At 64.9% G+C, this 45,819-nt stretch carries 39 protein-coding genes, 2 pseudogenes and 2 riboswitches; of the genes and pseudogenes, 25 read left to right on the forward strand and 16 right to left on the reverse strand.

Annotation, left to right across the window (positions count from 1 at the left end; genetic code table 11):
• Window positions 1-134: 134 nt before the first annotated feature.
• Together gcvT and gcvPB are read right to left on the reverse strand one after the other, a co-directional pair.
• Entirely contained in the window at window positions 135-1,277 is a 1,143-nt protein-coding gene (gcvT, locus tag QMG52_RS16765) for a glycine cleavage system aminomethyltransferase GcvT (RefSeq protein WP_283561568.1), read from the reverse strand.
• 78 nt (window positions 1,278-1,355) lie between these two features.
• Complete coding sequence (gene gcvPB, locus QMG52_RS16770) at window positions 1,356-4,367, reverse strand: aminomethyl-transferring glycine dehydrogenase subunit GcvPB (protein WP_283561569.1); 3,012 nt, start codon at window positions 4,365-4,367, stop codon at window positions 1,356-1,358.
• A 51-nt stretch (window positions 4,368-4,418) separates the two neighbouring features.
• Window positions 4,419-4,516, reverse strand: a riboswitch (glycine riboswitch).
• Window position 4,517: 1 nt separating this feature from the next.
• Window positions 4,518-4,618: riboswitch (glycine riboswitch) on the reverse strand.
• A gap of 244 nt (window positions 4,619-4,862) precedes the next feature.
• On the opposite strand from gcvPB, the pseudogene cycA reads away from it, so the two are divergent.
• Window positions 4,863-6,290, forward strand: a pseudogene (cycA, locus tag QMG52_RS16775) (D-serine/D-alanine/glycine transporter).
• A 37-nt stretch (window positions 6,291-6,327) separates the two neighbouring features.
• On the opposite strand, the gene QMG52_RS16780 reads toward cycA, so the two are convergent.
• A complete protein-coding gene (locus QMG52_RS16780) occupies window positions 6,328-7,719 on the reverse strand; it encodes a sugar porter family MFS transporter (protein WP_283561570.1) in 1,392 nt (463 codons plus the stop codon).
• Between the two features lie 158 nt (window positions 7,720-7,877).
• Here QMG52_RS16780 and QMG52_RS16785 point away from each other — a divergent pair.
• From QMG52_RS16785 to QMG52_RS16845, 14 genes and pseudogenes are all read left to right on the forward strand, one after another.
• Window positions 7,878-8,086 (forward strand): annotated as a pseudogene (locus QMG52_RS16785) (ISAzo13-like element transposase-related protein); the annotation flags it as partial.
• A 299-nt stretch (window positions 8,087-8,385) separates the two neighbouring features.
• Window positions 8,386-9,093 carry a hypothetical protein gene (locus QMG52_RS16790; protein WP_283561571.1) on the forward strand — a complete coding sequence of 236 codons (708 nt, stop codon included), beginning with the start codon at window positions 8,386-8,388 and terminating at the stop codon, window positions 9,091-9,093.
• 49 nt (window positions 9,094-9,142) lie between these two features.
• The gene (gene nicT, locus QMG52_RS16795; RefSeq protein WP_283561572.1) at window positions 9,143-10,279 is read left to right on the forward strand and encodes a Nickel transporter NicT; all 1,137 of its coding nucleotides are present in this window, start codon (window positions 9,143-9,145) and stop codon (window positions 10,277-10,279) included.
• Window positions 10,280-10,434: 155 nt separating this feature from the next.
• Window positions 10,435-10,764: a hydrogenase maturation nickel metallochaperone HypA/HybF gene (locus QMG52_RS16800; RefSeq protein WP_196397484.1), complete on the forward strand. Its 330-nt coding sequence runs from the start codon at window positions 10,435-10,437 to the stop codon at window positions 10,762-10,764.
• Between the two features lie 44 nt (window positions 10,765-10,808).
• Window positions 10,809-11,660, forward strand: coding sequence for a hydrogenase nickel incorporation protein HypB (hypB, locus tag QMG52_RS16805; RefSeq protein WP_283561573.1), 852 nt, complete (start codon window positions 10,809-10,811; stop codon window positions 11,658-11,660).
• A gap of 61 nt (window positions 11,661-11,721) precedes the next feature.
• Window positions 11,722-12,780, forward strand: coding sequence for an NADH-quinone oxidoreductase subunit B family protein (locus QMG52_RS16810; RefSeq protein WP_283561574.1), 1,059 nt, complete (start codon window positions 11,722-11,724; stop codon window positions 12,778-12,780).
• 27 nt (window positions 12,781-12,807) lie between these two features.
• Complete coding sequence (locus QMG52_RS16815; RefSeq protein WP_283561575.1) at window positions 12,808-14,601, forward strand: nickel-dependent hydrogenase large subunit; 1,794 nt, start codon at window positions 12,808-12,810, stop codon at window positions 14,599-14,601.
• Between the two features lie 6 nt (window positions 14,602-14,607).
• Window positions 14,608-15,642 (forward strand): NifU family protein, encoded by a 1,035-nt coding sequence (locus tag QMG52_RS16820; protein WP_283561576.1) that lies wholly within the window; start codon window positions 14,608-14,610, stop codon window positions 15,640-15,642.
• A complete protein-coding gene (locus QMG52_RS16825) occupies window positions 15,639-16,337 on the forward strand; it encodes a DUF5947 family protein (protein ID WP_283561577.1) in 699 nt (232 codons plus the stop codon). Before QMG52_RS16820 ends, QMG52_RS16825 begins: the two co-directional genes overlap by 4 nt.
• A complete protein-coding gene (locus QMG52_RS16830; protein WP_283561578.1) occupies window positions 16,334-16,975 on the forward strand; it encodes a DUF6084 family protein in 642 nt (213 codons plus the stop codon). Before QMG52_RS16825 ends, QMG52_RS16830 begins: the two co-directional genes overlap by 4 nt.
• Window positions 16,972-18,483: a hypothetical protein gene (locus QMG52_RS16835; protein ID WP_283561579.1), complete on the forward strand. Its 1,512-nt coding sequence runs from the start codon at window positions 16,972-16,974 to the stop codon at window positions 18,481-18,483. The genes QMG52_RS16830 and QMG52_RS16835 overlap by 4 nt, the downstream gene beginning before the upstream one ends.
• 1 nt (window position 18,484) lies before the next feature.
• Entirely contained in the window at window positions 18,485-18,604 is a 120-nt protein-coding gene (locus tag QMG52_RS22395; protein ID WP_434619050.1) for a DUF6893 family small protein, read from the forward strand.
• Window positions 18,601-19,311 carry a hydrogenase maturation protease gene (locus tag QMG52_RS16840; protein WP_283561580.1) on the forward strand — a complete coding sequence of 237 codons (711 nt, stop codon included), beginning with the start codon at window positions 18,601-18,603 and terminating at the stop codon, window positions 19,309-19,311. The genes QMG52_RS22395 and QMG52_RS16840 overlap by 4 nt, the downstream gene beginning before the upstream one ends.
• A complete protein-coding gene (locus QMG52_RS16845) occupies window positions 19,284-19,541 on the forward strand; it encodes a HypC/HybG/HupF family hydrogenase formation chaperone (RefSeq protein ID WP_283561581.1) in 258 nt (85 codons plus the stop codon). The genes QMG52_RS16840 and QMG52_RS16845 overlap by 28 nt, the downstream gene beginning before the upstream one ends.
• 24 nt (window positions 19,542-19,565) lie before the next feature.
• On the opposite strand, the gene QMG52_RS16850 is transcribed toward QMG52_RS16845, so the two are convergent.
• Window positions 19,566-20,339, reverse strand: a complete 774-nt coding sequence (locus QMG52_RS16850) for a DUF6390 family protein (protein WP_283561582.1) — start codon at window positions 20,337-20,339, stop codon at window positions 19,566-19,568.
• Between the two features lie 266 nt (window positions 20,340-20,605).
• On the opposite strand from QMG52_RS16850, the gene QMG52_RS16855 reads away from it, so the two are divergent.
• The 3 genes from QMG52_RS16855 to QMG52_RS16865 all read left to right on the forward strand — a co-directional run bounded on the left by QMG52_RS16855 (window position 20,606) and on the right by QMG52_RS16865 (window position 23,622).
• Window positions 20,606-21,754, forward strand: a complete 1,149-nt coding sequence (locus QMG52_RS16855; protein ID WP_283561583.1) for an ABC transporter substrate-binding protein — start codon at window positions 20,606-20,608, stop codon at window positions 21,752-21,754.
• 70 nt (window positions 21,755-21,824) lie between these two features.
• On the forward strand, window positions 21,825-22,820 hold the full coding sequence (locus QMG52_RS16860) for a FecCD family ABC transporter permease (RefSeq protein ID WP_283561584.1): 996 nt from the start codon (window positions 21,825-21,827) through the stop codon (window positions 22,818-22,820).
• Window positions 22,813-23,622 carry an ABC transporter ATP-binding protein gene (locus QMG52_RS16865; RefSeq protein ID WP_283561585.1) on the forward strand — a complete coding sequence of 270 codons (810 nt, stop codon included), beginning with the start codon at window positions 22,813-22,815 and terminating at the stop codon, window positions 23,620-23,622. Before QMG52_RS16860 ends, QMG52_RS16865 begins: the two co-directional genes overlap by 8 nt.
• A gap of 91 nt (window positions 23,623-23,713) precedes the next feature.
• Here the strand turns inward: QMG52_RS16865 and QMG52_RS16870 are convergent, their stop codons facing one another.
• Entirely contained in the window at window positions 23,714-25,165 is a 1,452-nt protein-coding gene (locus QMG52_RS16870; RefSeq protein WP_283561586.1) for a cation:dicarboxylate symporter family transporter, read from the reverse strand.
• A gap of 215 nt (window positions 25,166-25,380) precedes the next feature.
• Between QMG52_RS16870 and QMG52_RS16875 the strand changes: the two genes are divergently transcribed.
• Window positions 25,381-27,240 carry a sensor histidine kinase gene (locus QMG52_RS16875; RefSeq protein WP_283561587.1) on the forward strand — a complete coding sequence of 620 codons (1,860 nt, stop codon included), beginning with the start codon at window positions 25,381-25,383 and terminating at the stop codon, window positions 27,238-27,240.
• Window positions 27,237-27,944, forward strand: coding sequence for a response regulator (locus QMG52_RS16880; RefSeq protein ID WP_283561588.1), 708 nt, complete (start codon window positions 27,237-27,239; stop codon window positions 27,942-27,944). Before QMG52_RS16875 ends, QMG52_RS16880 begins: the two co-directional genes overlap by 4 nt.
• A 392-nt stretch (window positions 27,945-28,336) precedes the next feature.
• Here QMG52_RS16880 and QMG52_RS16885 read toward each other — a convergent pair whose 3' ends face one another.
• Window positions 28,337-30,247, reverse strand: a complete 1,911-nt coding sequence (locus QMG52_RS16885) for an AMP-binding protein (protein WP_283561589.1) — start codon at window positions 30,245-30,247, stop codon at window positions 28,337-28,339.
• A gap of 262 nt (window positions 30,248-30,509) precedes the next feature.
• On the opposite strand from QMG52_RS16885, the gene QMG52_RS16890 reads away from it, so the two are divergent.
• The 5 genes from QMG52_RS16890 to QMG52_RS16910 all read left to right on the forward strand — a co-directional run bounded on the left by QMG52_RS16890 (window position 30,510) and on the right by QMG52_RS16910 (window position 35,270).
• Window positions 30,510-31,148: a GntR family transcriptional regulator gene (locus QMG52_RS16890; protein ID WP_283561590.1), complete on the forward strand. Its 639-nt coding sequence runs from the start codon at window positions 30,510-30,512 to the stop codon at window positions 31,146-31,148.
• 43 nt (window positions 31,149-31,191) lie between these two features.
• Window positions 31,192-32,739, forward strand: coding sequence for an MmgE/PrpD family protein (locus QMG52_RS16895; RefSeq protein ID WP_283561591.1), 1,548 nt, complete (start codon window positions 31,192-31,194; stop codon window positions 32,737-32,739).
• Window positions 32,739-33,644, forward strand: coding sequence for a methylisocitrate lyase (gene prpB, locus QMG52_RS16900; RefSeq protein WP_283561592.1), 906 nt, complete (start codon window positions 32,739-32,741; stop codon window positions 33,642-33,644). The genes QMG52_RS16895 and prpB overlap by 1 nt, the downstream gene beginning before the upstream one ends.
• An 8-nt stretch (window positions 33,645-33,652) precedes the next feature.
• Window positions 33,653-34,798, forward strand: coding sequence for a bifunctional 2-methylcitrate synthase/citrate synthase (locus QMG52_RS16905; RefSeq protein ID WP_283561593.1), 1,146 nt, complete (start codon window positions 33,653-33,655; stop codon window positions 34,796-34,798).
• 139 nt (window positions 34,799-34,937) lie between these two features.
• A complete protein-coding gene (locus QMG52_RS16910; protein ID WP_283561594.1) occupies window positions 34,938-35,270 on the forward strand; it encodes a cupin domain-containing protein in 333 nt (110 codons plus the stop codon).
• 105 nt (window positions 35,271-35,375) lie between these two features.
• On the opposite strand, the gene QMG52_RS16915 is transcribed toward QMG52_RS16910, so the two are convergent.
• The 10 genes from QMG52_RS16915 to QMG52_RS16960 all read right to left on the reverse strand — a co-directional run.
• Complete coding sequence (locus tag QMG52_RS16915) at window positions 35,376-35,861, reverse strand: 8-oxo-dGTP diphosphatase (RefSeq protein WP_283561595.1); 486 nt, start codon at window positions 35,859-35,861, stop codon at window positions 35,376-35,378.
• Window positions 35,862-35,912: 51 nt separating this feature from the next.
• Window positions 35,913-36,983 carry a site-specific tyrosine recombinase XerD gene (gene xerD, locus QMG52_RS16920; RefSeq protein WP_502920557.1) on the reverse strand — a complete coding sequence of 357 codons (1,071 nt, stop codon included), beginning with the start codon at window positions 36,981-36,983 and terminating at the stop codon, window positions 35,913-35,915.
• On the reverse strand, window positions 36,953-37,660 hold the full coding sequence (locus QMG52_RS16925) for an NUDIX domain-containing protein (protein WP_283561606.1): 708 nt from the start codon (window positions 37,658-37,660) through the stop codon (window positions 36,953-36,955). Before QMG52_RS16925 ends, xerD begins: the two co-directional genes overlap by 31 nt.
• Before the next feature lie 6 nt (window positions 37,661-37,666).
• The gene (gene pyrG, locus QMG52_RS16930) at window positions 37,667-39,373 is read right to left on the reverse strand and encodes a CTP synthase (RefSeq protein ID WP_283561597.1); all 1,707 of its coding nucleotides are present in this window, start codon (window positions 39,371-39,373) and stop codon (window positions 37,667-37,669) included.
• 85 nt (window positions 39,374-39,458) lie between these two features.
• Window positions 39,459-41,201: a DNA repair protein RecN gene (gene recN / locus QMG52_RS16935; RefSeq protein ID WP_283561598.1), complete on the reverse strand. Its 1,743-nt coding sequence runs from the start codon at window positions 41,199-41,201 to the stop codon at window positions 39,459-39,461.
• The gene (locus QMG52_RS16940; protein WP_283561599.1) at window positions 41,198-42,253 is read right to left on the reverse strand and encodes an NAD kinase; all 1,056 of its coding nucleotides are present in this window, start codon (window positions 42,251-42,253) and stop codon (window positions 41,198-41,200) included. The genes recN and QMG52_RS16940 overlap by 4 nt, the downstream gene beginning before the upstream one ends.
• 17 nt (window positions 42,254-42,270) lie before the next feature.
• The gene (locus QMG52_RS16945; RefSeq protein ID WP_283561600.1) at window positions 42,271-43,092 is read right to left on the reverse strand and encodes a TlyA family RNA methyltransferase; all 822 of its coding nucleotides are present in this window, start codon (window positions 43,090-43,092) and stop codon (window positions 42,271-42,273) included.
• A gap of 2 nt (window positions 43,093-43,094) precedes the next feature.
• Complete coding sequence (locus tag QMG52_RS16950) at window positions 43,095-43,409, reverse strand: hypothetical protein (RefSeq protein WP_283561601.1); 315 nt, start codon at window positions 43,407-43,409, stop codon at window positions 43,095-43,097.
• 4 nt (window positions 43,410-43,413) lie between these two features.
• Window positions 43,414-44,412: an HAD-IIA family hydrolase gene (locus QMG52_RS16955; protein WP_283561602.1), complete on the reverse strand. Its 999-nt coding sequence runs from the start codon at window positions 44,410-44,412 to the stop codon at window positions 43,414-43,416.
• A partial coding sequence (locus QMG52_RS16960) for a tetratricopeptide repeat protein (RefSeq protein WP_283561603.1) occupies window positions 44,405-45,819 on the reverse strand: 1,415 nt, incomplete at its 5' end. The genes QMG52_RS16960 and QMG52_RS16955, both read right to left, overlap by 8 nt.

Consider the following 45,819-nt stretch of genomic DNA (forward strand, 5'->3'; position numbering starts at 1 on the left):
GCACGTCGCCCAGGAACTCAACAGCAGACCACGCAAAACGCTCGACTGGAATACTCCAGCCCAACGACTTCGTGATTTACTGATACCCAACTGACCCCGGGTGTTGCCACGACCCCTAGAATTCAAGGGGGTGGCTATTTGACGCGCCTGTAAAAGGGCAGTTCGACGATCGTGAACGGTTCCGGCCTGCCGCGTAGATCCACGCTCACTTCGGAGCCCGGTTCGGTATGTTCGACGTCAACATAGGCCAGCGCCACCGGGTAACCGAGCGTCGGGCTGGGCGCACCGGACGTCACCTCGCCGATCACGTTGCCGTCCAGCGTGACCGGATAGTGTGAGCGGCCGGCGCGACGGCCCGTTCCCTGCAGACCCACCAGCCTGCGGCCCGTGGTCGTGCCGGCGCCGCTGGCCTTTTTGCCTTCCAAGGCGCTGCGTCCGACGAAGTCACCGGGCTTGGACAGCGCGACAATGGGCCCTAAACCGGCGGAGAACGGATCAATGTCCAGGCTCAGCTCGTTCCCGTAGAGCGGCATGCCCGCCTCCAGCCGGAGCGAGTCGCGGCAGGCCAGCCCCGCCGGAACCAGCTTCTCCCCGCCGGCCGCCAACAGTGCGGTCCACAGCGCGGCTGCCTGCGCGTTAGGGATGTAGAGCTCGAAACCGTCTTCGCCGGTGTAACCGGTGCGGGCCAGCAGAACGTCCATGTCCTGGTCGCCGGCCTGAACAGTAATGCCGGTGCTGGCGTAGTACTTAAGGCTGCACACCGCCTCGGCATCCGCTGCCGGGACCAGCGCCAGCAGGATCGCCTCGGCGTCCGGACCCTGGATGGCAATCAACGAGGTGGCGGCGGATTGGTCATCGACGACGACGTCGAATCCCGCGGCCCGCTGTGCCAGCGCCTCTGCCACCACCGGGGCATTGCCGGCATTGGGCACTACCAGATACTTTTCATCGGAGCGGCGGTAGCTGATCAGATCATCAATGATGCCGCCCTCGTCGTTGCAGATCAGCGAATACTTGGCCTTGCCATCCACGACGGCGGAGAGTTTTCCCACCAGTGCGAAGTCCAGGAAAGCACCCGCATCCGGGCCGCTCACCCAGACCTCACCCATGTGGGACAGGTCAAAGAGACCCGCCGTGCGGCGAACCGCGTGGTGCTCAGCAAGTTCGCTGCTGTACTTCAGCGGCATCTGCCAGCCGCCGAAGTCGGTAAAGGAGGCGCCCAGCTTCTCATGCTCCGCATACAGGGCCGTGTACTGGGATTTCGTGGTTGTTGTCATGATCGTCACCGTTCTGTGGATGGCGCTGATTCTGTGGATGGCGCTGAGTTAATGGACGCTGAGTTAATGGACGCTGGGTCAGCTGGCGGAGTCGGCGGAGCTGTCCTCGAAGGCTTCGGGGGGTGGGCAGGAGCAGATGAGGTTACGGTCGCCGTTGGCACCGTCGATCCGGCCCACCGGCGGAAAGTACTTGTCGGTCCGGAGCGAGGACAGCGGGAACGCCGCCTGCTCGCGGCTGTAGGGCCGGTCCCAGCTGTTGGTGACGACGGCAGCTGCGGTGTGCGGAGCCCGTCGCAGCGGGCTTTCTTCGGCGCTGAAGTCGCCGTTTGCCACCTGGTCGATCTCACCCTTCACGGCGATCATCGCATCAATGAATCTGTCCATCTCGCCCAGGTCCTCCGACTCGGTCGGTTCCACCATCAGCGTCCCGGCCACGGGGAATGACAGCGTGGGTGCGTGGAAACCGTAGTCGATCAGCCGTTTCGCCACATCCTCCGCGCTGACACCGGTCCGTGCGGTCAGTTCGCGCAGGTCCAGGATGCATTCGTGGGCGACCAGGCCGCCGCTGCCGGTGTAGAGAATGGGGAAATGCTCGTTCAGCCGGGTCGCCACATAGTTGGCCGCCAGCAGCGCGGACTTGGTGGCCTCGGTCAGGCCTTCCCCGCCCATCAGCTTCACGTAGGCCCAGGAAATCGGGAGGACGCCCGCGGAACCGAAGCGCGAGGCCGAAATCGGCACGCCGGCAGCGGCCGATTCCGTCCCGCCGGCGCCGGCCGCGGCCACCGCATCGCCGGGCATGAACGGCGCCAGATGTGCCTTGGCCGCGACCGGTCCGACGCCGGGGCCGCCGCCGCCGTGCGGGATGCAGAAGGTCTTGTGCAGGTTCAGGTGCGAAACATCGCCGCCGAACAGGCCGGGCTTGGCCAGCCCGACCAGCGCATTGAGGTTGGCGCCGTCGATGTAGACCTGGCCGCCCGCTGCGTGGACGGAATCGCAGACCAGCCGGACGTCGTCGTCGTACACCCCGTGCGTGGACGGATAGGTGATCATGATAGCGGCCAGCTTGTCGCCGCTGGACTCGATCTTGGCCTGCAGGTCCGCGTGGTCGATGCTGCCGTCAGCCGCGGTGGCCACCACCACAACCTTCATCCCGGCCAGCACCGCGGAGGCGGCGTTGGTGCCGTGCGCGGAAGCGGGGATCAGGCAGATGGTGCGCTGTTCGTCGCCGCGGGACAGGTGGTAGCCGCGGATGGCGAGCAGGCCTGCGAGCTCGCCCTGTGAGCCGGCGTTCGGCTGGATGGAGACCTGGTCATAGCCGGTGATTTCCGCCAGCGACTGCTCCAGATCGCCGATCAGTTCCCGCCAGCCCTCGGTCTGCGAATCCGGCGCGAACGGATGGATCGAGGCGAATTCCGGCCAGGAAATGGATTCCATTTCCACCGTGGCGTTGAGCTTCATGGTGCACGAGCCCAGCGGGATCATGGTGCGGTCAAGGGCCAGGTCCCGGTCGCTGAGACGGCGCATGTAGCGCAGCAGCTGGGTTTCGGAACGGTGGCTGTGGAAGACCGTGTGGGTCAGGTAGCCAGAGGTACGGACGACGGCGGCGGGCAGCTCGAAACGGGTGCCTCCGGTGCCGCCGTCGGTTGCGGTGGCTCCTCCGGTTCCGGTGCCGCCACCGGGTCCGCCGCCGCCGGGTCCGCCGGTTCCGGTGGCTCCGGCGTCGGCCGGTGCGGCGCCGAACACCGCGGCGACCGCGGTGATGGTTTCGGCCGTCGTGGTTTCATCCGCCGAAATGCCGACCTGGTCCGCGTCGACGCGGCGCAGGTTGATGCCCTTGGCCTCGGCCGCGGCGATGATCTGCGCGGCCCTGCCCGGGACACGGACCGTGAGCGTATCGAAGAACGACGCGCTGGCCAGTTCGAGACCGGCGCCCGTCAGGGCCGCGGCCAGCGCGCGGGCGTGTCCGTGGGTCTGTTCGGCGATCGCCTTCAGCCCGTCCGGGCCATGGTAGACCGCGTACATGCTCGCCACGATGGCCAGCAGGGCCTGCGCCGTGCAGATGTTGGAGGTGGCCTTTTCGCGGCGGATGTGCTGCTCGCGCGTCTGAAGGGCCAAGCGGTAGGCCGGCAGACCGGCGTCGTCCTTGGATACACCGACGAGCCGGCCGGGCAACGAACGCTCCAGCCCGTGGCGCACCGCCATGTAGGCCGCATGCGGTCCGCCGTAAAACAGCGGCACGCCAAAGCGCTGGGCGGAGCCGACAGCGATATCGGCACCCTGCTCCCCCGGTGCAACGATCAGGGTCAGGGCCAGCAGGTCCGCGGCGACCGTCACCATGGCGCCGCGTTCCTTCGCCGCCGCGATCACCGGAGCGTGGTCGAAGACGCGGCCGGAGACGCCGGGCTGCTGCAGCACGATGCCGTTGATGGTCCCCTCGGGCAGGCCGGCGGACATATCCGCTACTTCAACCTCGAAACCAAGAGCTTCGGCGCGGCCGCGCACAATGGCCAGCGTCTGCGGCAGCAGATCCGCGTCCAGCACGGTCTTGCCCTGACCGGCGCCCGGGGCCTTGTTGGCCCGGCGCATCAGCAGGACGGCCTCGGCGACCGCCGTGGCCTCATCGAGCAGCGAGGCATTGGCCACCGGGAGCGCGGTGAGGTCCGCAACCATCGTCTGGAAATTCAGCAGCGCTTCCAACCGGCCCTGCGAAATTTCCGGCTGGTACGGCGTGTACGCGGTGTACCAAGCGGGGTCTTCGAGGATATTGCGCCGGATCACGGGCGGGGTGAACGTGTCGTAGTAGCCCTGGCCGATCATCTGCACCGCGGTCTTGTTTTTGCCGGCGAGCTTGCGGAGCGCGACGAGGGCCTCGGCCTCGGTCAGCGCCGGCTGCAGAAGCAGCGGGGCGGGCTGGCGGATGCTCGCCGGAAGAGCCGTGTCCACGAGCCCGTCGATGCTGTCGTAGCCGATGGCTTTGAGCATGGTGTCGACGTCGGACTGGCGGCGTGCGCCGATGTGCCGGTCGGCGAAACTGGTGCGCGAAGGCTGCACCGGAAGCGATGGGCGAGGGCTGGAAGACTGAACCGTCATGAGGAACTCCAAGTTTGGCCGACATCGCAAAGATGCCGGAGGGGCCGGGTTCCTCCCCGCTCTGTATTGGACCTGAGAGTTTCCGCGGACACGAGTCCGCTTGCACCGTCGGTGAGTCCGGGCTTTCGCCTGACTACTTTCCAGAGTTGCCTTGCCGCAGCGGTACAGGGGCCTGAGAGATTCCTGGGGAGGATTTGCTCCTACGGCGCCTGCACGGTGTTGCACCGGCAGGACTCTCCCGCCGCGGTTCAGAGGCTGTGAAATTATAGGTGATTCGGCTCACCAGCTTACTCCTGTTGGCGCGTCCGGCCAAAGCCGTGCGCGTTTGACATTACCTCGTGACAGACAACACACTGAAAACCCAGGCAGCCGCGGCCAAAGCGGCACCATCCACTCCGGGCAAGCACCCGACCCCCGCCTTTTTCGCGCGCCTTATCCATCTCTTGAGAGAAGTTTCATGTCTGAAAGAACGACGGTTCAACCGCCGGTCCGCACCTGACCCGCTCCTTGTCCAACCGGCACATCCAGCTGATAGCCATTGGCGGCGCCATCGGCACCGGCCTGTTCATGGGCTCGGGCAAGACGATCAGCCTCGCCGGCCCCTCGGTCATTTTCGTGTACATGATCATCGGCTTCATGCTCTTCTTTGTCATGCGGGCGATGGGGGAACTGCTGCTCTCCAACCTCAAATACAAATCCTTCAGCGACTTCGCCGCGGACCTGCTCGGACCCTGGGCCGGATTCTTCACGGGCTGGACCTACTGGTTCTGCTGGATCGTCACCGGGATTGCGGACATCATCGCCATCTCCGGCTACGTCCGCTTCTAGTGGTCCGGACTCCCGCTGTGGATTCCGGCGCTGGCCGCCATCGCTGTGCTGCTGGGACTGAACCTGCCGACGGTCAAGGCCTTCGGGGAGACCGAATTCTGGTTTGCCCTGGTCAAAATCGTCGCCATCGTCACGCTCATCATCGTCGGCCTGGTCATGGTCTTCACGGCCTTCCATGCACCCAACGGCGCGGAGGCAAGTTTCGCCAATCTGTACAACGACGGCGGCCTCTTCCCGACCGGGCCGATGGGCTTCGTAGCCGGTTTTCAGATCGCCGTCTACGCCTTCGTGGGCATTGAACTCGTCGGTACCACCGCGGCGGAGGCCAAGGATCCAGAAAGAACCTGCCCAAGGCCATCAACTCCATCCCCGTCCTCGTGATGCTCTTTTACGTGGTGGCCCTGATCGTCATCATTTCGGTGACCCCGTGGCGCGAAATCACCGCCGACAAGAGCCCCTTCGTAACGATGTTCAGCCTGGCCGGGCTGCTGATCGCCGCCGGGATGATCAACTTCGTGGTGCTGACCAGCGCCGCGTCGTCGGCGAACTCCGGCATTTACTCCACCTCGCGGATGGTCTTCGGGCTGGCGCAGGAAGGCAACGCGCCGCGGAAGTTCGGCAAACTCACCCGCAACCACGTGCCGGCCAACGCCCTGTTCTTCTCCTGCATGTTCCTGCTCGCCGCCGTCGTGCTGCTCTACGCAGGGTCGTCGATCATTGAGGCCTTCACCGTGGTCACCACCATCTCCGCGCTGCTCTTCATGTTCGTCTGGACCATCATCCTGGTCAGCTACCTCGTCTACCGCAAAACGGCGCCCGCAGCTGCACGCGGCGTCGAAATTCAAGATGCCCGGCGGTGTGGCCATGTGCTACGTGGTGCTGGCGTTCTTCGTCTTCCTGCTCTGGGCGCTGACGCAGAAGCAGGACACGCTGCAGGCGCTGCTGGTGACGCCGATCTGGTTTGCCCTGCTCGGAATCGCCTGGGCCCTGGTCCGCCACCGGCCCGGCCATAAGGCCCGCTATGCGCTCTTCCAGCAGGAGCTGCAGTCGGACAAGGACACCCTCGCCGACGCCCAGGCGCCCGGCGGGAACTGAGCCACGTCCACCGCCCCAACTGGGTTTTTGGTGCTCGTTAGGACGCCGTGTTTTCCTTGCTGCGCAGCCAGCTCTCGATTTCCTCCAGGCTGCGGCCCTTCGTTTCGGGCACCAGCTTGACGGCGAAGAGCCAGCCCAGCGCACAGACCACCGCGTACAGCCAGAACACCGGCGACTTCCCCAAGCTGTTGAACAGGGAAAGGAACGTCAGCGAAACGACAAAGTTCATCCCCCAGTTGCACAGCAAGGTGGCGCTCATCGCCGAGCCTCGGATGCTCAGCGGGTACAGCTCCGATGGCAGGACAAAGACGACGACCCCGACGCTCACCGCGAAAGCGGCGATGTAGACGGCCACACAGATGATGGCGATCCAGCCCGCGGAGGCCGGCAGCGGATTCGGCAGCAGGACCAACCCCAAAACCAGCAGGCTCACCGTCATGATCGCAAATCCGATCATCAGCAGCAGCCGACGGCCCACCCTGTCCACCAGCGACATGCCCACCAGCGTCATCACCACGTTAACGGCTCCCACTCCGGCGGTCGCCAGAATGGCCGCCGCGGGCCCCAACCCGGTGGCATTAAAGATGGTGGGGGCATAATAAATGACGGTGTTGATGCCGCTGGCCTGGCCGATTACTGATACCCCGATCCCGGCGATGAGCGCCGGGCGCACCCAGGGTTTGGCCAGGTCACGCAGTGTGGACTTGTGCTGTTCCGTGGATTTGGTCTGCTGGATATCCGCCAGCTCCACGGCCGCAATACGGGGTCCGCGCAGCCTCAGCAAAACCGCCTTGGCCTCCTCTATTCGACCTTTTTCCACGAGCCAGCGCGGCGTTTCCGGCAGGAACAGCATCCCGATGCCTAACGCGGCCGACGGAATCAGTGCCAGTCCGAACATCCAGCGCCAGCCGCCGTCGTACGCGAAGGCCGCATTCGTCAGGTAGGCAACCAGGATGCCGATGGTGATCATCAGCTGGTTGAAGGAGACCAGCTTGCCGCGCGTGGCCGGTGGTGCGGCCTCGGCAATGAACAGCGGCACCAGGACGGAGGCCGCACCTACGGCGATGCCGAGGATGACGCGCGCGGTGATGAGCGTTCCCACGCTCGGAGCAAGCGCCGCTACGACGGCGCCGATGGCGAAGATCGTTGCTGCCCCGGTGATGGATAAACGCCGACCGATTTTGTCCGCCAGCGGCCCGCAGGCGATGGCGCCTGCCATGGCGCCGATCAACAGCGAGCTCACCACGACGCCCTCGGAGAGTGGATCCAGGTGGAATTCGTCGCCGATGAACAGCAGCGCCCCGGAAATGACACCGGTGTCGTAGCCGAAGAGCAGGCCACCCAAGGCCGCAATGATACTGACCGCGTAGACCAGCGCGCGGGATCCCTCCTTGCCTGCAGGTTGTTGATGGGCTTGCTGCGTGCTCATGTGAAAACTCCTTCCCTCGATGCCGCTCGGGTGTTCGCGTTTCACTCTATCCCCGGGGCACTGACACCGGCTGGAGAGATCCGCTACCGGGGCCGGATCCCCACCCGGTCCGACATCCTGTTCGGCCCAGCCCGAGCCGACGTTCTCGAATCGGCTGCAGACCCCTGAGCAGCCACGAAGTCATCGTCAACTCCATCGCCGCGACCACCACCAAAACAGGCCTCACCGTCCGGGCCGACCTGGACACCGAACAGTACCCCACCGGCGTGAAAATACCCGACAACGAAATGACCTCACTGGAGACCAGCGGGACCCTGAACAGGCACGCCTGGCACCCGAATGGAACTACACCCTCAAACCACGCGACACACCAACTAAATAACCGGCGAGCCCTAAGCAAGGAAGGCACCTCCCCCTCGCGGTCCATCAGGCTTCCGAAAGAACTTGACGCCCAACTCCTCGCCCGCTCCGCAGAGGAGCGGCGCAAGTCGAGCGAAATCGTGCGGGTTGCGCTGCAGGAATATCTGAGCCCCGCCTCAAAGCCATATCACGGGGCTGTAGCTGGGACAGGGGGTGTCCTCCCCGTCCCGGGGAAACAGGCTGACGTCACCAGGTTGTCGGCACTGAGCATTGCATCTTGAACGATGGCAGGAGCAGAGTTGCTATATGTTCCTCGATCGCAGCCGGCGTCCGTCCGATGCTACGGAGCCGCCGACACCGGATGAAATTGCCGCTGGTTTTGCCGTGCCGTTGCTGACGCTCGCCGCCCAGGACTCAGTCGAGGAAGCGAGCGCCGGCATATCATCTCAAACGCAGGATCATCAACCGGTGATGGAAGCAGCAACGCTGTCATATACGTTGTGGCGTAACCCGTCCGATCGCGACGATCCCGCCAACCTCGTGGACCTTACTGAGGAGATGCGGGCAGCACTCGACGCGGAGCCGCCGTGGCCGCTGCCGGAGTGGATCAGCCGGTGGCGTGCCAGGATGTGTTACCCGCTGCTGTGGGATGCAGTGCGCACGACTCACATCAGCGAAGTCCAGGCGCATGACGGATACACCCGGCACACTCCGGAGTTGGCGTTGGTCGAACACATCAACTACATCGTGAGAAACACGTACCGTGACGTACGCGTCCACGGCGGGTTTCCCGGCGAACTCATCGATCCGGCGTCCGAGGACAGTATTGAGCACGGCTATCCGGTTTCCGTCGATGGTGCGGATGTCGTGGGCCTGCGGGTCGAGTCGGATCCCCACGTGCTCGGATTGGCCGCCGGCCTTGACGGTCGGCTGCTCACCGCCGTCATCGGGCGTGAGTACCTGCCCTACCTGCGGCTCGCGTTCGCCACCCGACCATCACCGGCACGGCCGTGAACCTCTGGCCGACGGGCCCGGGGAGACAACGCACCATGAAAACGAGCAGATGAGCACCCTTGAACGAGCCGCAGGGTCCCGGATCAGCCGCATCCGGAGGGCCCTGACCCTCCGAGAGTGGGGTTCGATCGCCTCGATGGCGGGGTTCGTGGCACTCCTGCACCTGGTGGGTTGGGGGGTGCTGGCCGGCATTGTGGAACCGGTACATCGACAGACGGGTCAGACGGGGGTTTTCGGGCTGGGGCTGGGGGTCACCGCTTATACCTTGGGCCTGCGGCATGCCTTCGACGCTGATCATATTGCCGCCATTGACAACACCACGCGCAAGCTGATGAACGACGGGAAGAGGCCACTTTCCGTGGGGTTCTGGTTTTCCCTGGGCCATTCGAGCATCGTCTTCGGACTCTGCTTCCTGCTGGCCCTGGGCATGCAGACCTTGGCCGGTCAGGTGGACGCCGATTCCTCTACCCTGCACACGGTGCTTGGACTCATCGGGACCGGTGTCTCCGGGATCTTTCTTTACATCATCGGGATCATCAATCTGGTGATCCTGCTGGGCATCGTCAAAATCTTCCGCCGTATGCGGCAGGGCCAGTTCGACGAGCCGGCGCTGGAACACCAGCTCAACAATCGAGGCCTAATGAACCGGCTGTTCGGCGGCGTGAACCGGCTCGTCACCCGGCCCTGGCAAATGTACGTCGTCGGTCTGTTGTTCGGTCTGGGTTTCGATACGGCCACGGAAGTTTCTCTGTTGGTGCTGGCCGGCGGTGCGGCAGCGCTTTCGCTGCCCTGGTACGCCATTCTGACCCTGCCGGTTCTCTTCGCTGCCGGAATGAGCCTCTTGGATGCGCTGGACGGGTGCTTCATGAACTTTGCCTATGGTTGGGCGTTCTCGAAACCCGTCCGCAAGATCTACTACAACCTCGTCATCACCGGGCTTTCCGTTGCCGTGGCGCTGATTATCGGGTCGATCGAGCTCATCTCCATTCTGGTCGACAGAACCGGGATCCACTCCGGACCGCTGGCGGCTATCGGGGGGATGGATCTGAACAACGTCGGCTACGCCATCGTGGCGATTTTTGTGCTGGCCTGGATCATCGCCGTCGGCACTTGGAAGTTCGGTCGGATCGAAGATAAGTGGACCGCAGCGCTGCGGCGTCCAACCCCGCCCGACGTCGACTCCTGACGTCGCACCCTTCCGTACCGCACTCGGGTGTGCTCCGTAGCACACCCGAGAGCACTGCACAGACCGCCGGATCAGAATGCGCTGCACAGGCCGCCGGAACCTATTGCGGTTAACGGCCCATGAGCCTACATTGTTGTCACGAGGTGGCAAAGCCCATGCACGAACTCTCCATTACCCAAAGCCTGGTTGACGCGGTGCTCGACTGCACCGGCGATCGCACTGTCACCGGCGTGAACCTGCGAATCGGGCGGCTCAGCGGAGTTCTGCCGGATGCCCTGCGGTTCTGCTTCCAGCTGCTGGCCGAGGGAACCCCGCTGGCCGGGGCGGATCTGCGAATCGATGAGCCAGCGGGCCGGGCCACCTGTCACACGTGCCGGCAGAGTTTCATTCTCCCGGATACGATCCCGCTGTGCACCTGTGGCAGCGCCGACGTTGAAATTACGGGCGGCCGCGAGCTGATGCTTGCTTCCGTGGAAGTGGGGTAAAAATGTGTGCTACCTGCGGTTGCGGCGACGACGTCGGAGTCCGGGTGTCAACCGGGGACGGCAGCGGTGCGTCCCCGGAACCGGTCCTCGATCACCAGCATCTGCACGACGGCGGCCGGCAGCAACCGCACGACCACGCGCACGATGGTGGCCACGATCACGTGCACGAGAGTGGGCAGGCGCACAGCCATGCTCCGGTGGCCACGATCGCGCTGGAGCAAAGCCTGCTCGCCAAGAACGATCTGCTGGCGGCGCGGAACCGGGGCTGGCTGGAGGGACGCGGCATCCAGGCATTCAATGTGATGAGTTCCCCCGGAGCGGGCAAGACAACCCTGTTGGTGCGCACCATTGAAGAACTGGGAAGCAGGCTTAACATCGCCGTCATCGAAGGCGACCAGGAGACGTCGCTGGACGCTGACCGTATCCGCACCGCCGGGCGTCCGGCCGTTCAGATTAACACCGGAGCCGGCTGCCATCTGGACGCCGATATGCTCCGACGGGGGCTCGACGCGTTGAATCCGGAGCAGGGATCAACGCTCTTCATTGAAAATGTCGGAAATTTGGTCTGTCCGGCGCTTTTTGATCTCGGCGAAACAGCCAAAGTAGTAATTATTTCCGTCACGGAGGGTGATGATAAGCCGCAAAAGTATCCGCACATGTTTATGGCAGCAGATCTCGTGATTATCAATAAGTCGGATCTACTGCCTTATGTTGAATTCGACGTGGATCAATGCCTCCGCCAGGCACGGCAACTGAATCCACGCGTCGAGATGCTCTCCGTTTCCGCCACGACGGGCGTAGGCCTGGACGGTTGGTACGACTGGCTGATGAAAAATGCTAATGCTCCGGCGGTGCGCGCGGGCGCCGCTACTCTACCGGATGGCGTCCGTGTCTGAGGTGCAGACATACGCATAATGGGCCCGGCTCGGATGAGCAGGACTCTCAAAGGAGGCAACGATGCCTACAGAAGCTTCGATTAAGGCCGAAGAAGCGCTTATACATGTTTTGTGGATCAATGCAGGGCTCAGCTGCGATGGCGACTCGGTGGCACTGACCGCGGCAACGCAGCCCAGCGTGGAGGAAATCGCTCTCGGTGCCCTGCCCGGCCTGCCGAAGATTGCCATGCACTGGCCGCTCATTGATTTCGAATGCGGCCCGCAGGAGGGCGCTGATGACTTCCTTGAGTGGTTCCGCAAGGCGGACCGAGGGGAATTGGAGCCTTTTGTCCTCGTTGTAGAGGGTTCCATTCCCAACGAGAAACTGCACGACGTGGGCGGATACTGGTCCGGATTCGGAAATGATCTGGAAACCGGACAACCCATCACGACAAGCGAGTGGCTGGACCGCCTCGCGCCGAAGGCGACTGCGATTATTGCCGCCGGTACGTGCGCTGCCTACGGCGGGATCCATGCCATGGCAGGTAACCCCACCGGCGCGATGGGCGTTCCCGATTACCTCGGTTACGACTGGAAATCCAAGGCCGGGATACCGATTGTCTGTGTTCCGGGATGCCCGATCCAGCCGGACAATCTCTCCGAAACCATCACCTATCTTCTCTATCAGGCGACCGGACAGGCACCGATGATCCCCTTGGACGACGCGCTGCGGCCGACGTGGCTATTCGGCCGGACCGTGCACGAGGGGTGTGACCGGGCGGGGTACTACGAGCAGGGTGATTTTGCCACCGAATACGGCTCCCCGAAGTGCATTGTGAAGTTGGGCTGTTGGGGCCCGGTGGTTAAATGCAATGTTCCCAAACGCGGCTGGATGAATGGAATTGGGGGGTGTCCGAACGTCGGCGGCATCTGCATAGGGTGCACCATGCCAGGTTTCCCGGATAAGTTCATGCCGTTCATGGACGAGCCTCCTGGCGGCATTCTCTCAACCAACGCTGTGCGGCCGTACGGCGCTGCCGTCCGGACTCTGCGGCACATCACCATGAACACCCTTGATAAGGAACCACGCTGGCGCAGGACCGGCCGCGAACTGCTTACAGGCGCCACCCGTACCTGGTAAGAACGGCATGAGAAAGAGGCAGAGGCAATGACCTCCACGATTCCATTACCCGCACAGGGCAGCACCGCAGACGACTCACTGGTGGAGATGGCATGGGACCCCATCACGCGGATCGTGGGCAGCCTTGGCATTTATACCAAAATCGATTTCAAAAATAAGGAAGTCGTGGAGTGCCACAGCACCTCATCGATCTTCCGCGGCTACTCGATCTTTATGCGCGGCAAGGATCCGCGGGACGCGCACTTCATCACCAGCCGGATCTGCGGGATCTGCGGGGACAATCACGCCACGTGCTCCTGCTACGCGCAAAACATGGCCTATGGGGTAAAGCCCCCACATCTTGGCGAATGGATCGTCAATTTGGGTGAAGCCGCGGAGTACATGTTCGATCATAATATCTTCCAGGAGAACCTGGTCGGCGTGGACTACTGCGAAAAAATGGTCTCCGAAACCAACCCGGGTGTGCTGGCCAAGGCGGAAAACACCCGCGCCCCGCATGAAGGCGAACACGGCTATCGGACCATCGCGGACATCATGCGCTCGCTGAATCCATTTACCGGCGAGTTTTACCGCGAGGCGCTGCAGGTCAGCAGGCTCACCCGGGAAATGTTCTGCCTCATGGAGGGTCGCCACGTACACCCCTCCACGCTCTATCCCGGCGGAGTCGGCACCGTCGCCACGATCCAGCTGATGACGGACTACATCACCCGGTTGATGCGCTATGTGGAATTCATGAAGAAGGTCGTACCCATGCACGACGACCTCTTCAATTTCTTCTACGACGCGCTTCCCGGCTATGAGCAGGTCGGGCTGCGGCGGACGCTGCTGGGGTGTTGGGGCTCCTTCCAGGACCCGGAATTCTGCAACTTCGCCTACAAGGACATGACAGACTGGGGCCGGAAGATGTTCGTCACCCCGGGCGTCGTCGTCGACGGAAAACTGGTCACCACGGATCTCGTGCGGATCAACCTCGGCATCCGGATCATGCTTGGCTCCTCCTACTATGAGGACTGGAATGACCAGGAAATGTTCGTCAAGAATGATCCGCTGGGCAACCCGGTGGACCGGCGTCATCCGTGGAACCAGCACACCAACCCGCTCCCGCAAAAGCGGGATCTGGAGGGCAAGTACAGCTGGGTGATGTCGCCGCGCTGGTTCGACGGGCAAGAGAATCTGGCGCTGGATACCGGTGGTGGCCCGCTCGCACGGCTCTGGTCAACGGCGCTGGCGGGGCTGGTCGATATCGGCTACATCAAATCCACCGGACACAGCGTGGAGATCAACCTGCCGAAAACGGCGCTCAAGGGACCCGTGTCCCTCGAATGGAAGATCCCGCAATGGAGCAACACACTCGAGCGCAACCGGGCCCGCACCTATTTCCAGGCGTATGCCGCGGCAACTGCCCTGCATTTCGCAGAAAAGGCGCTCGAGGAAATCCGTGCCGGGCGGACCAAGACGTGGGAATCGTTTGAGGTCCCGGACGAGGCTGTCAGCTGCGGCTTCACCGAAGCGGTCCGCGGCGTTCTTTCGCACCACATGGTGATCCGCGACGGAAAGATCGCCAATTACCATCCCTATCCGCCGACACCGTGGAACGCCAGTCCGCGTGATGCCTCCGGAACCCCGGGACCCTATGAAGACGCGGTGCAGGGTCAGCCCATCTTTGAAGAAAACGATCGGGAGAATTTCAAGGGGATCGACATCATGCGCACGGTCCGTAGCTTCGACCCTTGCCTGCCCTGCGGCGTGCACATGTATTTGGGCGAGGGTAAATCCTTGGATAGGCTGCACTCCCCCACGCAGTCCCTCACCGGGGAATGACTTGCCATGAACGCGCAGAACGGTTTGCTGGAGCCAAGTGAAGCCGTAGCTCCTGCGGCCGCCGCACCGTGGGCCGCGGCGCCGGTGCCTGCGGCCAGGTCCGGCGGGGACCAGCTGCGGAACTCTGGCGAACGGATCGGAACGCTGTTGGACGCCCTGTCCTCCGGTGGTTCGGTGGCCCGCGAGCGCGCCGAGGAACTGGTCCGGCAAGTTACGGATCTCTACGGCGCCGGGCTGGAACGCGTGCTGGACGTCATTTCGGCCCGGGGAGGCGAAACGGACGGCACACTGGAGGCCCTGATCAAAGACGAGCTGATCTCAGGTCTGCTGCTGGTCCACGGTCTGCATCCACAGGACTTGCCAACCAGAGTCGCCGCGGCGCTGGATAGTGTCCGGCCGTACCTTGGATCCCATGGGGGCGACGTGGAGCTGCTGGGCATCAGCGCGGACGGGGTGGTGAGCCTCCGCCTGCTGGGGAGCTGCCACGGTTGCCCGTCCTCGTCCGTGACACTCAAGCTTGCTGTCGAGGATGCCATTGAAACGGCGGCCCCCGAAGTGACATCGATCCAGGTGGCGGAGGAGGAGTCCGCCCAGTCCCCTGCGGTCATTCCGGTGAATGCGCTGCGGATGCGCCTGGATCAACAGGCAGAAAAGGATCTACAGGCCGGACGGTCCGTTCCGGGACCAGCAGGTGGTTCATGGGAGGCGGCGGCGGAGCTTGCCGGACTGCAGGCCGGCGAGGTGGCCGGCTTCCTGATCGGTGGAGCCCAGGTGCTGGCCTGCCGGATCGGCGAGGATATTTTCGCTTACTTGGATTACTGCCCACGGTGCACGAAGTCCATGGCCGGGGCGTCGTTGCAGCGCGCCCTTGCAGCCCCCACCGGCGGCGGGCTGCTGCGCTGCCCCACCTGCCGGGCCCATTTTGATGTCCGGATGGCCGGTGCCTGTCTGGAAGACAAGGCAATGCATCTGGATCCCCTTCCGCTGCTCGTTCGCGGCGGCGTTACCTCCGTGGCCATCCCTGCCAGGACGGCTTCGTGAACACCGGAACAGGCAGCATCGCAGCTGCAGGGCCGGTTGCCATGCTCCGGCGCATCGCTGTCAGTCGTCCAGCCGCCACCGCTGGCGAGCGCTGTGAGATGTGCGCCGAGCCTCTTGCGGAAAAACACCAGCACGTGGTGGACGTGGACAGCCGCGCACTGATGTGCACTTGCCGCCCGTGTTACCTGCTCTTCACCGATGCGACGGCGCACCTGCGTTACCGTTCGGTGCCCGAGCGTTACCTTTCCTTCCCCGGGTTTGAACTGGGAAGCGGCGGGTGGGATGAACTTGAGATTCCCGTTGGCTTGGCATTCTTCTTCACCAATTCCCGGATGGGGCGGACCGTTGCATTTTATCCTGGCCCCGCCGGTGCCACCGAGTCAGAGTTGCCACTGGGGGCCTGGGACACGGTGCTGGCCAGCAACCCTGCCGTTGCCGTTGCCGTGCCGGACACGGAGGCTTTGCTGATCCGTGCTCCCGGACCGGAGCGCCTGAAGGCCGATTGCCATCTCGTGCCGATTGATGCCTGCTATGAACTGGTCGGCCAACTGCGCAAGGTCTGGCGGGGCTTCGACGGCGGCCAAGACGCGCGTGCCCAGCTCACCGCGTTCTTTGAGCGTGTGAACAACCGCAGCAGACCTTATCCCGGCACTTTCTCCGGATCGGTCCACGCCGGAAGCGGGCCCCGGCCATGACGGACCTTGGCTTCAGTGTCCTGGACATTATCCCGGAACGCTATGCCGCCTCCCCCCAGTTGACCGCCCGGCTGTTCCTGACCGAATCCACCGGGGAGGCAATCCATGCTATAGCGCTGCGCTGCCAGGTGCGGATTCAGCCGCAGCGCAGGGGCTACACCCCGGAGGAGGAAGCCGGTCTGCTGGATCTTTTCGGAACCCGCGTGCGCTGGCCTTCGACGCTGAAGCCCTTCCTTTGGATGCAGTGCAGCACCATGGTGCAGGGTTTCACCGGACAGGCCGAGGTGGATCTGGCACTTCCATGTACGTTCGACTTCGAGGTCGCGGCGGCGAAGTACCTGCATGCGCTCCGCGAGCGCACCATCCCCGTGGAACTGCTGTTCTCGGGAACGATCTTCACCAAGGGAGTCACGGGGTTCGGCGTCGAACAGGTCCCATGGGACCGCGAGGCGTCGTTCCAACTGCCGGTCTCCACCTGGACTGAACTGATGGACCAACATTTTCCCAACAGCGGCTGGATCCGGCTTGACCGGGATGTACTTAAAGCGCTGGCGCATTACAAATCAAGCCTCGGGCTTACCACGTGGGAAGCCGCTGTTGAAGGGCTATTGGCGGCGGCCGGTGATTCGGTCCGATGATGAATCCAAGTCTTAGCCTGGCCAGGGCCATCGCGGACGCAGTCCTTTACGAGGGGTACCTCCTCTATCCCTACCGTGCCTCCTCACAGAAAAACCAGTCACGCTGGCAGTTCGGCATCCTGGGCCCTCCCGGCGCGGCCGCCGCCGGGGCAGGCGAAGAATCAACCATGTTCACGGATGCCCTGCTGCGTGCCGGCCGGCACGCCCGGTTGGAGGTGCATCTGCGCTTCCTGCAGTTGCAGTCCCGGACGTGCGAAAAGTTCGACGACGGGACGTTCACGCCGGTGTCGGAGCTCAGCATCGGTGCGGCCCGCTGGCTGACGTGGGACGAGGCGACCGAACAGGAGATGATGCTGGGTCCGTTCGCGCTCGATCAACTGGCCGGCGGATTGACTGTGCCGGTTCAGATTTCCGGTGCCGAAGAAGTGGAGACGCTCCAGGATGCGGCCGGTGCGGTGGCAGGACGACTGGTACGCCGACGGCTGCCGCTTCAGTGCGAGGTCGGGCTCGGCACCACCGCAGTAGGCGGTACCGCACTCGGCGGTACCGGCGGCGGTGAAGGAACCTGCGGCGGAGAATCCTCAACCGCTGGCTTGCTGCGTCTTCGGGTGAGTGCTGAAAACACGGCAGGGTGCCCGACAGTAAAAAAGCCGGAAGCAATCGCTCTGTCCTTCATCGGAACGCACCTGCTGCTGAGCCTGCACGATGCGGACTTCATTTCGCTGCTGGACCCGCCGGAGGACGCGCGGGCCGCGGCGGCGTCCTGCTCGCAGCACCGCGGCTGGCCTGTCCTGGCCGGCCCCGAGGGGCAAAGCGACGTCCTGCTGATCTCCCCCATCATTCTTTATGACCATCCCGCCGTGGCTCCGGAAAGCTCGGTGGCGCTCTACGATTCAACCGAAATCGACGAGATCCTTACGCTGCGCGTACTGACGCTCACCGAGGATGAAAAGGCCGAAGCCAGGGCAACGGATCCGCGGGCTGCGGCCATCATCGACCGCTGCGAGGCGATGACCGATGTTCAACTGCAGGCTCTGCACGGCATCCTGCGCAGTCCCCATGCCGAAGAAGAGCTTGGTGCCGGTCCCGGAAGCGGCGCCGGACTCCTTGGCGCCCCCCGGGATGGTACTGACCTTGCCGCTGCCTTCCCGGTGCTGACCGACGATCCTCTGGCGGGCCCCCCGTGGTGGGACCCGGCGGCCGATTCCAGCGTCAGACCGGAAGCCGACGCCGTCGTCATTAACGGGGTGGCCGTCACCAGGGGCAGTCGCGTTGTGGTCCGGCCCAACCGCCGGGCCGACGCGCAGGACCTGTTCTCTGCCGGACAGACGGCGCGCGTGACCGGCGTTCATTTTGACGTCGACGGCGGCACGCATGTCGCCGTCGTGATTGAAGCGGATCCGGCCGCGGAACTGCAGGAGTGGTACGGAAGATACCTCTATTTCTCGCCGGACGAGCTGGAGCCTCTCGGTCCGGTACCCGCGATGAATGACGGAAAGGGAACCTGACATGAGAAGCCTTGGAAAAATGTCCGCTGTGTTGTTGGCACTGACAGCCCTGACAGGAATCGCGGTGATGGTGCGTTCGATCCCGGACATTGTCCGCTACGTGAAAATCAGCCGGATGTGAGCGGCGTCGATGCCGTCGGCGCGGGAGTCAGCAGCGCCGGGCCGGCGGGTGACCGTGTGATGGCGGGTGACTCTGTACCCGTGCCCGCAGGTGACGGTGCGATTGCCCCTGCCTGCATTCTCGTGGCCGGAGTAGGCAACATGTTCCAGCGTGATGACGGGTTCGGCCCGGAGGTTGTGCGCCGGATGGGCGCAGATACCGCCATGGCGAGTCCGGGCGTCCGCGCGGTGGACTACGGCATCCGCGGAATGCATCTGGCCTATGACCTGTTGGATGGCGTGGACGCCCTGATCCTGGTCGATGCCGTCCCGCCGCTGACAGGCAACAGCGGAAAGGGAACAGGGGGCTCCCGCCGGGTGCCGGCGAAGCCCGGAGCCATCCGCGTTCTGCAGGTCCGGCCCGAGGATCTTCACGGCGATTACAGCACGGATCATGGCCGCAGCGGGCCACCGGCCTTAGACCCGCATGGCATGGACCCGGCGGCCGTGCTGGGCAGGATGAAATCCCTGGGCGGCGACTTCCCCCTGACGTTCGTCGTGGGATGCGTGCCCGGTGACCTGGCTGAAGGAATCGGCTTATCCGAATCGGTGGAAGCCGCCATACCCGACGCGCTGGGTGAGATTCGGCAGCTCATCAATGAAATCACTGAACGTATTCCAGCGGTAAGGAGAAACGGATCATGTGCTTGGGAATCCCTGGCCAGGTGATTGAACTGCTGGCCGGCTACGGCAACCAACTGGCGCTGGTGGACGTTGCCGGTGTACGGCGAAAGATCAACATTGGTCTGCTGGACGAGGGGCCCCTGGAAGCGGGGACGTGGGTGATTATCCACATGGGCTTCGCCTTGGAACGTGTAGATGCGGCCGGAGCCGAGCAGGCGATGGGCGGCCTGAAGCTCATGGGTTCCGGCGTGGATGAAGACGCGACCGCTGGCTAGAACCGGGCGCTCCGCGATGGGGCGTTAGCGTTCCAGCGCTACGGCAGTGCCGCGGTGTTCGACGCCGACGTTGGCTATCTTCAAGTGCCTGGTTGTAAAGTGCTGCAGCCGCTGCAGCTGCAGGGGTGTGAGACGGTCGCACACCCAATCCCAATGCAGCGATACCGCGTCACCCACGGCAAGATCGGCCACAAAGCCTGCCCCCGCGACGGCGTGCTTGGCCGTCTCCACGATTGCCGGGCCAAGACTTAGCACCGCTCCGTCCCAGACCAGGGGCTGCGAGCGCACCACAGCCTCATCCGCGGTCACGGCCAGCACTTCACCCCAGCGGATGCGGCACTGGTCCAGCACATTCAGCGCCGTCGGGTATCTGCGGTCGTCGCGGAGCAGCCCGAGCCACGGATATATCTCGAAGACATGGAAGCTGTGGTGCGGAACCCCGCCGGCGAGTACTCCCTCGACCAGATGCGGGAACTGCATTCCCGTCCGCGCGCGGAAGCGGTCCTCCATCGAGTTGCCGATATTCGTCACGCCGACGGTGTCCAGCAGTCTGTTGCCCACCCAATAGGCCTCCACCACCCGGTAATCGAGCGGATCGGCGATTTTGGTGGCCCCGGCAATCAGCTCAAGATACGGCCATGCGCCGGCGAAGCCTTTTGCCAGCTCCTTAAGTCCGCGGTCCGTCACCCCGGATTGACCGTAATGCAGCAGTGCGTCGCTGTCTTCCGGGCCGCAGCTGCCCCGCGAATTGGGCGGATAGGCGTAACGGACAAACAACTGGGCACCGTTAATAACCATGATTCGGCCTCGTTCAGCAAAAGGTAATTTTGACGCTAGCACCACCCACCGCCGGCTACAAGGACCAGGATTTGGCCCCTCGCAGCAGGTGACGTCCCGGCATTAATTCCCGGCGCCGGACGTTCGCTGCACTGGCTGCCCCAAGCCACTGGGACAGGACACCGGCAGGCCGACGCTATCATTGACAGCCCTGTCGTTCGGGCGGATGCTGTGAGCAATTGAAAAAATGCATACTTTGCTGATCTTTACCGTAAGGAGGCCAGCCCGTGAGCAGTCCTGACATGAGCCGTCGCTCGGCTCTGTCCACCATTTTGGTCGCCGGCGGTGCGGCGGCCCTCGCCTCCTGCGGGCAACCAAAAACGGAACCTGCCGACACGCCGCGCGCCGCCGTCAGCGCCCAGCAGCCGATCGTTGTAACTGACCAGCGCGGTAAGACGCTGACCTTCGACAAACCTGTCACCCTGGTCGTGACGATTCCCATGCCCGCCGCCTCGCTGCTCGTCGCCGTCGACCAAAGCGCAGCCCATCTGGCCGCCATGCACAACGCCTCCTGGCTCGCCATGCGCGACGGCATTATGGGCAAGCTGTTCCCCGACGCCCTGAAGATCCCACACGACGTCGCCGCCAATGACTTCACCCCCAACGTGGAGAGCATCCGGGCGCTGAATCCGGACGTCGTGGTGCAGTGGAGCGATTCGCAGTTCACGGAACCGCTCGAAAACGCGGGGCTGAAGGTCCTGGGTCTGACCAATACGGGCAAGCAGGAGGACGTGGATGCCTGGACTGCGATGTTTGCCGCGATGCTGGGCAAACCGGACCGCGCCGCGCAAATCAAGGCCCGCAGCGACCGGACGCGGACGAATATCATGGCGCTGACCGCCAGCCGTTCCCGAAAGGGACCGAGCATCCTCTATTTCAATCGGTTTACCGGCGGCCTCAAGGTGGCGGGAAATGCCAGCTACAACGACTTCTATATCAAGCTGGTGGGCGGAACGAATCCCGCGTCCGGCGACCAGGGTGCCAAGGGTTCCGGCATGGTCGGGGTGGACGTAGAACAGGTCCTGGCGTGGGACCCGGAGGTCCTCCTGCTGGGCAATTTCGACGACGCCTTGCCCGCTGACATCACCTCGGACCCGGTTTGGAAGGACGTCTCAGCGGTGCGCGATCGACGCGTCTACAAAGTCCCCCTGGGCGGTTACCGCTGGGACCCTCCCGGGCAGGAATCGCCGCTGATGTGGCGCTGGCTGGCGGACATCGCTTTCCCGGACCAGACGGTCTCTCCACTGCGCAGCACGATCGTGGACGACTACAAGTTCCTCTACGGCCGTGAGCCAAGCTCTGCGGACATCGACACTATGCTGTGGACGTCGGTGAACGGTCAGTCAGCCAACTACCGGCAGTTCAATGGCGCATGAGGTCCGGGAGCACCGGCGGGTGGGGCCAGGGAACCCCCGACGTTTCCGCTCTCCGAAAGCCTTCGGCCCGGTGACGGGCACCGCCGTCCTGTTGCTCGGCTTTGCTTTACTGGCCTTGGCCATGGGCCGTTACACCGTCCCGTTCTGGCACGTGGTGCAGGCACTCCTCTCCCATGTGCTGCCGTTGGACAGCTCCGCGACCAGTTCCGAGGCAAGTGTGGTGCTGCTGGTACGCCTCCCCCGGGTCATGCTGGCGCTGCTGGTCGGCGGCGGTCTCGCAATCGGCGGCGCGGCGCTGCAGGCCATCTTCCGCAATCCCTTGGTGAGCCCGGAAATCATCGGGGTATCGGCTGGCGCTTCCTTCGGCGGAGCCATCGCGCTGCTCGTCGGCGCCGGCGCCATCATGCTGGTCAGCGGCTCTTTTCTCTTCGGCCTGGTGGCGCTGGGACTGTTGTTCCTGATCACTTCCGGACGGGGCGGGACGCCGATGCTGCTGATCGTCCTCGGCGGCGTGGTGGTGGGATCATTTTTTTCCGCACTTGTCTCGCTCATAACCTACCTCGCCGACCCGTTCAGCACGCTGCCCGCGATCGTCTTCTGGCTGCTGGGCAGCGTTGCTACCGCCAGCTATGCCAAGGTGCTGATCGCCGTCGTACCAATCCTTGCCGGCACCTCGGCGCTGCTCGCCCTTCGGTGGCGAATTAACGTACTCTCCCTGGGCGATGAGGACGCTGCCGCACTGGGGCTTCGGCCACGCACGCTGAGGTGGGTGGTGCTGATCTCGGTGGCCCTGATCGTGGCCGGCGCGGTGGCCGTCAGCGGCGTCATCAGCTGGGTGGGGCTGGTGATTCCACATCTGGCCAGAATGTGGGTGGGGCCGGATCACAGGGTGCTGCTGCCCGTCTCCTTTCTGCTCGGCGGCTCCTACATCGTCGCCGTTGATACCGTCGCCCGCACCATCACCGGCGGCGAAATTCCGCTGGGCGTGCTGACGGCGCTGATCGGCGCCCCCGTCTTCTTCGTGCTGCTGCGGCACAACCGGGACAGGATCTGGGACAGTGCTTGAACTGGACGACGCGGGCTTCTCCTATGGGGGACGGGGCCGTGCCCGCTCCGGTTCCGGCACCGGTGGCCGGGACTGGGTCTTCCGGAACGTGAGTTTCCGGGTGTCCGCCGGATCCGCGACGGCAATTCTCGGGCCCAATGGGAGCGGAAAGACAACGCTGGCACGCTGCGCCGCCGGACTCCTGGCACCCAGTGAAGGCACTGTCCTTCGGGATGACACCGTGGGGTATGTCCCGCAGGCCCACGGCAGCGCCTTCGCCTACCGGGCCCTGGACATGGTGCTGATGGGACGGGCCCGGCAGATCCGCGTGTTCCGCTCACCGGGAACGGCCGACACGCGGGCGGCGCACGAGGCGATGGAACGCGTAGGGATCGGTGTCCTGGCCGAACGGCTCTTCCCAACATTGAGCGGGGGCGAACAACAGTTGGTATTGATCGCCCGGGCCATCGCCGCAGGTTCCCCCACCTTGGTGCTGGATGAGCCCTCGACCGGGCTCGATCTGAAGAACCAGATACAGGTGCTGAGGCTCCTAAGCGCCCTGGTCGCCGACGGCATGGCGCTGCTGCTGAGCAGCCATGATCCGGATCATGCCCTCTTCCTGGCCGACTCGGTGGTGCTTATGGACAAGAACACGGTGCGGACCGGTACGGCGGAAGCACTGCTCAACGCCCGCGAATTATCCACACTGTACGGCGTTTCGGTCAGCACAATCGACTACAACGAGGAAAACGGGGCCGGCCGCCGAACGGTGGTCGCGCACTACGAAAATCCCGTGGGGAAGTCCCGTTCCCGCGATCGATGACGCACTCGGCGCCCATGTCGTCGAGGCGAACAACATGTGCCCCAAGTGCGTCATCGATGGTCGGTATGTCGTCGATGTCAGGGATGGAGGATCAGGCGCGGGTCTTTTCCCATCCGGTACCCGCGGCGTCCCTGATTTGCCCATCCATCGTCGTCAAGGCCCCGTGGTCCGCGCCGCCGGCGCGCCCGTGGTCCGCGCCGCCGTCGTACCCGTGGGAGCCGCCGTCGTCGGCCAACATGGTGGCCTCATCAAAGGGCTCGAGCCGATCCAGCACCCGGTCCACCCGTTCCCGGTCGATTTCCTTCACCCAGGTGCCCATCAGCACGGTGGCGACGGCGTTGCCGGTGAAGTTGGTCAGCGCTCGGGCCTCGGACATGAACCGGTCGATACCGACGATGAACGAGACACCGCCGACCAGGTCCGGCCGGTGCGAGGCGAGCCCGCCGGCCAGCGTGGCCAGCCCGGCACCACTGACACCAGCGGCGCCCTTGGAGGCGATGATCATAAAGACCAGCAGCCCGATCTGCGAACCGAGGTCAAGCGGAGTGCCCATGGCCGAGGCAATGAACAGCGCCGACATGGTCAGGTAGATCGCGGTGCCGTCGAGATTGAAAGAGTAGCCGGTGGGTACGGTGATGCCCACCACCGGCTTGGAAACGCCCAGGTGCTCCATCTTGGCGATCAGCCGCGGCAGAGCCACCTCCGAGGATGAGGTGGAGACAATGAGCAGGTATTCCCGGCCCAGGTAACGCATCAGCTTGAAGATGTTGACGCCGGTGGCCAGCTTAAGGATGCTGCCAAGGATCACCACGATGAAGATGGCGCAGGTCAGGTAGAACGCGCCCATCAGGGACAGCAGGCTCAGGACGGCCTGCCAACCGGTCAGGCCGACGACGGCGGCAATGGCGCCGAAGGCCCCCACCGGGGCCAGCCACATGACCATGATCAGGATCCGGAAGACCAGCTTCTGGATGTGGCCGATCCCCTTGAGGATGGGCTGGCCGGCTTTACCCATTTTCTGCAACGCGAACCCCGCCAGCAGTGCCACCAGGAGTGTCTGCAGGATGTTGTTCCCGGTCAGCGAGGACAGCAGCGAGGTGGGGTTGATGCCGAGCAGGAATTCGGTGTTGCCCGCGCTCTCCGCCGGGGCCTTGTAGACCGCGTCCTGCAGGTGCAGGCCCGCCCCGGGGTGGACAATGTTGCCCACCACCAGCCCGATGGCCAAGGCGAAGGTGGACATGACCATAAAATAGCCCAATGCCAGGCCGCCGACCTTGCCTACCGTCGCCGCCTTGGCAATGGAACCGATGCCCAGCACAATTGTGCAGAAAATAATCGGCGCGATCATCATCTTGATCAAGGCGATGAATCCGTCGCCCAGCGGTTTAAGCTGGGCGGCGAAGCCGTCCTTACCGGGAAACCCCAGTCCGACGACGACGCCAAGAATGACGGCGACGATGACGGCGATGTACAGCCAATGCGTTTTATCCAGCCCTTTGCGGCGGACCGCAGGTGCAGCTGATTTACTCGGCTGAGAGGTCATCGCGCACTCCTTTAGTTAGTCTTGGTGAGCGCGGCTTCCTTACCGCACAATGACCAGCATGCCTTTCGGTGTGCCAGCAATCACCCTTGCGTTCATATTGGTCCCACCCAACCCGTCCCCTCGGTTGTGGGCACGGAGCATTTCAGGCACGGAGCATTTCAGGCACGCAGCATTTCAGGCAGATATGATTTCGGGCACAGAAGAATTCAGCACAGATGAAGGAGCCGGTGGTCTATATCCACGACTGGAGCATTGCGCGCCGGCTGTTTGCCGTCAATGTGCTGTTTGTACTGGCACTGACCGTGTTCGTCACGACAGCGGGTTTCGTCGACGCGCGGGATCAGGCCTACCGCCAAGCCGAGGATCGGATTATGTCCATTGCGGCCACCGTGGCGGACAACCCGCTGGTCCTGACCGCAGCGGCCTCCCCGGATCCGTCCGGGGAACTGCAGCCCTACGCGGTAAAGGTGATGGCGGAGGCGAAAGCGGACTTCGTGACGATTATGGCGCCGGACCGTACCCGTTGGACGCACCCAGATCCTGCGGAAATCGGCCGGCTTTACATCGGCTCGGTTGATCAGGCGCTGGCCGGGCACGCTTATACGGAGGTGACAGCCGGAACGCTTGGCCCCTCGGTGCGTGCCATTGTCCCGGTGAAGGATGGGGCCGGAAATGTCCGGGCCCTCGTCGCCGCCGGCGTGACCGTGACAAATGTCGAGATCGCGTTCACCAGCTCACTGCCCGCCGTCGTCGGTATTGCCCTGGTGCTGCTGCTGGGTGGTTCGCTGGCCGCCTGGCTGCTGGGGCGCTACCTGCGCAAGGTCACGCTCGGTTGGGGGCCGGAGCGGTTGGGGCAGCTGTTTGTCTACTACGAGTCCGTCCTGCATTCGGTCCGCGACGGGCTGGTGCTGACGGACCGCAACGGCGAACTGGTGATGTACAACGATCAGGCGGCAATGCTGCTGGGTATCCCGGTCCCCTCGGAGAACGGACCGGCACCGAAGCTGGCGGAGCTGGATCTGCCGCCCTCGCTGGAGGAGTTGCTGCGCAGCGGGCGCACCGCCAGGGATGAACTGCACCTGACCTCCGACCGCCTGCTGGTGGTCAGCCAGGAGCCGGCGCGCTCCCCGGGATCCGACGCTGAGCCCCTGCCGATAAGGCGGACCAACCCAGGCATGCGGGCCAGCCGGGGCACGCGAACCAACCGGGGCCTGCGGACCAGCCGGGTCAGACGGGCCGACCAGGGTTCCGGCGCGGTGGGCATCGGGACGGTCGCCACGGTGCAGGACCATACCGTCATGGCGGAGCTGGGCGACGAGCTCCGGTCGACGCAGACGCTGACGGACGCCCTCCGCGCCCAGACCCACGAACATTCCAACCGGATCCACACGCTGGTGTCCCTGCTGGAGCTGGGCCGCACGGGTCAGGCACTGGAGTTCGCCACCGCCGACCTGCAGTTGAGCCAGCGGCTCGCCGACGAGGTTCTGAATGCGGCGGATGAGCCGGTGCTCAGCGCGCTGCTCATGGGCAAGATCGCACAGGCCAGCGAGCGCGGGATCGAGCTGCGGATCAGCACCGAAACACGGACACAGTTCTCCGGCCTCCGCGCGCACGACGCAGTCACGATTCTGGGGAACCTGCTGGACAATGCCATGGATGCCGCGGCCGACGGCGCCGAACCACGATGGGTGGCTCTACACCTTGGTCCGACCGCGGACGGGCTGGAGCTGGAAGTCTCCGACAGCGGGCCTGGCTTGGATGCGGCACAGGCCGCCAGCGTTCTCGCCAAAGGTTTCAGCACGAAGCATTCGGGCGGAGCAGGCCGCGGGATCGGGCTGGCGCTGGTCCGCCAGACCGTCCAACGGCTGGGCGGCCGGCTGATTATCGGGCCGCGCGGGAACGGGCCGCAGGTGGAAGGATCACCTGCAGCAGGAAACAGCGGGGCCGTTTTCACCGTCCTTCTGCCCGCGGATACTACCGGTACGGAATCCGGCACCGGATCCGGCACCGGTCCCGGCACCGGTCCCGGCACCGAACAGCCCGCCGGACAACCAGATGCCAGGGAGCAGCCGTGAACACTGAACCTCCGCCGATCCGAGTCCTCGTGGTCGAGGATGAACCGATTGCCGCCGATGCGCACGCCGTCTATCTGCAGCGGATCGGCGGTTTTTCGCTCGCCGGCACTGCCGCTGACGGGCAGTCCGCGCTGCGTGCTCTGCAGCAGGCCGCCGAAGCCGGTCAACCGATCGATCTGATTCTGCTGGATATGAATCTTCCGGACCTGCACGGGCTCGACATCGCCCGGTGCATCCGGTCCGGCGGTCTTGCGGTGGATATCATCGCCATCACCGCCGTTCGGGACCTGAAGGTGGTCCGGGCAGCCATTTCCAGCGGTGTAGTGCAGTACCTGATCAAGCCCTTCACCTACGCGATGTTCGCGGAAAAGCTCGCCAACTACCGCGACTTCCGACAGCAGCTGGCTTCCCCCACCGCGCGTGCCTCGCAAAACGACGTCGATCTGGCATTGGCCAGTCTGCGCGCGCCCACCGCGGCACCACTGCCCAAACGGCTGTCCGAAAGCACGCTGACCGCCGTCGTCGTCCTGCTCAAATCTCATGCCGGCCCTATCTCGGCGTCCGAGGTCATGGATCGGCTGGGGATCTCGCGCGTCACCGCGCGGCGCTACCTGGAGTACCTGGCGGACCAGCAGACCGTGCGCCGGACCGCACGCTATGGGACTCCGGGCAGGCCGGAAAATGAATATCTCTGGCGGGGCTAACTGACTGGCTAGCTGACGTAGACTATGATTTTTCCGCGCGGGTGGCCCTCCATGCTGAGCCGGTAAGCGTCCGCCGTCTGCTCCAGCCTGCAGGTCTTCCCCGGAAGGACGCACCCATATCCAGGCCCCGCCGTGCTGCTCCGCTTCCGGGCTTAAACTCCGGTGCGTCCGGACCGGCCGATTCCACCACTCCGGAGACGTCCCAGCCAGTGATGACGGGGAACTCAATGTCCACCATGGCATCCAGCCCAATGGCTCTCATATTGGGCCCAACCCGGCCGTCCCGGCGCTTATTCCGTCGGGCCGGTCACGTTCGTTTACCGGCCGCGTGATATTTATTCCGGCCGGTTCGGTTACCGGGCCGAGGGCGGACAAGTCCAGGTCTGGTCGGATCAGGGCAGTTCCGCCGGACGCAGAATGGGTAACAGTGCGTCAAGGACGCTGGCATCCTCGATCGTCGATGGGACCGCATACTCGTCACCGTCCGCGATCTGGCGCATCGTCTTGCGCAGAATCTTCCCCGACCGCGTCTTGGGCAGGGATTCAACCACCACGGCCTGTTTGAAATCCGCGACGGGACCGATTTGGCGGCGGACCAGCGCGATCAGCTCCTTCACCAGCTGCTCCTGGTCCATCTCGACGCCGGATTTCAACACCACGTAAGCGCTGGCGCGCTGGCCTTTAAGGACGTCGGCCAGCCCGATCACGGCGCATTCGGCCACCGCGGGGTGCCGCGCCAGAACCTGTTCAATGGCGCCGGTGGAGAGCCGGTGGCCGGCCACGTTGATCACGTCATCGGTGCGGCCCATCACGAAGACGTATCCGTCGTCATCAACGTAACCGGAATCACCCGTGGTGTAGTACCCGGGGAAAGCGCGCAGATAGGAGGAGACGTAGCGTTCGTCGCTGCCCCACAACGTCATCAGGGTGCCGGGCGGCAGCGGCAGGCCGAGCACAATATTCCCCTCCGTACCTGGGGGTACCGGATCCCCCAGGCCGTCGACGATGCGCAGATCAAAGCCCGGCATTGGGAACGACGGCGACCCGGCCTTGATCGGCAGCGGTTCGAGCCCGCGCGGATTGCCGCAGATAGCCCAGCCCGTCTCGGTCTGCCACCAGTGATCCACCACCGGAACGTTGAGCACCCGTTCGGCCCAGTGATAGGTATCCGGATCCAGCCGCTCCCCCGCCGCAAAAAGCATCGTCAGGGAGGACATGTCGTAGGTGGCCAGCTCGGCGGCGTCCGGATCCACCTTGCGGATGGCCCGCAGGGCGGTGGGCGCTGTGAAGAGCACCCGGACCCGGTGGTCGCTGACCACGCGCCAGAAGGCACCGGCGTCGGGGGTTCCGACAGGTTTCCCCTCATAAAGCACGGTGGTGGCACCGGCGAGCAGTGGTCCGTAGACGATGTAGGAGTGACCGACCACCCAGCCCACATCCGAGGCGGTCCACATCACGTCACCGGGATGGATGTTGTACAGATTGGTCATGGTCCACATCAACGCCGTCGCGTGCCCGCCGTTGTCCCGAACCACTCCCTTGGGCGCACCTGTGGTTCCCGAGGTGTAGAGGATATACAGCGGATCCGAGGCAGCCACGGGCACCGGATCCGTGCGCCCCGCGCCGCGCACTTCAACGTCCCAGTCGAGCCAGGTCCCGTAGTCCGTCCCGGGGTCTCCCGCGGCGGCCTCGAAGCCGTCCCGTGCCTTGACGATCACCGGCGTGCCGGCGGCGTCCGCCAGCCGCAGGGCCTCGGCCACGGCCGGCAGGTACTCAATTTTACGGTTCGGTTCCAGCCCTCCGGATGCGGTCACGACGGCGGAAGGCTGAGCGTCCGCGATGCGCGCCGCCAGCTCGGCGGCGGCGAATCCACCAAACACCACGGAATGCACCGCTCCCAGGCGGGCGGTGGCGAGCATGGCTATCACCGCTTCCGGGATCATCGGCATATAAATGACAACGCGGTCGCCTTTGCCGACCCCCTGCGAGCGCAGCACGGAGGCAAAACGCGCCACCAGATCCGTCAGTTCCGCGTAACTATAGCGCCGTTGGATGCCCAGCATGGCCGAATCGTAGATCAGCGCGTCCTGTTCACCGCGACCGGCCAGCAGATGGCGGTCCAAGGCATTAAACGAAGTATTCAGCTGCGCGTCCGGAAACCATTTGGTGATGGGCGCAGCGGCGGCGTCCAGCGCGCGCGACGGCTCGGTATACCAGTCCACGGCCTGGGCGGCCTCCAGCCAGAACCCCTCCGGATCGCGCAGACTGCGCTGATAAACGGCCCGGTAATTCTCTGCAGCCATGTCAATCCTCCCATTCACGATGCTGTGATGTCAGTCATACTAGCCGCACCGAGTGGCGCAAAACAAGAGTTATGTATACAACCATGGCAACTGTTTGGAAGCTACCCCGGGATGTTGCCACTTTGCACCGGTCTTTGTATACACTTGATCACAGAAGCTCAATCCGCAGCCGAGCAGTGGCTGACCCAAAGGGCGAGCCGAGCAGGGCGGCCGAACAGGCAAGCCGGGCAGGCAGCGGAGCAGAACCAAGCAAGGAGGCAGCATGCGGGCCAGCGACCGGGCCTACGCCGCACTACGCGGCGACATCGTCGAATGGCGGCTCCCGCCCGGATCCGTCCTGGCAGAGGTCGAGCAGTCCGAGCGGCTGGGCGTTTCCCGCACACCCCTGCGCGAGGCTCTGGCCAGGCTCACCGCGGAAGGCTTGACCGCGGCGCAACGCGGCCGGGGCGTGGTGGTCACCGATATTTCCATGGACCACGTGCGCGAGCTGTTCGAGCTCCGGGCAACGCTGGAGTGCCGTGCCGTCGAACTCGCTTCCGTGCGCGGCGACCGCGAGGTGTTCCGGCAGTTGCACCGGGAACTCAGCGGCGCGCCCGGGTTGCTGACCAATGCGGATCCGTCCCGCGCCGCCTACTACGAGTTGGTCGGGCGCCTCGATGCCGCGATCGACGCCGCGATCGGCAACAGCTACCTGGCCCAGGCGCTCAAGAGCCTCCGCGTGCACCTGGTCCGGGTCCGTCGCCTTTCCCAGGACAATCCGGGCCGGCTGCTGGAAGCCGCCCGGGAGCACGCGACCATTGCGCATGCGATCGCCAGGGGAAACGCCGCGGTCGCCAGTGCCGCCACCACCGTCCATCTGGACAACAGCCTGGACCATCTGCTTTCCACCAACACCAATTAACAACCACCAGTCGGCCGGCATACGGCAAACCCGAGAGGAAACCATGGTGCTCACCCATCACGTCCGTGTTTACAAGAGCGAGGAAAACCTGCCCCGGGAGGACCAGCTCGCGTACAAGATTGCCAAGGTGGCGGCCGACCCGGTCGCCGTCACGGCGGAGGTCACCGACATGGTGATTAACCGCATCATTGACAACGCCTCGGTCGCCATCGCTTCCTTGAACCGTGGTCCCATTGTCGCGGCCCGGGCACAGGCCCTGACCCATGGCCCGAGCGCAAGCGGCAAGGGTTCGTGCATCTACGGTATTCCGGACCGGGTCTCCCCCGAGTGGGCGGCCTGGGCCAACGGCGTGGCCGTTCGAGAGCTGGACTATCACGACACCTTCCTGGCCGCCGAATACTCCCACCCGGGCGATAACATCCCGCCCATCCTTGCGGTGGGTCAGCACGTGGGGAGCACCGGCGCGGACCTGATCCGCGGCATTGCCACCGGATATGAGATCCAGGTGGACCTGGTCAAGGCCATTTGCCTGCACAAACATAAGATCGATCATGTGGCCCACCTCGGGCCGTCCGCGGCCGCGGGCATCGGCACGCTGCTGGGTCTGGACGCTGAAACGATCTTCCAGGCGGTGGGCCAGGCACTGCACACGACGACGGCGACGCGCCAGTCGCGCAAGGGCGAGATTTCCACGTGGAAGGCCCACGCACCGGCATTTGCCGGCAAGATGGCCGTCGAGGCGGTGGACCGCGCGATGCGCGGGCAGACCTCCCCCACGCCGATCTATGAGGGCGAAGACGGCGTCATCGCCTGGCTGCTGGACGGACCGGACGCCTCCTACGAGGTTCCACTGCCGGCCGATGGCGAGGCAAAGCGGGCAATTCTGGACACCTACACCAAGGAGCATTCCGCCGAATACCAGGCGCAGGCGTGGATTGACCTGGCCCGCAAGCTCCATCGTGAGCACCCCGAACTGGTGGACCCGGCGAACGTCCCCAGCCTTGTGCAAAAAATTGTGATCCACACCAGCCACCACACCCACTTCGTGATCGGCTCGGGCGCCAACGACCCGCAAAAATACGACCCGACCGCTTCCCGCGAGACCCTTGACCACTCCATCCCGTACATCTTCACTGTCGCTCTCCAGGACGGCGACTGGCACCACGTGGACTCCTATGCGCCCGAGCGCGCCGGGCGGCCGGACACGGTGGAACTTTGGCACAAGGTCAGCACTCAGGAAGATGCGGAATGGACCCGCCGCTACCACTCCTTGGATCCGCAGGAAAAGGCGTTCGGCGGCCGGGTGGAAATCACCCTCACGGACGGCCGCACCATCACGGACCAGATCGCCGTCGCCGACGCCCATCCGCTGGGCGCACGGCCGTTTGCCCGGGAACAGTACATCAACAAACTCCGGACGCTGGCCGCCGGGGACAGCGGCCAACGGCTCGTGGACGAGGACGAAATCAGCCGTTTCCTGAACACCGTCCAGCGGCTGCCGGAACTGGGCGCCGGTGAACTGGACGGCCTGAACATCCAGGCCGCGGCCGGTGTCGTCAACCTGGCGAACGCACGGAAGGGACTCTTCTAATGCTGTATTCCTCCACCACACCCGAGCACAAGCGCGTGGCGTTCCGGGCCGGGCTGGCCTCCGGCACGCTGCAGCAGTACCCCGGAGCATTTAACCCGCTCTCCGCGCGGCTGATCCAGGAAAAGGGCTTCGACGGCGTCTACATTTCCGGTGCCGTCCTCGCCAATGATCTGGGCCTGCCGGATATCGGACTGACCACCCTCACCGAGGTCGCCGTCCGCGCGGGACAGATCGCCCGGATGACGGACCTTCCCTGCATGGTCGACGCCGACACCGGATTCGGCGAGCCGATGAACGTGGCCCGAAGCGTCCAAGAGCTCGAAAACGCAGGCCTGGCCGGCTGCCACATCGAGGATCAGTTCAATCCCAAGCGCTGCGGCCACCTGGACGGCAAAAACGTCGTCGATCTGGAGACGGCCACCAAGCGGATCCGGGCCGCGGCGGACGCCCGCCGCGACTCGAACTTTCTGATCATGGCCCGGACGGACGTCCGCGCCGCGGACGGGCTGCGGGCTGCCCAGGACCGGGCCAAAGCCCTGGTGGAGGCCGGGGCGGACGCCATTTTCCCCGAAGCCATGCAGGACCTCTCCGAGTTCGCCGCCATCCGGGACGCGGTGGACGTGCCCATCCTGGCGAACATGACGGAGTTCGGCAAGAGTGAGCTGTTCACTTCGGAGCAGTTGGCCGCCGTGGGCGTCAACATGATCATCTACCCGGTGACTCTGCTGCGCAGCGCCATGGGCGCGGCGGAACGGACGCTGGACGCCATCAAGACCGATGGTACGCAGCAATCCGCTGTGGAGGCCATGCTCACGCGTGCACGTTTGTACGAATTGGTGGATTATGAGTCCTACAATCATTTCGACACCTCCGTCTTCAACTTCCAGGTCCCCGGCAAGCATTAAGGAGCGTCATGACACAAACACCTGAAGCCACGAAAATCCACAAGGGCCTGGCCGGCGTCGTCGTTGACACGACCAGGATTTCCCAGGTCAATGCGGACACCAACTCGCTGCTCTACCGCGGCTACCCGGTGCAGCAGTTGGCCGCCAAATGCAGCTTTGAGCAGGTGGCCTATCTGCTGTGGAACGGTGAACTGCCGACCGCGGACGAGCTGGCTGACTTCGAATCGAGGGAGCGCGCGGACCGTGCCCTGGCGGACAACGTCAAGGCGGCCGTCGACCTGCTGCCGGTCAGCGCCCATCCAATGGACATCTGCCGGACAGCGGCCAGCGTCATGGGAGCCAACCACCCACTGTCGGAGGACTCCTCGAAGGAAGCCAACCTGAAGAAGTCCCTGGACCTCTTCGCCGCGATGCCCGCCGTCGTCGCCTATGACCAACGCCGCCGACGCGGTCTTGAGGCCGTCCCGGCGCGGGACGATCTGAGCTACAGCGCCAACTTCCTGTATATGACGTTCGGCGAGGAAGCGGCGCCGGAGGTGGTGGACGCCTTCAACGTCTCGATGATCCTGTATGCGGAACACTCCTTCAACGCCTCCACCTTCACCGCCCGGGTCATCACCTCCACGCTGGCGGACCTGCATTCTGCCGTCACCGGGGCCATCGGTGCGCTGAAGGGCCCGCTGCACGGCGGCGCCAACGAGGCCGTGATGCACACGTTCGAGGAGATCATCAAAGCCGCCGACGGTGATGACGTGGCCGGATCGGTAAAGACCTGGCTGGACGACGCGCTGGCGGACAAGAAGAAGATCATGGGCTTCGGCCACCGGGTCTACAAGAACGGGGACTCCCGCGTTCCCACCATGAAGGCCGCCATGGACAAGATGGTCGCCCACTACAACCGCCCCGACCTGGGCGAACTGTACAAAGGTCTGGAATCCGCCATGACCCAGGCCAAAAACATCAAGCCGAATCTGGATTACCCCGCTGGACCCACCTACCACCTGATGGGTTTTGACACTCAGATGTTCACCCCGCTGTTCGTGGCCAGCCGTATTACCGGTTGGACCGCGCACATCATGGAACAGCTGGAAGCCAACTCGCTGATCCGCCCACTCAGCCTGTACGACGGCGTCGACGAACGCCAAGTGCCATAGGGTCTGGACCGCGGGGCTGCCGGCTCCCATTGTCCGGACCCACGCGGTCTGAGTCAACCACACAGTTTGAGTCAACCACACAGTCTGAATCAACCACACAGGCCGGGAAGATACGGTACTGGAAGAGATGGAGCGCCGCATGGAAAAATCATCGCTGAAGGCCCTGGACCGAGAGCTGCTGAGCAAGGCTCAATCGTCCACCAACGGGCGCAGTGCGAAGACGGTGTACGGCGGCCATGAACACGTGCTGCGCCAAACGGTGATCGCGTTGGCTGCCGGACAGCAGCTCGACGAGCATGAAAACCCTGGCGAAGCCACCGTCTATGTCCTTAGTGGCCGCGTGGTGCTCTCCTCCGGCGACACCTCGTGGGAGGGCTCACCGGGTGATCTGCTGATTGTCCCCCAGGCCCGGCACTCCCTGCGTGCCATGGAAGCGGGATCCGTGCTGCTGACCGTGGCCAAAACCGGCTGATGATTGGGCACCGCTCACTTATGACGGCGATCCCCGCCGATGACGCTGCGCCCCACGTCATGGACGAGGGATCGCCGTCATAGTTCGGCTGCGGCGCGGCGGGGGTCAGACCATCGACTGGGATACATATTCGGCCACGGTTTCGTTGTCGGTGTGAAGGACGACCCGAACCGCGAGCCGCTCCCCGGCGAGCATGGGCGGTAGCCACCGGCTGGCGTCGGCCCACATCAGCTCATGCGGCAGGTTCCGCACAGGATGCCATTGGGGTGCTATTTCCGAGCTTTCCGCCGGCTCACCCTGCCATCGGGTGGCGAGGAACACCGTGGTGCACATGTCCCACTCCGGCTGCGACGGGAAGACAAAATCCACCGTCCCGGCCGACAGCAGATCGGATTCTTCCACCCGGACATGAACTTCTTCTGCCACCTCACGGCAGACCGCTCGTGCAGCGCTTTCCCCCGCCTCCAGATGGCCACCAATGCCGACGATCTTGCCGGTGCCGAACCCGGTTTTTTTCAACCCCAGCAGTACTTCCTGTCGCCCATGCGTATCACGGAGCAGGAAACACAGTGTTACCTCGGCAGCAGTCATGATCCCAGCCTACGTCCGGAGCGCGCATCCCCCCGCCCGGACCCGGCGGCCTCAGCCCAGGGCGCGCGGATGCGCAGCGGCATAGACCTCACGCAGCGTTTCCGCGGTGACCAGCGTGTAGACCTGCGTCGTGGTCACGGAGGCGTGGCCCAACAGCTCTTGGACAACCCGCACGTCGGCGCCCCCTTCCAGCAGGTGCGTGGCGAAGGAATGCCGCAGCGTGTGCGGAGAGACGTCCGCGCCGATCTCCGCTTTCCCGGCGGCCGCCTTCAAAATGGTCCAGGCGCTTTGCCTGCTGATGCGGCCGCCCCTGGCGTTGAGGAACAGGGCGGGGTTGCCCTTGCCCTTCGCCGCCAGCAGTGGCCGGCCGCGGACGAGGTAAGCCTGGACCGCCCGCGCTCCATAGGAGCCCAGCGGCACCACGCGTTCCTTGGAACCCTTTCCGAAGAGCCGGACGACGGCGGGACCGCCGGTCCCGCCGCTGGCCGGCGATGCGCTGGTTTCGACCGCAACATCGTCCACATCCAGTCCCACCGCCTCGCTGATCCGGGCCCCGGTGGAGTAGAGGAATTCGAGCAGGGCGCGGTCGCGCAGCCCTGTGGCGGTGTCTGCGCCGACGGCCTCCAGCAATCGGGTGACCTCATCCACGCTGATCGCCTTCGGCAGCCGTCGTCCGGCCATCGGCGGGTGCACATCGGCGGCGGGATCCGTCGTCGTCATGCCTTCCAGCGCCCAGAATTTGTGCAGCCCGCGGACGGCGACGATGGTACGCGCAGCGGACCGGACACCCAATGGCGTGGATCCGTCCGACCCGTCCGCGATGGCCCGGGCGAAACCGGTGACGTGATGCCGGGTAATGTCCGCCGGTGCCTGCACTCCGGATACCGCGAGGAACTGCTGATACCGGTCCAGATCGCGCCGGTACGCGCTCATCGTGTTGGCTGCCAGCCCACGCTCCACCCCCACATGCTGCAGGTATTCGATCACGGCCCGGTTCAGACCCACAGAGGTGCTTCCGGCCCCGGTCTTTTCGTCATGCGCTGAGGTGGAACGGGAACTGCCAGGGGGCCGGCTGGCCGCCGAGGGATTCACTATCCCCGCTGGCCGGGGTGCGCCGGCCACGGCGCATCGGCGGGACGCAGAGACGCAAAGCCGTCAGCCCGCGCTGCTGCGGCAGCCAGAATACCGACGACGGCGGACGGGTTATGGAGCGATCCGTCCAGCACGGCCGCAACGGCCTCTTCCAACTCAACCCAGGCGAAGGCAATTTCGGCTTCCTCCTCGGTGCGTGTGTGGCGCTGGTCGGTGGGGACCTCGGACAAGCCCCGTGCCAGATAGATCCGGATGGCCTCGCTGGACGAGCCTGGCGAGTTGAAGACATCGGCCAGCACCAGCCACTGCGACGCCATCAGGTCCGCTTCCTCGGCCAGCTCCCGTGCCGCAGTCGCGACGGGGTCTTCGCCGTCGACGTCGAGCAGGCCGGCCGGAATCTCCCACAGCGTCATCCCCACCGGGTGCCGGTACTGGCTGATCATCAGCACCTGCCCGGCGTCATTCATCACCAGCACGGCAACCGCCCCTGGATGGGTGATGTAATCCCGCGTCAGCGGCTTGCCGACGTCGGATTCTGCGCCGTCGACAACTGCGCCGTCGGTCAGAATGAAGGTATCGCTGACCACATCCCAGATCCGGCCCCGGTACACCGTCTCCGAAGACACCAGGGAGCGGGGGCTGGGCAGATCTGCGATTTTCTCACCATTGTCCCGGGTCCCTGCCAGTGCCCCGTCCGGGCTCACCATCACGGCTCAGACCTCGAGCAGCCGGGTGGACCGCTGGCGCTCCAGTGCGGCCGCCACCAGTCCCGCGAACAGCGGATGCGGGCGGGTGGGACGTGAACTCAGTTCCGGGTGCGCCTGGGTGGCCACGTAGTAGGGATGGACGTCGCGGGGCAATTCAACAAACTCCACCAGCTTCCCGTCAGGCGATGTACCGGAGAACACAAGCCCCTTGGCGGCGATCTGCTCCCGGTATTTGTTGTTCACCTCGTAGCGGTGGCGGTGGCGCTCGCTGACGGTGGTCTTGCCGTAGGTTTCCGCGATGACTGAACCGTCATCCAGCTTCGCTTCGTAGAGACCCAGACGCATGGTTCCACCCAGATCGCCCTTGCCGTCCACGATGTCCAGCTGCTCTTCCATCGTGGCAATGACCGGATATTTGGAATCCGGTTCGAATTCGCTGGACGACGCACCATCCAGCCCGACGACATTGCGGGCGTATTCGATCACCATGCACTGCAGGCCAAGGCACAAGCCCAGGGTGGGAAGCTGCTTTTCGCGGGCAAAGGTGAGCGCCCCTAGCTTGCCTTCAAGCCCGCGGATACCAAAGCCGCCCGGTACACAGACGGCGTCGACGCCGTCGAGGGCCTTGGCCGCTCCCGCTTCGGTGGCGCATTCATCCGAGGGCACCCAGCGGATTTTCACCCGGGTCTGGTTCGCAAAGCCGCCGGCACGCAGGGCCTCGGTGACGGACAGGTAGGCATCCGGGAGGTCGATGTACTTTCCGACCAAGGCGACCTCGACATCGTGCGCGGGGTTGTGGACCGCTTCCAGCAGGGTGTCCCACTTGGTCCAGTCAACGTCTTTGAACGGCAGGTCCAGTGCACGGACGATGTAGGAATCCAGACCCTGCGCGTGGAGGGTCTTGGGGATGTCGTAGATGCTGGGGGCATCCGGGCAGCCGATGACGGCGTCGACGTCAACATCGCAGGCGCGGCCGATCTTCTCCCGCATGGAATCGGGCAGTTCACGGTCCGAGCGCAGGATGATCGCGTCCGGCTGGATGCCCAGGGACCGCAGCGCGGCCACGGAATGTTGGGTGGGTTTGGTCTTCAATTCCTGGGACGGCCCGATGTACGGCACCAGCGAGACGTGCAGGAAAAAAACATTGTTCCGGCCAACGTCCTGGCGGACCTGGCGCGCTGATTCGAGGAACGGCTGGGATTCGATGTCGCCGACCGTCCCGCCGATCTCCGTGATGATGACGTCCGGCGGGGTCTTGGCCTCCGCAGCCAGGCGCATCCGGCGTTTGATCTCGTCGGTGATGTGCGGGATGACCTGGACCGTGTCACCGAGGTATTCGCCGCGGCGCTCCCTGGCGATGACGGTCGAGTAGATCTGCCCGGTGGTCACGTTAGCGGAGCCTTCGAGGCTTTCGTCGAGGAACCGCTCGTAATGGCCGATGTCCAGATCAGTCTCGGCACCGTCATCGGTGACGAATACCTCGCCGTGCTGGAAGGGATTCATTGTGCCCGGATCGACGTTGAGGTAGGGATCCAGCTTCTGCATCGCGACGGAAAGCCCGCGCGCCCTCAACAGATGACCGAGGCTTGAGGCCGACAGCCCCTTCCCCAAAGAAGACGCCACGCCGCCGGTGACGAAGATATGTTTGGTCGTCTTGGACTGACCACTGAACCGGGAATTTGATCGATGCACCACGGAATTCGAGCCTAGCACCTTTGCGTCGGGGGCGGGTCGGACTGGTCCATATTGTCCGTCTGCGGTTGTGCCGTTGCGCACCTGACACGGTCACCTGACGCCCTCACCGGCCGCTGCGCGCCTCATCGAGCAGCTCCCGGGCATGTGCCTGGGCCGTCGCGGAGTCCTCCTGGCCGGCCAGCATGCGCGCCAGCTCCCGAACCCGTCCGCCGTCGTCGAGCAGGGTCACGTCGCTGGAAGTGAACCCGCCCCCGGAGGTCTTGGTGACACGGATATGCTGGTCCGCGAACGCGGCCACCTGGGGCAGATGGGTGACGACCAGCACCTGCACATGCCTGGCCAGCATGGCCAGCCGGCGACCGATCTCCACCGCAGCCTTTCCGCCCACGCCGGCATCCACCTCGTCAAAGACGAAGGTGGGGACCGGATCCACGGCCGCAAGCACCACTTCAATGGCCAACATCACGCGGGAGAGCTCACCGCCGGAGGCACCCTTGCCCAGCGCCCGGGGCGCCGCTCCGGCATGGGGCTGCAGCAAAAAGACGATCTCATCCGCGCCATTGATGCCCGGTGCGGAAGCAGTGGAGATGTCGATCACGAGTTTCGCATCGGGCATGGCAAGGGCCGTCAGTTCCGCACTGACCCGGCGGGACAGTTCGGTGCCGGCCTTGGTCCGGGACGTGGTGAGCCGGGCGGAGAGCACCGCGAGCTGCGCCGCCGCGGCCGCCACCTCCGCCTCCAGGGCTTCGATGCGGCCCGAATCGTCCTGCAGCTCGTCCAACCGGACCCTCGAAGCCTGGGCCCAGGACAGCACCTCGTCCACCGACGGCGCGTATTTGCGCACCAGCACGGCGAGGACACCCCGGCGGTCTTCCACCTCGGCAAGGCGCCCGGGCCCATCCGAATCCAGAGACGTCGAGTAACCGGCAAGGTCGCGTGCAATGTCGGCCAGGACGATCCCCGCCTCCGTAAGGCGGGCGGCTGCGGAGCCGAGTTCCTCGTCATGGTCGGCGACGTTTTCGAGCAGCCGTTTGGCAGTATCAACAAGGGTGGTTGCGTCGGCGTCAACGCCGAAGTCCTCCGAGATCAACGCTTCACGGGCCTGTTGCGAGGCCAGCCGCAGCTCCTCGAGATTTGATAATTTAATGGATTCCGCCTTAAGCGCGTCATCCTCGCCAACCTGCGGATCCACCTGATCGATCTCCGTCAGGGCCTGTCGAAGCGCCTCGGCCTCCTGGAGCCGTTCCCGGCCATTGTGCCGCAGTTCATCCAGGTCCGTTTGTGCGTGCTGCCAGCGCCTGTACAGCGCCCGGTACTGCTCCAGTCCGGCGGCAAAAGTCTGCTGGAAATCCCCGGCAAACCGGTCCAATGCCTCGCGCTGGGCGGTGCTGCTCTTGAGCCGGATCTGATCCGACTGGCCGTGCACCGCCACCAGCTGCTCACCGAGCTCGGCGAGCACTCCAACAGGCGCGGACCGGCCGCCGACGTGGGCCCGGCTGCGGCCGTCTGCGCCGACGGTGCGCGCCAGCAACAGCCCGGCGAACGGTCCGCCGCCGCCGTCGAACTCGCCGCCGTCGAACTCGTCAATCTCGCCGCCGGCCTCCAGCGCCCGTGCCAGGGCCCGGTGTCCGCTTGGCAGCCGGACGGACGCCTCGGCGGAGGCGGACTTGGCACCGGTCCGCACCGCTCCGGCGTCTGAACGGGCACCCAGGAGCAGCCCGACGGCGGTGACCACCATGGTCTTGCCGGCACCGGTTTCACCGCTGACGACACTCAGACCGGGGCCCAAGGTGAGCGTTGCTTCGGCAATAACGCCCAGATCCCTGATTCGGATTTCTTCGATCATGGCGTGTTGGGGGCCCTTCGGCCGGACGGGGCGGGCCAGGCCTGGTCGGTGGCTGAAGGGTCTTTGCGGGCTGGTGGCACCGCCACGGGTGCCATGGGTTTGGGGCTGCGGACAATTGGAATCTGCGACGTCCGCGCGGCAGCTTCCTCGCCGGCGCGCCCGCGCCAGCCTTCAATGGGCAGCTCAAACTTGCGCACCAGGCGAGCAGAAAAGGGTGTCTGATGCGTGCGTGCCAGCCGCACCGGATGGTCCGATTTGGTGACTTCGATACGCGATCCAGGCGGCAGGTCAACGGTCCGCCGGCCATCGCACCACATCACTCCGTGTGCTTCGGTGCGGGTGAGCACCTCCACCGCCAGCTGTGACTTGGGCGAAACCACCAGCGGTTTGGCGAACAGCGCGTGCGCGCTGATGGGAACCATCAGCAGGGCCTCCACCTCCGGCCAGACCACCGGGCCGCCGGCGGAAAATGCGTACGCCGTCGATCCGGTCGGGGTGGCCATCACGATGCCGTCGCAGCCGAAGGAACTCAGCGGACGGCCATCCACCTCTGTCACCACCTCGATCATCCGCTCACGGTTTCCTTTTTCGATGGCCACTTCATTGAGCGCCCAGGTCTGCAGGATTTTCCGGCCCTGCGCCCACACCGTCACATCAATGGTCATCCGTTCCTCAACGGTGTAGTCGCGGCGGACCACCCAGTCCACGGTCTGCGCCAGGTCCGCCCGTTCGCTCTCGGCCAGAAAGCCCACGTGTCCAAGGTTAACGCCCAGCAGCGGCACGTCCAGACCGCGGACCTCTTCGGCGGCACGGAGAATGGTGCCGTCCCCGCCGAGGACCATAACCAGCTCAATGGCCGCCAGGGTGACGTCAACATCCAGGATTTCCATCGGCACACCGGTAAAGCCCAGATGCGCGGACATATCCGCGAGTTCGTTCCGTGACATCACCGGGATCAGCCCGGAGGCCTGCAGCTGGAGGCATACCTCCAGAGCAGCTGCCATCGCTTCCTCGCGCCCGGTATGGGCCAGGATCAACACTCGCCTGCTCATGTGGCTCCGCTTTCCGGTCAGCTGTTCGTCGTTGGGGCCCAAATTTCCGCCAGCAGCCGCTGTACGCTCGCCTGCTGCTCCTCGATCTTAGGCATTGCGCAGGCCTGCGTGCGGACAACCCACAGGAAATATTCCACATTGCCATCCTGCCCGGGCAACGGGCTGACCGCCAAACCGCGCAGTTCAAGTCCGGCCGCCACCGCGGCCGCGGCGACCTGGCTGACGGCCCGGCACCGTTCGTGTTCGGAGCCCACCACTCCGGTCCGACTCAGACGCTGCCGACCCACCTCGAACTGCGGCTTCACCATCAGCAGCAGGTCCGCGCCCGGTTGGGTGGCCAGGGCAAGCGGAACCATCACCAGGGTGAGCGAGATGAAGGACAGATCGCAGACCGTCAGTTCCACGGCACCGCCGATATCGGATTCCTGCAGGTAACGGATATTCAGCCCCTCGTGCACCTCCACCCGCCGATCCGCCCGGAGTGCCGGCGCGAGCTGGCCGTGCCCCACGTCCACGGCGACCACCCGGGATGCTGCACGGCGCAGCAGCACATCCGTGAACCCGCCCGTGGATGCTCCCGCATCCAGGCATCGTTTGCCGGCCACCACGATGTCCGGGAAGGCATCCAGCGCACCGGCAAGCTTGTGGCCGGCCCTGGAGACGTAATCTGGGCCGCCGCTGCCGGCCACCGCCAGCTCCCGGTCGGGATCAATCTGCCGGGCGGCCTTCACCAACACCGTGCCGCCGGAACTGACCTGGCCCGCGGCGATTAAAGCCGCAGCATGGGTCCGTGACCGCGCCAGCGCGCGCCGCACCAGCTCCTGATCCAGGCGTGCCACCGCTATGCCCCGGCGCCGGCGGCCGTGGTGCCGGCGGGCTCCGCGTCCAGCTCCCGTTTCAAATCATCGTGCAGGGCGCTGTACCGCGCGGCGTGGTCGGCAGTCGGCATCCGGTGCAGATCCGGCAGCCCTGCCATGACCGCGTCCACGGCGGCGTCCGACGTCGTCGGAATGACCTCCGGCCAGATCAGCTCCGGCCGCGCGGGCCCCGAACCGATGACCGAAGGCGCGGCAAGGAATGCTGCAACCGACGCGGGCGCCGCCGCTTCGGCCGCACCCAGGTCATGCGAACTCACGTCGGGATGCCGATCTGCCATGGTTTTAGTCTAGTGACCCGCCGTGCCAGCGCAGTTCGGGGGCCCGGGCCACGGCCGCGTCGGGTACGGCATCCCACCACGCAGCGCAGGCGCTGCGCCAGCTGTCGACGTCGTCCTTGTCACCGGAGACGCTGACGGTACCGTCGGCCACGGACGCCGTGGATTTGCCGCAGCTGAAGATTCCGTTGCTGCCGGTGACGTCCGGGTACGGTTCGAAGAGCTCAGCCAGGGTGCGCAGCAGAAAGCGGGGTCGCTCGGCTGTCCGGGCAGCCAGCACTGTCTCGGTGGTGTCCACACCCGTCAGCACGACGGCGGTTGCCATTTTCGCGTTGTTGCCACCCAGGATGTCCGTATCCAGCCGATCGCCGACCACCAGCGGCCGCGACGATCCGAGCCGTTCGGCGGCAGCATGGAACAGCACCGCTTCCGGCTTGCCCGCCACCAGCGGTTCCTTCCCCGTGGCCGCCCGGACGGCCGCCACCAACGCACCGTTCCCGGGCGCAATGCCACGGGCCTGCGGGATGGTCATATCGGTGTTGGTGGCCACCCATGCTGCACCATTTTCAATGGCATAGGCGGCTTCGGCCAACTCTTTCCAGCTCAGCGTCGGTTCAAAGCCCTGAATCACGACGGCGGCGCCGTCGTCGGCCGAGCGGACGGGCACCATCCCCACCAGCTCCACTTCGCGGGCCAGTGCATCGCTGCCGGTGATCAGCACCTTGGAACCGGCCGGGAACTTATCGGCCAGCAACCGGGCACCCGCCTGCGCCGAACTGACCACCTGATGGTCCTCGGCAGGCGCACCGAGCCCGCGCAGATGCGCGGCGACGTCAGCTGGCGTACGGGACGCATTGTTGGTCACGTATGCCAGCTCGACACCGAAGCCGGCCAGACGCTGCAGCGCCTCGACGGCGCCCGGAATCGCGTGTGGCCCGGTGTAAACGACTCCGTCCAGATCGGACAACACCGAATCGAAGGCGGTGACCAGTGCCTGCTCAGTCATGCCGGGCACCGCCTTCGGCCGCGGACCTGTTGTCCTCGGTGTCTTCCAGCGCTGCGCCGTTGTCAGTACTACTGCCAGTGCTGTTGTCACTGTCCTCCGCGAGGTCGTGCCCACTGCCGTCCTGCGCCTCGTCCGGGTCCGCGCTAAACTCATCCGACTCGGCGTCGTCGGAATCGAAATAATCCGATTCGGCGTCATCGATGTTGTCCACTGCTGCAGCGTCGACCGTGGAGGTTGCGGCCTCGTCGGCAGAAACCGCTTCAACGAGCGGAGCGGACGCACGCTTCACCGGCGCCGTCGGCTTCCGAACGATCGCTTCGCCGTCGGCGTTGAACATGGACGTGTCCTGCCTCTTCTTTGGCTTACCCTCATCCTCCTCTTCTTCAGCGAGGTCAACGATGAATGGATCCGCGTCCTCGCCGATACCCAGGGCCGACTCCGCCTTGACAGCCTGCCGGCGCCAGGTGGCGGCCTCGGCGCTGCGGCCAGCGGCCTCCAGCGCGTCCGAGTAGGCACGGAAAAGCCGGGGACTAAAAGAGAATGCCCGGTTCATGTCCAGCTGCGCGATTTCCAGGGCGGCCACGGCTGCCTCCCGCTCCCCCAGATCGGCCCGCGCACCGGAAGCCACGATTGCCAGCTCAACCCTGCCGGCGGTGTCCAGAGTCTCTGCGTCCTCGGAACGGATCAGGTCCAAGGCCCGGTCCGGACGACCCATCCCGCGTTCACAGTCGGCCATCACGGGAAGATGCTCATTGGACCCGCTGATCCTGCGGTAGGTACGGAACTCTCGCAGGGCTTCACCGTAGTGGCCGGCCGCATAGGCAGTCAGGCCGACGGCCTCGCGGACGGCAGCCAAGCGACCGCCACGGCGGCTTGCTGCCAGGGCATGCTGGAAGGACAGCTCGGGGTCGACGTCCATCAGCCGGCCCGCCATCACCAGGTGTCGGGAGACCCATTCGGCGCTATTTTCCTCCAGGGTACGCAGCTGCGCCCGCGTCACCTTGTCCAGCTCAGTGCCCGTCACATCGTCATCTATCTGCGGGGACCGCTCCCGGTCGGGGCGGTTGGCGCTGCGCAGATCGCGTGCGTTGTGAGTAGCGCCCGGACGGTCCTCGCGTGAACCGTGGTCGCCTCGGGCGGCTCCGTCACCGCGGGGCTGCCATTCCTTGCGCGGCGCGGCGCGGTCGTTGTAGGGACGGTTGTTCGCGGGCCGGTCGCTGCGCGGAGCACGATCCCCGTAAGGCTTCCGCTCACCCTCGCGGGCCGGACGGTCAGTGAAAGGCCGGTCGCTGCGCGGAGCACGATCCCCGTAAGGCTTCCGCTCACCCTCGCGGGCCGGACGGTCAGTGAAAGGCCGGTCGCTGCGCGGAGCACGATCCCCGTAAGGCTTCCGCTCACCCTCGCGGG

This window comes from Paenarthrobacter sp. PH39-S1, assembly GCF_030063245.1.
Lineage (GTDB): Bacteria > Actinomycetota > Actinomycetes > Actinomycetales > Micrococcaceae > Arthrobacter_M.

Coding starts and splice junctions, on each gene's coding strand:
- gcvT (WP_283561568.1), bottom strand. CDS start 1,277: ATGACAACAACCACGAAATCCCAGTACACGGCCCTGTATGCGGAGCAT.
- gcvPB (WP_283561569.1), bottom strand. CDS start 4,367: ATGACGGTTCAGTCTTCCAGCCCTCGCCCATCGCTTCCGGTGCAGCCT.
- QMG52_RS16780 (WP_283561570.1), bottom strand. CDS start 7,719: ATGAGCACGCAGCAAGCCCATCAACAACCTGCAGGCAAGGAGGGATCC.
- QMG52_RS16790 (WP_283561571.1), top strand. CDS start 8,386: ATGTTCCTCGATCGCAGCCGGCGTCCGTCCGATGCTACGGAGCCGCCG.
- nicT (WP_283561572.1), top strand. CDS start 9,143: ATGAGCACCCTTGAACGAGCCGCAGGGTCCCGGATCAGCCGCATCCGG.
- QMG52_RS16800 (WP_196397484.1), top strand. CDS start 10,435: ATGCACGAACTCTCCATTACCCAAAGCCTGGTTGACGCGGTGCTCGAC.
- QMG52_RS16810 (WP_283561574.1), top strand. CDS start 11,722: ATGCCTACAGAAGCTTCGATTAAGGCCGAAGAAGCGCTTATACATGTT.
- QMG52_RS16815 (WP_283561575.1), top strand. CDS start 12,808: ATGACCTCCACGATTCCATTACCCGCACAGGGCAGCACCGCAGACGAC.
- QMG52_RS16820 (WP_283561576.1), top strand. CDS start 14,608: ATGAACGCGCAGAACGGTTTGCTGGAGCCAAGTGAAGCCGTAGCTCCT.
- QMG52_RS16830 (WP_283561578.1), top strand. CDS start 16,334: ATGACGGACCTTGGCTTCAGTGTCCTGGACATTATCCCGGAACGCTAT.
- QMG52_RS16835 (WP_283561579.1), top strand. CDS start 16,972: ATGATGAATCCAAGTCTTAGCCTGGCCAGGGCCATCGCGGACGCAGTC.
- QMG52_RS22395 (WP_434619050.1), top strand. CDS start 18,485: ATGAGAAGCCTTGGAAAAATGTCCGCTGTGTTGTTGGCACTGACAGCC.
- QMG52_RS16845 (WP_283561581.1), top strand. CDS start 19,284: ATGTGCTTGGGAATCCCTGGCCAGGTGATTGAACTGCTGGCCGGCTAC.
- QMG52_RS16850 (WP_283561582.1), bottom strand. CDS start 20,339: ATGGTTATTAACGGTGCCCAGTTGTTTGTCCGTTACGCCTATCCGCCC.
- QMG52_RS16870 (WP_283561586.1), bottom strand. CDS start 25,165: ATGACCTCTCAGCCGAGTAAATCAGCTGCACCTGCGGTCCGCCGCAAA.
- QMG52_RS16875 (WP_283561587.1), top strand. CDS start 25,381: ATGAAGGAGCCGGTGGTCTATATCCACGACTGGAGCATTGCGCGCCGG.
- QMG52_RS16885 (WP_283561589.1), bottom strand. CDS start 30,247: ATGGCTGCAGAGAATTACCGGGCCGTTTATCAGCGCAGTCTGCGCGAT.
- QMG52_RS16890 (WP_283561590.1), top strand. CDS start 30,510: ATGCGGGCCAGCGACCGGGCCTACGCCGCACTACGCGGCGACATCGTC.
- QMG52_RS16895 (WP_283561591.1), top strand. CDS start 31,192: ATGGTGCTCACCCATCACGTCCGTGTTTACAAGAGCGAGGAAAACCTG.
- prpB (WP_283561592.1), top strand. CDS start 32,739: ATGCTGTATTCCTCCACCACACCCGAGCACAAGCGCGTGGCGTTCCGG.
- QMG52_RS16905 (WP_283561593.1), top strand. CDS start 33,653: ATGACACAAACACCTGAAGCCACGAAAATCCACAAGGGCCTGGCCGGC.
- QMG52_RS16910 (WP_283561594.1), top strand. CDS start 34,938: ATGGAAAAATCATCGCTGAAGGCCCTGGACCGAGAGCTGCTGAGCAAG.
- QMG52_RS16915 (WP_283561595.1), bottom strand. CDS start 35,861: ATGACTGCTGCCGAGGTAACACTGTGTTTCCTGCTCCGTGATACGCAT.
- QMG52_RS16925 (WP_283561606.1), bottom strand. CDS start 37,660: ATGGTGAGCCCGGACGGGGCACTGGCAGGGACCCGGGACAATGGTGAG.
- recN (WP_283561598.1), bottom strand. CDS start 41,201: ATGATCGAAGAAATCCGAATCAGGGATCTGGGCGTTATTGCCGAAGCA.
- QMG52_RS16940 (WP_283561599.1), bottom strand. CDS start 42,253: ATGAGCAGGCGAGTGTTGATCCTGGCCCATACCGGGCGCGAGGAAGCG.
- QMG52_RS16950 (WP_283561601.1), bottom strand. CDS start 43,409: ATGGCAGATCGGCATCCCGACGTGAGTTCGCATGACCTGGGTGCGGCC.
- QMG52_RS16955 (WP_283561602.1), bottom strand. CDS start 44,412: ATGACTGAGCAGGCACTGGTCACCGCCTTCGATTCGGTGTTGTCCGAT.